The organism is Flavobacterium sp. SH_e (assembly GCF_025717045.1).
GTDB lineage: Bacteria > Bacteroidota > Bacteroidia > Flavobacteriales > Flavobacteriaceae > Flavobacterium.
This window is the reverse complement of the sequence record NZ_JAOVZN010000006.1, coordinates 288358-346028: the sequence shown is the minus strand read 5'-3', so window position 1 is coordinate 346028 and position 57671 is coordinate 288358. Positions and strand designations below refer to the sequence as shown.

The 57671-nt window shown below is 33.6% G+C and carries 54 protein-coding genes (1 of these 54 running past the window's edge); 45 read left to right on the top strand and 9 right to left on the bottom strand.

The genetic code is table 11. The annotated features are described in order from the left end of the window. From OD917_RS12405 to OD917_RS12395, 3 genes are all read right to left on the bottom strand, one after another. Positions 1–321, bottom strand: partial view of an arabinan endo-1,5-alpha-L-arabinosidase gene (locus OD917_RS12405; RefSeq protein WP_263523819.1) — the 5' end (the start) only. It extends 684 nt beyond the left edge of the window; only the first 321 of its 1005 coding nucleotides appear in the window; its start codon is at positions 319–321; its stop codon lies beyond the left edge, outside the window. 189 nt (positions 322–510) lie between these two features. Continuing rightward, a complete protein-coding gene (locus OD917_RS12400; protein ID WP_263523818.1) occupies positions 511–2073 on the bottom strand; it encodes a RagB/SusD family nutrient uptake outer membrane protein in 1563 nt (520 codons plus the stop codon). 30 nt (positions 2074–2103) lie between these two features. Next, entirely contained in the window at positions 2104–5148 is a 3045-nt protein-coding gene (locus tag OD917_RS12395; protein WP_263523817.1) for a SusC/RagA family TonB-linked outer membrane protein, read from the bottom strand. 573 nt (positions 5149–5721) lie between these two features. Here OD917_RS12395 and OD917_RS12390 point away from each other — a divergent pair. Next, positions 5722–6411: an NUDIX hydrolase gene (locus OD917_RS12390; protein ID WP_263523816.1), complete on the top strand. Its 690-nt coding sequence runs from the start codon at positions 5722–5724 to the stop codon at positions 6409–6411. Positions 6412–6422: 11 nt separating this feature from the next. Here OD917_RS12390 and OD917_RS12385 read toward each other — a convergent pair whose 3' ends face one another. Then, positions 6423–7421: a GntR family transcriptional regulator gene (locus tag OD917_RS12385; protein WP_263523815.1), complete on the bottom strand. Its 999-nt coding sequence runs from the start codon at positions 7419–7421 to the stop codon at positions 6423–6425. 102 nt (positions 7422–7523) lie between these two features. Between OD917_RS12385 and OD917_RS12380 the strand changes: the two genes are divergently transcribed. From OD917_RS12380 to OD917_RS12355, 6 genes are all read left to right on the top strand, one after another. Then, positions 7524–8576, top strand: a complete 1053-nt coding sequence (locus OD917_RS12380) for an aldose epimerase family protein (RefSeq protein WP_263523814.1) — start codon at positions 7524–7526, stop codon at positions 8574–8576. 37 nt (positions 8577–8613) lie between these two features. Further along, on the top strand, positions 8614–9774 hold the full coding sequence (galK, locus tag OD917_RS12375) for a galactokinase (protein ID WP_263523813.1): 1161 nt from the start codon (positions 8614–8616) through the stop codon (positions 9772–9774). 17 nt (positions 9775–9791) lie between these two features. After that, a complete protein-coding gene (locus OD917_RS12370; RefSeq protein ID WP_263523812.1) occupies positions 9792–10850 on the top strand; it encodes a UDP-glucose--hexose-1-phosphate uridylyltransferase in 1059 nt (352 codons plus the stop codon). Positions 10851–11102: 252 nt separating this feature from the next. Then, complete coding sequence (locus OD917_RS12365; RefSeq protein ID WP_263523811.1) at positions 11103–12791, top strand: sodium/sugar symporter; 1689 nt, start codon at positions 11103–11105, stop codon at positions 12789–12791. Between the two features lie 268 nt (positions 12792–13059). Further along, complete coding sequence (locus tag OD917_RS12360) at positions 13060–13839, top strand: SDR family oxidoreductase (protein WP_144216225.1); 780 nt, start codon at positions 13060–13062, stop codon at positions 13837–13839. 158 nt (positions 13840–13997) lie between these two features. Next, positions 13998–14813, top strand: coding sequence for a hypothetical protein (locus OD917_RS12355; RefSeq protein ID WP_263523810.1), 816 nt, complete (start codon positions 13998–14000; stop codon positions 14811–14813). On the opposite strand, the gene OD917_RS12350 is transcribed toward OD917_RS12355, so the two are convergent. Next, positions 14810–15691, bottom strand: a complete 882-nt coding sequence (locus OD917_RS12350; protein ID WP_263523809.1) for an AraC family transcriptional regulator — start codon at positions 15689–15691, stop codon at positions 14810–14812. The genes OD917_RS12355 and OD917_RS12350 overlap by 4 nt on opposite strands. Before the next feature lie 171 nt (positions 15692–15862). Between OD917_RS12350 and OD917_RS12345 the strand changes: the two genes are divergently transcribed. From OD917_RS12345 to OD917_RS12330, 4 genes are all read left to right on the top strand, one after another. Continuing rightward, positions 15863–17518, top strand: a complete 1656-nt coding sequence (locus OD917_RS12345; RefSeq protein ID WP_263523808.1) for a UxaA family hydrolase — start codon at positions 15863–15865, stop codon at positions 17516–17518. 37 nt (positions 17519–17555) lie between these two features. After that, positions 17556–18320, top strand: coding sequence for an SDR family NAD(P)-dependent oxidoreductase (locus tag OD917_RS12340; RefSeq protein ID WP_263523807.1), 765 nt, complete (start codon positions 17556–17558; stop codon positions 18318–18320). Positions 18321–18471: 151 nt separating this feature from the next. Next, on the top strand, positions 18472–19329 hold the full coding sequence (locus OD917_RS12335; protein ID WP_263523806.1) for a fumarylacetoacetate hydrolase family protein: 858 nt from the start codon (positions 18472–18474) through the stop codon (positions 19327–19329). 4 nt (positions 19330–19333) lie between these two features. Next, entirely contained in the window at positions 19334–19669 is a 336-nt protein-coding gene (locus OD917_RS12330; RefSeq protein WP_263523805.1) for an L-rhamnose mutarotase, read from the top strand. Positions 19670–19868: 199 nt separating this feature from the next. On the opposite strand, the gene OD917_RS12325 is transcribed toward OD917_RS12330, so the two are convergent. Beyond that, positions 19869–21119 (bottom strand): NAD(P)/FAD-dependent oxidoreductase, encoded by a 1251-nt coding sequence (locus OD917_RS12325; protein ID WP_129745863.1) that lies wholly within the window; start codon positions 21117–21119, stop codon positions 19869–19871. A 101-nt stretch (positions 21120–21220) separates the two neighbouring features. On the opposite strand from OD917_RS12325, the gene hutH reads away from it, so the two are divergent. From hutH to dusB, 34 genes are all read left to right on the top strand, one after another. Next, positions 21221–22741: a histidine ammonia-lyase gene (hutH, locus tag OD917_RS12320; RefSeq protein ID WP_129745862.1), complete on the top strand. Its 1521-nt coding sequence runs from the start codon at positions 21221–21223 to the stop codon at positions 22739–22741. A 40-nt stretch (positions 22742–22781) separates the two neighbouring features. Beyond that, positions 22782–24005 (top strand): WG repeat-containing protein, encoded by a 1224-nt coding sequence (locus tag OD917_RS12315; protein ID WP_263523804.1) that lies wholly within the window; start codon positions 22782–22784, stop codon positions 24003–24005. 95 nt (positions 24006–24100) lie between these two features. After that, on the top strand, positions 24101–24832 hold the full coding sequence (fabG, locus tag OD917_RS12310) for a 3-oxoacyl-ACP reductase FabG (RefSeq protein ID WP_263523803.1): 732 nt from the start codon (positions 24101–24103) through the stop codon (positions 24830–24832). 169 nt (positions 24833–25001) lie between these two features. After that, positions 25002–26237, top strand: a complete 1236-nt coding sequence (locus OD917_RS12305; protein ID WP_263523802.1) for a beta-ketoacyl-[acyl-carrier-protein] synthase family protein — start codon at positions 25002–25004, stop codon at positions 26235–26237. Continuing rightward, positions 26230–26484, top strand: a complete 255-nt coding sequence (locus OD917_RS12300; RefSeq protein ID WP_008465907.1) for an acyl carrier protein — start codon at positions 26230–26232, stop codon at positions 26482–26484. The genes OD917_RS12305 and OD917_RS12300 overlap by 8 nt, the downstream gene beginning before the upstream one ends. After that, entirely contained in the window at positions 26485–27384 is a 900-nt protein-coding gene (locus OD917_RS12295; RefSeq protein WP_263523801.1) for a lipid A biosynthesis acyltransferase, read from the top strand. Between the two features lie 136 nt (positions 27385–27520). Next, positions 27521–28423 carry a dialkylrecorsinol condensing enzyme DarA gene (locus OD917_RS12290; protein ID WP_263523800.1) on the top strand — a complete coding sequence of 301 codons (903 nt, stop codon included), beginning with the start codon at positions 27521–27523 and terminating at the stop codon, positions 28421–28423. A gap of 17 nt (positions 28424–28440) precedes the next feature. Beyond that, on the top strand, positions 28441–29574 hold the full coding sequence (locus OD917_RS12285; RefSeq protein ID WP_263523799.1) for a beta-ketoacyl-ACP synthase III: 1134 nt from the start codon (positions 28441–28443) through the stop codon (positions 29572–29574). Beyond that, positions 29574–30005, top strand: coding sequence for a hypothetical protein (locus OD917_RS12280; protein WP_263523798.1), 432 nt, complete (start codon positions 29574–29576; stop codon positions 30003–30005). Before OD917_RS12285 ends, OD917_RS12280 begins: the two co-directional genes overlap by 1 nt. An 8-nt stretch (positions 30006–30013) precedes the next feature. Next, positions 30014–30478 (top strand): ABC transporter permease, encoded by a 465-nt coding sequence (locus tag OD917_RS12275; RefSeq protein WP_263523797.1) that lies wholly within the window; start codon positions 30014–30016, stop codon positions 30476–30478. A 29-nt stretch (positions 30479–30507) separates the two neighbouring features. Next, positions 30508–30912, top strand: coding sequence for a hypothetical protein (locus tag OD917_RS12270; RefSeq protein ID WP_263523796.1), 405 nt, complete (start codon positions 30508–30510; stop codon positions 30910–30912). Next, entirely contained in the window at positions 30913–31911 is a 999-nt protein-coding gene (locus OD917_RS12265) for a BtrH N-terminal domain-containing protein (protein ID WP_263523795.1), read from the top strand. It begins immediately after the preceding gene. Positions 31912–31975: 64 nt separating this feature from the next. Then, the gene (locus OD917_RS12260; protein WP_263524576.1) at positions 31976–32674 is read left to right on the top strand and encodes an ABC transporter ATP-binding protein; all 699 of its coding nucleotides are present in this window, start codon (positions 31976–31978) and stop codon (positions 32672–32674) included. Next, positions 32664–33947 (top strand): ABC transporter permease, encoded by a 1284-nt coding sequence (locus OD917_RS12255; protein WP_263523794.1) that lies wholly within the window; start codon positions 32664–32666, stop codon positions 33945–33947. Before OD917_RS12260 ends, OD917_RS12255 begins: the two co-directional genes overlap by 11 nt. After that, complete coding sequence (locus tag OD917_RS12250) at positions 33922–34371, top strand: acyl-CoA thioesterase (protein ID WP_263523793.1); 450 nt, start codon at positions 33922–33924, stop codon at positions 34369–34371. The genes OD917_RS12255 and OD917_RS12250 overlap by 26 nt, the downstream gene beginning before the upstream one ends. Positions 34372–34473: 102 nt before the next feature. Further along, positions 34474–35613, top strand: a complete 1140-nt coding sequence (locus tag OD917_RS12245; RefSeq protein WP_263523792.1) for a beta-ketoacyl synthase N-terminal-like domain-containing protein — start codon at positions 34474–34476, stop codon at positions 35611–35613. Position 35614: 1 nt separating this feature from the next. After that, on the top strand, positions 35615–36298 hold the full coding sequence (locus tag OD917_RS12240; RefSeq protein ID WP_263523791.1) for a hypothetical protein: 684 nt from the start codon (positions 35615–35617) through the stop codon (positions 36296–36298). Positions 36299–36310: 12 nt separating this feature from the next. After that, positions 36311–36787: a hypothetical protein gene (locus OD917_RS12235; RefSeq protein ID WP_263523790.1), complete on the top strand. Its 477-nt coding sequence runs from the start codon at positions 36311–36313 to the stop codon at positions 36785–36787. A gap of 3 nt (positions 36788–36790) precedes the next feature. Further along, positions 36791–37408, top strand: coding sequence for a 3-oxoacyl-ACP synthase (locus OD917_RS12230; protein ID WP_263523789.1), 618 nt, complete (start codon positions 36791–36793; stop codon positions 37406–37408). Between the two features lie 2 nt (positions 37409–37410). Continuing rightward, a complete protein-coding gene (locus tag OD917_RS12225) occupies positions 37411–37668 on the top strand; it encodes a phosphopantetheine-binding protein (protein WP_008465883.1) in 258 nt (85 codons plus the stop codon). A 130-nt stretch (positions 37669–37798) separates the two neighbouring features. Beyond that, positions 37799–38998, top strand: coding sequence for a beta-ketoacyl-[acyl-carrier-protein] synthase family protein (locus tag OD917_RS12220; protein WP_263523788.1), 1200 nt, complete (start codon positions 37799–37801; stop codon positions 38996–38998). Further along, positions 38998–40062, top strand: a complete 1065-nt coding sequence (locus OD917_RS12215; protein ID WP_263523787.1) for a beta-ketoacyl synthase N-terminal-like domain-containing protein — start codon at positions 38998–39000, stop codon at positions 40060–40062. The genes OD917_RS12220 and OD917_RS12215 overlap by 1 nt, the downstream gene beginning before the upstream one ends. Next, the gene (locus OD917_RS12210; RefSeq protein WP_263523786.1) at positions 40059–40844 is read left to right on the top strand and encodes a polysaccharide deacetylase family protein; all 786 of its coding nucleotides are present in this window, start codon (positions 40059–40061) and stop codon (positions 40842–40844) included. The genes OD917_RS12215 and OD917_RS12210 overlap by 4 nt, the downstream gene beginning before the upstream one ends. A gap of 111 nt (positions 40845–40955) precedes the next feature. After that, positions 40956–41582, top strand: a complete 627-nt coding sequence (locus tag OD917_RS12205; protein ID WP_250834586.1) for an outer membrane lipoprotein carrier protein LolA — start codon at positions 40956–40958, stop codon at positions 41580–41582. After that, entirely contained in the window at positions 41548–42183 is a 636-nt protein-coding gene (locus OD917_RS12200) for a hypothetical protein (RefSeq protein ID WP_263523785.1), read from the top strand. Before OD917_RS12205 ends, OD917_RS12200 begins: the two co-directional genes overlap by 35 nt. Positions 42184–42220: 37 nt before the next feature. Then, positions 42221–42811: a porin family protein gene (locus OD917_RS12195; RefSeq protein WP_263523784.1), complete on the top strand. Its 591-nt coding sequence runs from the start codon at positions 42221–42223 to the stop codon at positions 42809–42811. Positions 42812–42868: 57 nt separating this feature from the next. Next, positions 42869–43240: a 3-hydroxyacyl-ACP dehydratase gene (locus OD917_RS12190; protein ID WP_263523783.1), complete on the top strand. Its 372-nt coding sequence runs from the start codon at positions 42869–42871 to the stop codon at positions 43238–43240. Positions 43241–43242: 2 nt separating this feature from the next. After that, entirely contained in the window at positions 43243–43728 is a 486-nt protein-coding gene (locus tag OD917_RS12185) for a hypothetical protein (RefSeq protein WP_263523782.1), read from the top strand. 16 nt (positions 43729–43744) lie between these two features. Further along, positions 43745–44917 carry a DUF2062 domain-containing protein gene (locus OD917_RS12180; RefSeq protein ID WP_263523781.1) on the top strand — a complete coding sequence of 391 codons (1173 nt, stop codon included), beginning with the start codon at positions 43745–43747 and terminating at the stop codon, positions 44915–44917. A 78-nt stretch (positions 44918–44995) separates the two neighbouring features. Beyond that, positions 44996–48670 carry a 1-acyl-sn-glycerol-3-phosphate acyltransferase gene (locus OD917_RS12175; RefSeq protein ID WP_263523780.1) on the top strand — a complete coding sequence of 1225 codons (3675 nt, stop codon included), beginning with the start codon at positions 44996–44998 and terminating at the stop codon, positions 48668–48670. Next, the gene (locus tag OD917_RS12170; protein ID WP_263523779.1) at positions 48670–50187 is read left to right on the top strand and encodes a phytoene desaturase family protein; all 1518 of its coding nucleotides are present in this window, start codon (positions 48670–48672) and stop codon (positions 50185–50187) included. Before OD917_RS12175 ends, OD917_RS12170 begins: the two co-directional genes overlap by 1 nt. Before the next feature lie 6 nt (positions 50188–50193). Further along, a complete protein-coding gene (locus OD917_RS12165; protein WP_263523778.1) occupies positions 50194–51858 on the top strand; it encodes a C45 family autoproteolytic acyltransferase/hydolase in 1665 nt (554 codons plus the stop codon). Beyond that, positions 51855–53144: a phenylacetate--CoA ligase family protein gene (locus OD917_RS12160; RefSeq protein WP_263523777.1), complete on the top strand. Its 1290-nt coding sequence runs from the start codon at positions 51855–51857 to the stop codon at positions 53142–53144. Before OD917_RS12165 ends, OD917_RS12160 begins: the two co-directional genes overlap by 4 nt. A gap of 150 nt (positions 53145–53294) precedes the next feature. Next, on the top strand, positions 53295–54287 hold the full coding sequence (gene dusB, locus OD917_RS12155) for a tRNA dihydrouridine synthase DusB (RefSeq protein WP_263523776.1): 993 nt from the start codon (positions 53295–53297) through the stop codon (positions 54285–54287). 69 nt (positions 54288–54356) lie between these two features. On the opposite strand, the gene OD917_RS12150 is transcribed toward dusB, so the two are convergent. The 3 genes from OD917_RS12150 to rbfA form a co-directional block, all read right to left on the bottom strand. Then, complete coding sequence (locus tag OD917_RS12150; RefSeq protein WP_263523775.1) at positions 54357–55784, bottom strand: MATE family efflux transporter; 1428 nt, start codon at positions 55782–55784, stop codon at positions 54357–54359. Between the two features lie 171 nt (positions 55785–55955). Further along, positions 55956–57155, bottom strand: coding sequence for an ABC transporter permease (locus OD917_RS12145; protein WP_263523774.1), 1200 nt, complete (start codon positions 57153–57155; stop codon positions 55956–55958). Position 57156: 1 nt separating this feature from the next. Continuing rightward, complete coding sequence (gene rbfA, locus OD917_RS12140) at positions 57157–57549, bottom strand: 30S ribosome-binding factor RbfA (protein ID WP_144216310.1); 393 nt, start codon at positions 57547–57549, stop codon at positions 57157–57159. Between the last annotated feature and the right edge of the window lie 122 nt (positions 57550–57671).

The following is a 57671-nucleotide window of genomic DNA, read 5'->3' as shown; positions in this document are numbered from 1 at the left end:
GAATCCTGGAACATATCCTGTAATCCAGCTCGGGGTTGATGAAAACACTGATGTTCCCCATGTCCAGCTTGTTAAATTTGTTGAATAAGTCATCGGAATATTATCTCCTGTAGTAAAAACATAATAATTAACGCCACTTTTTACAATTGTACTCGGATCATGTGATGGCACATTTCCGCTTACTGTTTTAGCAGTTAAATTGGTAACCTGTGAATCTTGAGCATCAACAACTGTTGCTGCTTCTTTTGTTGGGACAATATCTTCATTTTGACAACTCCATAATAATATCGATAATAAAACCAAACTTGTAATTGCTTTCATTGTTCTATAATTTTAGTTACTGTTAAAAATTACTTCTCTTGTATTCCAAATTCTAAGGCATAATATCATGTGAAGATTTTCAGCCTTCACATGATATCAGGTATTTAAAACTAACTCAAAAATATTTTTAGTCTCAGTTTTCAGTTATAGTATACAGCGAGACCGAGACTAAAAACTGAGATTGTAAACTTAATAGCTGTCATTTTGTTTTGTTCCAGGATTATTATCCATTTCCAACTGCGGAATTGGGAAATATTCACGACCAGGTGCATATGAATTAAATTCTGCATCTCTTGATTTTAACCAAGCTAATTTGGCTGAATCCTGAAGCCATCCCCAACGACGGATATCATCAAAACGATGTCCTTCAAGAGGGAATTCTAAGAATCTTTCGTGACCAATCTGTTCTCTCATTTGCGCTTGGCTCATTCCTGGTTTTGTAGTTGCCAAATCAGGAAGATTTACTCTATTTCTTACCATTTGGATATAAGTGTAAGCTCCTTGCGTATCGCCAGTTTCATTCAAACATTCAGCGTACATTAATAAGATATCCGCATATCTTAATAAACGTTCATTGATTCCTGAGCGCCAGTCATATTCGTCTGCAAATTGTCCGTCAGAGTTTTGATATTTTCTACAGAATAAATCATTTAAATCTGCTGGACTTGAAGCGTAAAATGTTGCAAAATCTTTTCCATACAATTGCATTCCGCCTGGTTTATTATAGAAAATTGTAGCATCTAAACGTGGATCTAAATCTCCTGTTTTTGTTTTTTCTTCTTGGAATTCATTAAATAATGCCCATGAAGGCTGAACGTCTGTCCATCCGAAAGCTCTTGGTGCATAAGTAATTGCTCTTGCAGATGTTTTTCCCCATCCTGAAGCTGGTGCGCCTCCCCATCCTAAATCAACTCCTCCAGCATCACGGCTAAATTGCACTTCAAAAAGAGATTCTGAATTATTTTCATTTGCTGTTGTGAAGTTGTCGCGGTAGTTTGTTACAAGAGAATAAACTCCTAAATCTATTACTTGTTTGAAAGTAGTTCTTGCATTAGAAAAATCTTTTGTAAATAAATATGCTTTTCCTAAATAACCCAATGCTGCACCTTTAGTAGCACGTCCTTTCTGACCTGCGTCTAATCCTGAAATTCCATCGTAAGTGTTTGGAAGTAATTCGGCAGCAGCTTTAAAGTCAGCAATAACCTGAGCCCATCCTTCCTCCTGAGTTTTCTGAGGTGTATACAATGCGATTTCTGTAGGTAATGGAACATTTTTAAACATGTTAACTGCATGGAAAAAATATAACCCTCTCAAAAAATAAGCTTGTCCTAAAATTCTGTTTTTAAGAGCTGCATCTTCAAAATCAATTCCTGGAACATTTGTCAAAACTTGATTTGCACGGTAAATTCCTTGATAATATGTTTCAAAAGCCCAGCCATAAATTGCAGGGTCTGTTGGATTTGAGTTGAAACGACCTACATTATACATTGCTCCCCAAGGGCTATTACTACGAGTATCATCACCTTTTAAATCTAAAAGTAATGGTGTACTTCTCATATAAGTTCCATCTGTAAGCAAACTTCCATAAGCAGCATTTACTCCTTCTAGTGCATCTTGATCTGTTTTCCAAAATGAACCTGCAGTTTCAACATTCGGGTCCACTTGGTTCAAGTCTTCATTATCAACGCAGCTTGTGGTTACAAGTGCCAATGAAAAGAAAACTGTTATATAGTTAAATAATTTATATTTCATTTTGATTCGTTTTTAATTGGTTAGGATAGATTAAAAAGTTACTTCAACACCCAAAGAAATTGTTCTTGGATTTGGGAATGATCCCGCATCATATCCTCTAGAAAATAATCCGTCATTGTAATTAAAATCTGGGTCGTAACCTCTGTATTTGCTAATGATCCATAAGTTTTGACCATTTACATATACTTTTGCTCTCTGAATAAACAAATCCTTTGGCAATGGAAGTGTGTATCCAATTTCCAATGTCTGCAATTTGATATAATCACCACTTTCGATAAATCTGTCAGAATCTCTTGCATTTCCGTTTGGATCTCCAATAATTGGACGAGGAACGTTTGTATTTGTATTTGTTGGAGTCCAGTAGTTCAATGCATCAACACTATGGTTTCCATATTGTTCTGTCATTAAATTACGATACAATCCGTTGAATACTTTGTTTCCTCCTGAACCTTGCCAGAACATTGAGAAATCCCAATTTTCATAATTTGCACCAAAGTTGATTCCGTAGCTATATTTCGGAATTGCAACTCCCATAAATCTTCTGTCTGCATCTGTAATTTGGCCGTCACCATTCAAATCTTTGAATTTAAGATCTCCAACACCTGCATTTGTCTGTGTTGGTGATGAAGCTAAATCAGCAGCATTTTGAAAAATTCCTGCAACTTCATAAGTATAAAGTTCGCCGATAGATCTTCCAACTTCTGTTTTTGAAGCGGCTCCATAAATTGGATTTCCATCAAGACCAATTTGTAAAACCTCATTTTTCAAGGTTCCTAAGTTTGCCGAAATATTGTATTTAAATTTGTTGTGATTGTTGTTGTATGAAGCTGTAAACTCAAAACCGCTATTTTTTACTGCACCTGCATTTGTTGTAATACTTGCAGGGAATGCTCCAGTTGAATAAGGCAGTGGAACTCCGATCAATAAATCTGTTGATTTTTTCTGATAGTATTCAGCAGTAATCTGCAAATCATTGTTAAAGAATCCTAACTCTACAGCAACGTTTGAAGTAGCTGTTTTTTCCCAGTGAACATTTGGATCAATAGCGCTTACTACTGTTGTTCCAGGAGCTAAAGTATCATTAAAATCATATCCTGCAAAAGCATTGATAGTTGGCGAATAAGCGTAAACTCCAAGCGTATTGTTTCCTAATTCTCCATAACCTCCTCTTAGTTTGATCGTGTTAAACCATTCTGGTAAATGGATGAATTTTTCGTTGCTTAATTTCCATGCTCCAGAAAAAGAGTAGAAATTTGCTGTATTATTATTTTCACTGAAAAGTGATGTTTTATCTTGTCTGAAGTTTCCAGTAACGAAATAACGATCATCATAAGAATAGTTCAAACGGCTTAAGTATGAAATATTAGTCAGTGTGTTTTTGTATTCGCCAGCACTTGTAGCATCAGCATATTGAATTTGGCTGATTTCACCTGGAGTATATCCAACACCTCTTGACCAATGTCTGTAGTAATCATTTCTTTCCTGAATCCATCCAGCTAAAGCATCAATTTTGTGTTTGCCCAAAGTAATTTCATAAGTCAATAAGTTGTTGACGAATGTTCTTTGTTGGTTTCCATTATCAACATCTAAAGAAGCTTCATCATTTGTTGTAATATAATACCATCCTAAATCACTTGGCGGAATGAATTTTCTGTTTTGAAAATCTAATCTATCGTAGCTTAAATCTAATTTATACTTTAAACCTTTGATAATTTCAAGTTCTCCCCAAATGTCTCCGATAAAACGACTTCTTTGCCCATTATTTGTGATCAAATTATTGTATCCAATAACGTTCATTGAGATTGCTCTCTGAGTTAAGTTGTCAGTTCCTCCGTATCCTCCAAGTCTGTTTGAATCGTAAACTGGCATTGTTGGAACCGCTCCTAATAAATCAACAATTGCAGATTCTCCAGCATTGTACTCATTAAAGTTTTCTTTACCCGATTTAGTATAACCAATTTTAGAACCATATTTGAATTTGCCTTTTTTACCATATAAATTCAAATTCGTAGAATATCTTTCATAATCTTGAGGTGAATTCAAATAACTTGTATTTTTGAAATAATCTGTATTTAAATTGTACCCTAAAGTTTCAGCTCCTCCGCTAAAAGTAAGTGAGTGGTTTTGTACAAGACCTGTCTCAAAAGCTTCTTTTTGCCAATTAGTATCTACATTATTAATATATGAAGAACTGTTCGGATCATTTCCTGGTGCAATTGCTAATCCAGCATTCAGTTCCGCAGCCGATGTGATTTTTTGGTAACCTACTCGGTCAGTTACATCCCATGTTTTAGCTACATTCTGAAAACCTACAAGAGATTTATATTTAATCTCCATTTTTCCGCTTTTACCTTTTTTAGTTGTAATAATTACAACACCGTTCGCTCCCTGAACTCCATAAATAGCTGCTGCAGACGCATCTTTTAAAACCTGCATCGATTCAATATCTCCTGGTGCAAAATCATTAGGATTTGCTACGATCATTCCATCGATAACAAACAGAGGGTTATTGTTTGTGAACGAATTTATACCTCTAATTTTAACATTTACAAATCCTCCCGGTTCTCCAGATGATTGTACTGTTACACCCGCAACCTGACCTTGAAGCATTTTTGCAGGATCATAGGTTACGGTTTTCTTTGCTGCTTCCATATCGACTACACCAATCGAACCTGTAAGGTCTGATTTCTTTTGTGTACCATATCCAACAACTACGACTTCATTAAGTTTATTTGTGTCTTCACCTAATGCGACATCAATTTTTGATTGATTTCCTACAGCGATTTCTTGAGATTGAAATCCTATAAATGAAAAAACTAAAACATCGTTTGGAGATGCTTTAATCGAATACTCTCCATCAAAACCAGTTGTAGCAACTGTTTTGGTTCCCTTTATAATAATGTTTACACCCGGCAAAGGCAGATTATCTTGTGCCGATGTAACAACTCCGCTAATCGTTTTGCCCTGAGCAGACATTTGATTAACAGAAAATAGCAGCATCATTACTGCTAAAATCCAATTTGTTTTTGGCAATACAAAATTGCAATACAAAATTAATTGTTGCTTTGTAATCATAGTGGTTTAATTAAGATTGGTTAGTTGTTATAATTAATAAGTGTTAATCTTACATTTGTAAATTTAAATAAAAAAAAAGCATGAAAACAAATTAATATCACAAAAAAACATCTGAAAAAAAACACATATCATAAATTAAGTGTTGAATTAACATTTAAATTTCAATGTTTTTTGCAAAAAAGAAGGGGTTTTGCGTAATTTAATTGTGTAAAAAATACACTTTTTTAAAAAAAGCGCTGTTTTAATCAAAAAATGATGGGGAGAAAAAAAATCATAAATAATCTGTTTTTTAGTCTTTTGAATTCCAAAAAAACATATTTTTGTAGGTAAAAGATTGTTTAATTTTGTGAATTTTTACATAATCAGAACAACTTTTTTCAAAAAACTATCCTGATCTACCCTGTTTTTGTATTAAAAAATTCTTAAAAAACAGAAATGAATGTTATTTTTATGTAAAAAGTCATTTTTTTAACTCTATTTTTGAGCAGTTATTTATGTAAGTGTGAAATCTACATTAATAAATTATGAAACGTTTTAGGAAGTTTATATATTTACCATCCAAATTAATTACATATGTTAAATAGTTATAGCTCTGCTGATAAAGTTTTACTGGCGGTTGACTGCATCATTTTTGGATTCGACAACGAGGGTCTGAAAATACTTTTAATCCAAAGAGATTTTGAACCAGAAAAAGGAAAATGGTCTTTGATTGGAGGATTTCTTAAACGAGATGAAGTTTTAGATAGTGCTGCTACAAGAATCTTAAATACTTATACGGGTCTTAATGATATTTATATGGAGCAGTTGTATGCTTACAGCGAAATTGATCGTGATCCTGTAGAAAGAACCATTTCGGTTTCTTATTTTGCATTGATCAATATCGAAAACCATAATGCAGAATTAATTCAAAATTATCACGCAGAATGGTTTCCTATTAATGATGCTCCAAACTTAATTTTTGACCACAACGAAATGGTGCAAAATGCAATTAAGAGACTTCGATACAAAACTTCTATCAAACCAATTGGTTTTGAATTACTTCCAGAGAAATTCACCATGCGTCAGCTTTTAGAATTGTATGAAGCGATTTTGAGCAAAGAATTAGACAAAAGAAATTTCATCAGCAAAATTAATTCTTTAGGTATTTTAAATAAGTTAGACGAAAAAGACATGCAATCTTCTCGAAAAGGTTCTTACTTATATACTTTTAATAAAGAGAAATATGAAGAAAAACTACTAAATGATTTTGTGCTCAATTTATAATTGACACCTAATTATAAAGAATTCCTTAATATGAGAGCAGATCTATTTTCGATCTGCTCTTTTGTTCCTTTCAAAACCATATCTGCCAAAATTTTCCCCATCAACTCAAAATTGGTTGAAATGGTTGTAATTCCGTTTGCTGCAATTTTCTTCAATGGCGTTTCATTATAAGATATAATTCCAAAATCTTCTCCTAGTTTTAAATTTCTATTTAAGGCATTTTCGATCACCAAAAGCAAATCACGATCATGAGGAATAATATACAAATCGCCAATAGAGATAGATTGATTGCCGAAATCTGAAATAATTTCATAATCAAAACCATATTCTTCGCAAAAAGATTCAAAACCAGTTTTCATTCCTGGCGGTTCTCTAAAACCAGCAAAAATCAAAATCAGTTTTTTGTACTTGGACAATCTTTTTTTGCCTTTCAGCAATCCTTCAAAAATATCTTTTTGGTGATTTTGATAAATTGCGGGAAACATTTTTAACTCTGGATTGGTCTGATCCAAAATAATTACATCTCCTACTGGTAGGGTTTTTATAGAATCTACGACATCGTTTAAGTTCGTCGGCATGATAATGTATTTTGTATAATTTCCGTTGCTGTCATTTATCAGTTTTTTGAAAACCTGAACATTAAAATGATGAAAGAAAATATCGACCTGAACATTTTTTCCAATATTTTTTAAAAACGAATTATAAATGTCTTCTTTGAAAATATTTAACTCGTCAAAAAGTAAAAAAATCTTCTGAGTTATAGTGATTTCAACACTTTTAACGTAATAACCTTTGCCCGGAATGGCATAAATAATTCCTCTTTTTTTGAGCTCATCATAGGCTAATAAGACCGTATCTCGAGATAAAGAAAAGGCCAGACAAACTTTATTTACCGACGGAAGGCGATCGCCTTTGATTAAATTTCCTTCTTCAATCGCTTTTTCTATTGAAAGAATAATCTGCTTATATTTTGGCAGACCAATATTATTTTGAATTGAAATTATGCTCATAATAAAAGTCATTTTGACTATAATAATTAAAAACTGGTAGGTACTGGTATGCAAAAATAATAAATGTTTCTATTTTTGGATTTCATTATTACTAAAAATTATATGGAAATAAAACACATATCGCATTTAAAAGACACTCACAATTGCAAATTGTTTGGTTTAATGCCTAATAAGGATGAAATTTATTCTTTTGATTTAGTTAATAAAAATGGAATGAAAGTTCAGATCATCAATTATGGTGCAACTGTAACTTCAATCCAAATTCCTTTAAATGGAAAACTGGTAGATGTTGTTTTGGGTTTTGATAATCTGGAAGCTTATTTAGAATCTTATAATTTGCCAAGTGCTCCATATTTTGGGACTACTGTTGGCCGTTATGCTGGACGTATCCATAATGCAACTTTTAGTCTTAACGACAAAAAATTTCAACTTGGCGGAAACAATAATGGAAACACGCTTCATGGAGGAGATCTGGGATTTGGAAGAAAAGCTTGGAGCGTTGTTAATGCCTCTTCTGGTGAAAATCCATCAATTACTTTTGGTCTTTTGAGCGAGCATTTAGACGAAAATTTCCCTGGTGAAATGACTGTTTATTTGACTTATACTTTGACGGAGGAAAATGAATTAAAATTAGAATATAAAGCTACCTCAACAGAAGATACTATTATCAATTTGACGCATCATAGTTATTTTAACCTTGACGGACACGACGGAAATGTTTTAGAACAGCAAATGTTTATCAAATCGGCTAAAATGCTGGAAACAAATTCAGATAATATTCCAACTGGAAACTTTACTGATTTAACCAATCATGATTTTGATTTTAGAACTCCAAAAAACTGTCCGTTTCCAATTGACAACTCTTTTGTTGTGAATTCTAAAACTGAAATTGTTGGACAATTAATTAGCTTAAAAAACAAACTGAGAATGAATGTTTATACCGATCAGCCAAGTGTACATATATATGTAGGCGGAAATTGTTTCGGAAAACTAAAAGGAAAAGAAAATGTAGATTATAATGCCCAAAGCGGAATTTGTTTTGAAACACAAAATTTCCCTGACGCACCAAATCATGCTCATTTTCCGAATGCCGTTTTGAAAAAAGGCGAAGAATACACGCAAAAAACACTTTACAAATTTGAAAGTTTAAATTAATACAATTCCAAAAAACCACAATACAACTAACTATATAATGAATGATATTTTAATACAAAACACCGTTGCTTTTTTCGAAAAATCTTTTGGTTCTTCTCCTCAAAAAACGGTTCTTTCTCCAGGTAGAATTAACATTATCGGAGAACATGTTGACTACAATGACGGTTATGTTTTACCTGCTGCAATTGATAAAGTAATTTGTTTTGCTTTTGAAAAAAATAATACAAAAAACTCTAAAATAATCGCTATCGATTTGAATGAAGAATTCGAAATCGATTTGACTCAAGAAGTAAAATTGAGCGATGTAGTTTGGACCAATTACATTCGTGGCGTAATCAAACAATTGCAAGATAACGGATTTTCGTTTGAAGGTTTCAATTGCGTTTTCAGCAGTAATATTCCGGTTGGTTCTGGATTGTCTTCATCAGCAGCTTTAGAATGCGGAATGATTTTCGGAATCAAATCTCTTTTCGATTTAAAAATTGAAAAAGTTGACATTTCATTATTAGGACAAAAAGCAGAACATTGGGTTGGAATCAACTGCGGAATTATGGATCAATTTTCTAGCGTTCATGGCCTAGAAAATAAAGTGATCAAATTAGATTGCAACACTTTAGATTTTGAATATCACAATGCCGACTTCAAAGATTATTCTCTGATTTTATTTGATTCTAATGTAAAACATTCTCTTTTTACATCAGAATATAATACGAGAAGAATCGAATGTGAAGAAGGTTTATCCATCATAAAAAGCCATTTTCCCGAAGTAAAAAGTTTTAGAGATGCGACAGAAGAGCAAGTTCTAAGTCTGAAAGATAAAATGACTGAGAAAGTTTTTGCTAGAGTTCATTTTGTGGTGAAAGAAATCAGTCGCGTTATCAAAGCCTGCGTAGCTTTAGATAAAGGAAATATTGAACTTTTAGGCGAATTACTTTTTGAAACACATTATGGTTTATCGCAAGAATATGAAGTAAGCTGTGAAGAATTAGATATGCTTGTTGATACGGCAAAAGAAGATGAAGCAATCATTGGTTCAAGACTAATGGGAGGCGGTTTTGGAGGCTGCACGATCAATTTAGTTAAAAAAGGATATGAAAATGAGGTTAAGCGTAAGTTTTCAAAGCTTTATTTAGATACATTTGGAATTGAATTAAAATTCTATGATGTAAAAATCTCGAACGGAACAACGCTACTTTAAAACCACAACACACTACAATGAAAAATTTTGACATTAACGAAGATCCGCACAGACGCTTCAATCCTCTAATCAATGAATGGGTTTTAGTTTCACCTCATCGTGCAAAACGTCCTTGGCAGGGGCAAAATGAAACTATTTCAACAGAAGAACTTCCTAAATACGACCCTACTTGTTATTTGTGTCCAGGAAATGTTCGTGCCAACGGAATGAATAACCCACAGTACGAAAGCAGTTTTGTTTTTGAAAATGATTTTGCTGCAATGAAGCAGGACGAAATTATTTTTGAAGATGATATTAAACATACTTTTTTTAAAGCAAAACCAGAACAAGGAATTTCGAGAGTAGTCTGTTTTTCTCCAAGACACGATTTAACTTTACCAGAAATGGAAATTGCCGATATTGAGAACATCATCAAAACTTGGCAAAAAGAATACACTGATTTAGGTAATATAAAATTCATTAATCACGTTCAAATTTTTGAAAACAAAGGAAGCGTTATGGGATGCAGTAACCCACACCCACACGGACAAATCTGGGCGCAATCTTCGTTACCAACTCAAGTTGAAAAAACACAAAACAGCTTAAAATCATATTTCGATAAAAATCAAAAAACACTATTAGAAGATTATGTTCAAGCCGAGCTAAAAGTTGGCGAACGCATTGTAATCGAGAATGATCATTTTGTGGCGCTTGTTCCATTTTGGGCAATCTGGCCTTATGAAACAATGATTGTGAGCAAAAGAGCAGTAAACAAAATCACCAATTTTACTGCTGATGAAAGTACCGCTTTCGCGAAAATCTTAAAACAATTGACTACGAAGTATGACAATTTATTTAATACTTCATTTCCATATTCTTCAGGAATTCACCAATCGCCAACAGATGGTTTAATTCACCCTGAATGGCATTTCCATATGCATTTTTATCCGCCATTGTTGAGATCAGCAACAGTAAAAAAGTTTATGGTTGGATATGAAATGATGGGTGAATCTCAACGCGATATTACTCCTGAAAAAAGTGCCGAAATTTTAAGACAGCTTTCAGATGTACATTATAAAAGTCTCGTAAAAGCATAGCATTTACTCTTGTTGCAGAACCTAAAAGTGAAAATTTAACATAATACCCAGTCAATAAATGTAAAAAATACATTTCATGATGGTTGATTTATAAATTTTTATTTTACATTTGGCTCTCTCTTTTATTTTCGCAAAAAAATAACAGAAATAAAACACATCTTGCATTTTTAACAAGATTTGACAACATAAAAACTGACTAAAAAACCAAATAAACAAACAACCTTATAATAATTATTTAAAATACTACTAACAATGAACCAAAACCTCGCTTTCGCAGATTATGCGGTTTTTATTATTTATTTTATCGTAGTCTCTGTCTACGGTTACACCGTTTACCGCAAACGTAAACAGGACGAACATGATGCTAAAGCTTACTTTTTGGCTGAAGGAAATTTAACTTGGTGGGCAATTGGAGCTTCTCTTATTGCTTCTAACATCTCTGCAGAACAATTCATCGGAATGAGCGGTGAAGGTTTCTTCTTAGGAATCGCAGTTGCTGCTTACGAGTGGCTTGCTGCCGTTGCCCTTATTATTGTTGCTGTGTGGTTTATCCCTGTATATCTTAAAAATAAGATTTACACTATGCCACAATTCTTAAAAACACGTTACAACGAATCTACTGCTTTGATTATGGCGGTTTTCTGGTTGTTTTTGTACGTTTTTGTAAACTTAACTTCTATCCTATACTTAGGAGCAGTTGCAATTAACAAACTTGCTGGCGGAGAATATCTTCACGTAATCATGCTTGGATTAGCTATTTTTGCTTTATTTATTTCTCTTGGAGGAATGAAAGTTGTAGCTTATACAGATGTTATTCAGGTGGCTGTATTAATTATTGGAGGTTTGGTAACTTCTTATATTGCTTTAACAACAGTTGCAGAAGCTTTTGGTGTTGGCCAAAATGCAATTGCCGGTTTCAAAGTTTTAATGCAGCAGGCTCCAGAACATTTCAAAATGATTATTCCGAAACCAACTGCAACGTCTTCTCAACTTGAAATCGATAAATATTTAACTTTCCCTGGATTGTTATCTTACGCTGCTGGTATCTGGATCATCAACTTAAACTACTGGGGATGTAACCAATACATTACGCAAAGAGCACTTGGAGCAGATTTACAAACGGCTCGTACAGGTATTTTGTTTGCTGGTATGTTAAAATTATTAATGCCACTTATCGTAATGCTTCCTGGTATAGCTGCTTATGTTTTATATACAAACGGACATTTACCTCAATTAGAAGGAGGAGTAAAAGATGAGGCATATTCTGCTATATTAACATTCCTTCCAACTGGATTAAAAGGTCTTTCTGTTGCCGCTTTAACAGCTGCGATCGTAGCGTCTTTAGCTGGAAAAGTAAACAGTATTTCTACAATCTATACTTTAGATGTTCATAAAAAATACATTCAAAAAGAAGCTGGTGAAAAACAACAAGTAAACATTGGTCGTATTGCCGTTTTTGTTGCAATGCTTTTAGCTGTTTTATTTACATGGAATGATGTTTTAGGAATTGGTGGTGTTGGAGGATTTACTTACATCCAAAAATACACTGGATTCATTAGCCCTGGAGTTTTTGCAATGTTCTTCTTAGGTATGTTCTGGAAAAGAACTACTGGAACAGCAGCAATCGTTGGGGTAATCTTAGGATTCTTATTATCTGTTTTATTCAACGAATACGCTCCAGCTTTATTTGGAAACGACACACTTTTATATACAGCTTACAATAATGGAAAAGGAGCTTTTGAAATTCCTTTCCACATTTGTATGGGATTATCATTCTTATTCACAATGATTGCCATGATTCTTATAAGTTTTGCTGGTCCGAAAGTAAACCCTAAAGCATTTGAAATTGATTCTGAAATGTTTAAAGTTAAACCGCAAACAACAGTCTTAATCGTTATTACGTTATTGATTATTGCTGCGCTTTATGTTAAGTTCTGGTAATAAATTATCAGTTCTATTCTCTCTATTTTTACAGCTGTTGTTTGTCATGAACAACAGCTGTAAATTTTTAAAAAATATTCTAACACATAGAAACATAGATTTTTTTAATATATACGAAAGAGAAAAAAACAAATCTAGATTTGAACACATAGTCCCGAAGTTTCGGGATGAATTTTAGATAAATGAAATGCCTTTTTTAGACAAAGAAAAGCTATGATTCTATGTGTTTAAAAAATATATTAGCAATAAATTATAATACATAAATACCATGCAGTTATCATTAACACAAAAAATCATTATCGTTACGGGAGGCGCAAAAGGAATCGGATTAGGAATCGTTAAGGTTTTAGCCGAAGAAAATGCAATTCCGTTTATCGTTGGACGTAACGAAAATGATAACATCAAAGCCGTAGAAGAATTAAAAGCCATTGGAAAAGAAGCGCACCAAGTTGCTGCTGATTTAACAAAACCTGAAGACTGCAAAAAAGCCGTTGAAGCCATAATCGCAAAATTCGGAAGAATTGACGGATTGGTAAACAATGCCGGAGTTAATGATGGTGTTGGATTAGAGAACGGAAATTATGAAGATTTCGCTGCTTCGCTTCACAAAAACTTAGTTCATTATTATTTAATGGCACAGCATGCACTTCCGTATCTAAAGGAATCGAAAGGAGCCATTGTAAACATTGGTTCTAAAACTGCCGAAACGGGTCAAGGCGGAACCTCAGCCTATGCTGCTTCAAACGGAGGAAGAAATGCTTTAACTAGAGAATGGGCGGTTGAATTATTAAAATACAGCATTCGTGTAAACGCCGTAATTGTAGCTGAATGTTACACTCCGCTTTACGAAACCTGGATTAACACTTTTGAAAATAAAGAAGAAAAACTAGCGGCAATCACTAAAAATATTCCATTAGAAAACAGAATGACAACTGCTGAAGAAATCGCGAATATGGTGGTTTTCTTATTGTCTGAAAAATCAAGCCATACAACTGGACAGATTATTTATGTAGACGGAGGTTACACTCATTTAGATCGATCAATCTAAAAATCTTTTTGCCACGAATTACGCTAATTTTCTCGAATTATAAATTCGTGGCATTTTTTTACAACAAATTAAAAAACAGGGATTTATCCCCTAAAACTAACGAAGATATTTTTTTATTTTTACTCTAAAATAGATGTAGAATTTAAATCGATATCACCATGGATATTATAAAGATTTCGTTGTTGTTAAATATATTTTTCATCCTTGTTTTAGTATTCGGAACTATTTATATTACGCTGTTAATTAAAAATAAAACCGTTGAAAACGAAGGAATAGATAAAATTATAGACGTATTTAAAATCGCTATTATTACAACCGTAGCCACGATAATAGTCAACATTGTATCAGATTATTTTAAAGAACTTGATTACGATAAAAGTGAAATGGTCGCGTTTAATGAATACATACCTTATGTAATTGATACAACTGGGACAATAGATAAGAAAATAAATTTTTGTAAATTTTTTGCATCTGTAACTCCAAAAGGAGACCTAAGAGACGGTTGGGAAAAATACACTTTATACTTAGAAGGCGAAAAAGCAAAATTGGTGAATCTAAATGAAACTTCTAAGGCTAAAACACTTTCTATAACGAACAAAAGTCAACTTCCGACAAAAGAAGAATTAGTAAGCCTTGAAACGGATGAAGCTCAAAAACAAAAAATCCTTTCTAACTTAAATGCTGTTGAAAACACATCTTATCTCGTTATTTTGGGAGCCGATCTCAGTGTTAAAAGCGCTACTCCAGAATTAGAATGGGCAAAAGAAAACATAAGTTCAAATGCTGTTATTTACAAAAAACGAAATTTTTACACTACAGTAATACCTGTAAATAGTTCTTATCAAGATGCAAAAGATTTAGCCAAAAAAATAAAAACAATTGATCCAAAGAGAGACGCTTATGTAGTTTCATCAAAAACATGGTGCGCTACTACTAAATTTTCTAATGAGGAAAATTGTCTAATATGCAATTAATTGTTTTGGTACTGAATATCTACATTGCTCTTAAACTCCGTTGGCGTTATTCCTTTACACTTTTTAAAAAGTTTATTGAAGTTTGAAGCCGTTTTATAACCGCATTCATACGCAATTTCAGACATACTTTTATCGGTTTCTAATAATAATTTACAAGCATTCGATATTCTGATTTCATGCAGATAATCCACAAAATTTTTCTTTGTCTTAATTCTGAACATTCTGCAAAAAGAAGTCCGAGTCATATTCGCGACAGCGGCAATTTCTTCTAAGGAAATATTCTTTTTATAATTTTTATTGACGTATTGAAAAACCTCCGAAAGACGATCTACTTTCGAATCTTTTTGCATTAAAGAATAAATCTCGTCATTAATATAAATCTTATCCTGACTATCGGAAAGAATAGACAAAATTTCAAAAAGTCCGACAATCACTTCGAAATCTTTTTTAGCAACTAATTTCTCCAGTTTTTTCGCAATCTGTTTATTGGTTTTTCCTATAATTGAAATGCCTTTCCCAGCCTGAAAAAAGAGTTCATTTATTTTTTGGGTTTCTTTTAATTCGTAAAAAGTCGGTCCAAAAATATCTTTATGAAAATATACGACAATCGAATTGGCTCTTAAATCCTCAATTCCCTGATAATATTTCTCATCATTCAGCCAAACGTGCGGAATATCAGAACCTAAAAAAACCATGTCTCCAGGCTCAAACGGCATTACCGAATTTCCGATAATTCGCTTTCCATAACTCTCTTTTACGTACACCAATTCCAATTCCGGATGCGAATGAAACGGCGCTTGAAAAAAAGCTTCGATACGATTTAGCACTGAAACTTTCGTGTTGAGATAAGACGTTATTTTTGTTTGTTCCAATTTCATATCGCAAAGATAATTAAAGATTATACACGGACAATATTAGACTATTAAGGAATATGTAAAAAGACTAATTTTATTTTTCGTTAACTGCCCGAATTCTATAGAAAATCAGAAGATTAAAATGTTATAGAATGAAAGCAGTGACATCAAAAAAAGAAAAAAACAAACAACACAATGTCTGAGAATAACACAAAAAAACTGGTTGTAAAACTGCATCCAGACGATAATGTATTGGTTGCCTTAACCGATCTTCAAAAAGGCGAAACCATTCATTTTGAAAACGAAAATTACGTTTTACAAGACCTTATCAAAGCCAAACATAAATTCTACATGCAAGACATGAAGCAGGGAGAAGAAGTAAATATGTATGGTGTTTTGGTTGGAAAAGTGCAAAATGATGTGGCTAAAGGAAGTTTAATGACGACCGAAAACCTAAAACATGCTGCAGATCCATACGCATACAGAAATGCTTCTTACGAATGGAATGCACCTGATGTTTCTAAATTTGAAAACAGAACTTTTAAAGGTTACAAAAGAAAAGACGGACGTGTTGGAACAGCAAATTACTGGCTTTTTGTTCCAACTGTATTTTGTGAAAACAGAAATCTTGATGTAATCAAAGAAGCCTTACACAAACAATTGGGTTATGCTGTAACGGACAAATACAATCAATTTACGCACGAGTTGCTGGAAGGTTATTTGAACGGAAATGACATTAACGATATCAATATTGAATTAAATCCGACTCCAAAAAACAAACGCGTTTTTGAAAATGTGGACGGAATTAAATTCTTAAATCATCAAGGTGGATGTGGCGGAACACGTCAGGATGCTTCTACTTTGAGCGCTTTATTGGCTTCTTATGCGAATCATCCAAACGTTGGCGGAATTACGCTTTTGAGTTTAGGATGCCAGCATTTGCAAGTTCAGGATTTTGTAAATGATGTAAAAAGACAAAACCCAGATTTCGATAAACCGTTGTTTATTTTTGAACAGCAGCAAACAGAAAGCGAAGAAGTTCTAATTACAAATGCCATCAAAAAGACTTTTGAAGGTTTAATTGAAATCAACAAATACGAAAGAACTGATGCTCCTTTGAGCGATTTATGTATTGGTGTAAAATGTGGCGGAAGCGATGGTTTCAGTGGTGTTTCTGCAAATCCTGCTGTTGGTTATACTTCTGATTTGGTTGTCGCTTTAGGCGGAAAAATTCTTTTGGCTGAATTCCCAGAATTGTGCGGAGCAGAGCAAAACTTAATTGACAGATGTATAACGGAAGATAAGGCTAGAAAATTCATCGATTTAATGGAATCTTATGATGAACTAGCGCATAAAGTAGGTTCTGGTTTCCACATGAATCCTTCTCCGGGAAACATCAAAGACGGGTTAATTACGGATGCGATCAAAAGTGCCGGAGCAGCCAAAAAAGGCGGTACATCTCCTGTTGTTGATGTTTTAGATTATACCGAACTGGTTACAAAACCAGGTTTAAGTTTGGTTTGTACGCCAGGAAATGACGTAGAAGCAACAACTGGAAAAGCAGCTTCTGGAGCAACTTTAATTTTGTTTACAACTGGATTGGGAACTCCGACAGGAAACCCAGTTTGTCCTGTAATTAAAGTGGCGACAAACTCAGTTTTGGCAACTAGAATGAAAGATATTATCGATATTGACTGCGGACCAATTATTAGTGGTGAAAAATCTATTGAAGAAATGGGCGAGGAAATTTTAGAATATTGCATCAAAGCGGCAAGCGGCGAAATTATTCCGAAAGCGGTTCAATTAAACCAAGACGATTTTATTCCGTGGAAACGCGGCGTATCTTTGTAAAAGACTATTAAAAAACAACTCATAAAATTTATATCAAATGTTTTCATTACAAAATAAAAAAGCAATTATCACAGGCGGTGGAAGCGGAATTGGAAGAGCGATTTCGGTTTTATTTGCTAAACAAGGTGCAGAAGTTCACGTTTTAGAATTAACAGAAGAAAGCGCAAAAGAAACGGTTGAAGAAATAAAATCTGCTGGAGGAACTGTTTTTGCTCACGCTTGCGATGTTTCAAATCACGAACAAGTTAAAACGACTTTCGATAAAATTGGAAATATTAATATTCTAGTAAACAACGCCGGAATTGCTCACGTTGGAAAAGTAGACACAACTTCTGAATCTGATTTTGACCGTATCATGAATGTAAACGTAAAAGGAGTTTACAACTGTCTTCACGCTTCGATTCCGGCGCTAAGAAATTCTGGCGGAGGTGTTATTTTGAACTTAGCTTCGATTGCTTGCTGGGTTGGAATTCCAGATCGTTTTGCTTATTCTACGGCAAAAGGAGCAGTTATGGCAATGACTTTATCGGTTGCTAAAGATTATTTAAATGATAAAATCAGATGTAATTCTATTTCTCCTGCGAGAGTTCACACCCCTTTCGTTGACGGATTTATTGCTAAAAATTATCCTGGAAAAGAAGAAGAAATTTTCGAAAAATTATCTCAATCACAACCTATCGGACGTATGGGAAAACCTGAAGAAATTGCAACTTTAGCTTTATTCTTATGCAGCGATGAGTCTTCTTTCATCACAGGTTCAGATTACCCAATTGATGGTGGATTTATTAAATTGAATAACTAAAAAAATTAGCCACGAATTCACGAATTAAAAAGATTAAAAAATCTGTGAAATCTGCGCGAATTAAAAAAACCGCGAATTTCACAAATTATGATTTGTAAAAATTCGTGAATTCGTGGCAAAAAAACATACACATTACTAAAAAAATTAAAATATGAAACTTATTAGATTCGGAGAAGAAGGAAAGGAAAAACCAGGTGTTTTACTAAATGAAAAAAGATACGATGTTTCGTCTATTGTAACAGATTACAACGAAGCTTTTTTTGAAAACGACGGTTTAGCAAAATTAGAAGAAGCTTTAAAAAACAATCCATCTTTACCAGAAGTTAGCGATTCAGTTCGTTTAGGTTCGCCTGTTGCACGTCCTTCAAAAATTATCTGCATCGGATTAAATTATGTGGATCACTGCGAAGAAACAGGTGCTGCAATTCCAGAAGAACCAATCATTTTCTTTAAATCAACGACTTCTTTATGCGGACCAAATGACAATTTGATTATTCCAAAAAACAGTGAAAAAACAGACTGGGAAGTAGAATTGGCATTTGTTGTAGGTAAAAAAGCTAGCTACGTTTCTGAAGAAGATGCACCAAACTACATCGCGGGATATTGCCTTTTGAATGATTACAGCGAAAGAGCATTCCAAATCGAAAGAGGTGGACAATGGGCAAAAGGAAAAGGTTCTGATACCTTCGCTCCTCTTGGACCAATTATGGCAACTCCAGACGAAGTTGGCGATGTAAATAATCTAAAAATGTGGCTTACTGTAAACGGAAAAACGTTCCAAAACAGTAATACTTCAAACTTGATTTTTAAAATTCCATTCTTAGTTCATTATTTAAGTCAGTTTATGACTTTGCTTCCTGGTGATGTAATCAGTACAGGAACACCTCCGGGAGTTGGATTAGGAATCAAACCAGATCCAATTTACATTAAAGCAGGCGACGTAATCGAATTAGGAATTGAAGGTTTAGGTACAAGCAAGCAAACTGCTGTAGCTTATCAACAAAACTAAAATTATGGCAACTCAAAAATTCTATCTGGCATTAGACTTAAAAGATGATGCAGATTTAATTGCAGAATACAAAGAACTGCATGAAAATGTCTGGCCAGAAATTAAAAAAAGCATTCAAGATTCTGGAATTGAAGTTTTGGATATTTACTGCACAGGAAATCGATTGTTCATGATCATCGAAGCAGATGCTGATTTTACTTTCGAAAAGAAAGATCAAGCCGACGCAGCAAACGAAAAAGTTCAGGAATGGGAAACTTTAATGTGGAAATTCCAGCAAGCTTTACCGTGGGCAAAACCGGGACAAAAATGGATTTTAATGGATAAGATTTTTGGATTGTAAAAAAATATTCCGTTAGGAATATCTGATTGGTAGAAAAAAAATATTGTCGTTTGTATTATGTCCTGTAAGGACATTTGATTTACGGAAATAATATTCCCAATCAATTAATCAAACGTTCCTACGGAACGTATTATCGCAATTCAAATTTCGCGTTCTACCGACGAGACATTCCTACGGAATGAATAAAAAAAGCCCTGATTTATTCAGGGCTTTGTTCTTTTTGCATATTCAATAAATATGCCATATTAGCTATTACGTGATCATGTTTTTTGACAAACGAATTTTCTTCATTCCAAACATAACCTGCTAAAACCGCACATATTTTTTCTTTTACTTCTGGGTTTTCTGGCTGGTGGAAAAATAATGTTTGTAGATTTCCTGTGTACCATTCTTGAACATAAGTGGTGAAAACGGCAATTCCGCGTTTCATGTATTGCGTAAATTCCACTTCCCAATCTACCGGAATTCCTTGTGATTCTTTCAAATATAATTTTGCAGCCAACATTCCAGATTCAGTTGCAAAAGCTACACCTGACGAGAAAACTGGATCTAAAAATTCAGAACTATTTCCTGTTAACGCAAAACCGTCACCGTACATTCTTTTTACAGCTCGTGAGTAGTTTTCTAATTTAACTGGCTCAAATAGAAATTCTGTTCCAGCAAATCTTTTAATATAATAATCCGATTTCTGAATGGCATTTCGCAAAGCCTCAGCATTATCTTTATTCTCAGAAAGTGAATTGATGAAATCTGTTGGACCAACAACACCCAAACTTGTATTTCCGTTCGAGAAAGGAATTACCCAAAGCCAAACTTCAGTTTCTAGAATATCAAACGAAATTTGAGTTCCCTCGACACCTTCTTCTCTATTAATATCTTTAACATGGGTAAAAATCGAAGAATGCGGATCTAATTTTGAAGGCGTATCCAGATCTAAAAGTCTTGGCAAAACACGTCCGTATCCGCTAGAATCGATGATAAATTTAGCGTGGATTTCTTTTAGGTTTCCGTCTTTATCTTTTACAATAGTTTTCGAATTTTTTCCTTCAAAAGAAACTTCCAAAACTTCAGTTTCAAATTCTAAGTCAATTCCTTTTCTTATAATTTCTTGAGCCATTGTATTGTCAAAATCAGCTCTTGGAACCTGCCAAGTCCAATCCCATCCTTCGCCAAATTTTACGCTGAAATCAAAATTGCAGATTTCTTCTCCTCTGATAAAACGAGCTCCTAATTTCTTTTCGAAGTTCATCGCGTCAAGAGCGTCAAACAATTCTGCTTCAGCAAAATGATCCATTACACGAGGAATAAGGCTTTCGCCTACAACAAGTCTCGGAAACTTTGTTTTTTCTACAACTTTAACCTTTACGTTGTTCTTAAAAAGATACGATGCCGAAACACATCCGGACGGTCCTGCACCAATCACTAAAACATCAACAAACTCCTTTGTCATATTAGAATTATTATCATTAATTAACCTACATTTGCCATCATCAAAATAACTACATTTATTTTGATAAATAAAATTAAATTAGCGCAACCAAAAACGATTTGATGAATACAATAAATGAATATCTAAGTTTAGCAGAATTTGAAGCCATAATCTTTGGAAAAAACAAAGTTGCCATAAGCGATGTGGTTTTAAATCGAGTAAACGAAAGTTTTAATTTCTTAAAAGAATTCTCAGGAAATAAAGTAATCTACGGAGTAAATACAGGATTTGGTCCAATGGCTCAATATAGAATTAAGGAGTCAGATCAAATTCAATTGCAATACAATTTAATTAGAAGCCATTCTTCTGGAACAGGAAAACCTTTGAACGCTGAGTGCGCAAAAGCAGCGATTCTGGCAAGATTAAATACGCTTTCTTTAGGAAATTCAGGTGTTCATTCTTCTGTTATTCACTTAATGGCAGAATTAATCAATCGAGATATTACGCCTTTAATTTTTGAACACGGCGGTGTTGGTGCCAGCGGAGATTTAGTACAATTGTCACACTTAGCTTTAGTTTTAATTGGCGAAGGCGAAGTTTTTTATAAAGGTGAAAGACGTTCAACTGCAGAAGTTTTCGAAATTGAAGGTTTAAAACCAATTCAAGTAGAAATTAGAGAAGGTCTGGCATTAATCAACGGAACTTCTGTAATGACAGGAATTGGAGTGGTAAATGTTCATTATGCTAAAAAATTATTAGACTGGTCGTTAAAAGCTTCTTGTGCAATTAACGAATTGGTTCAAGCTTATGATGATCATTTCTCAGAAGAATTAAACCAAACCAAACGTCATAAAGGACAGCAGGAAGTCGCGGAAAGAATGAGACAAAATCTTTCTGATAGTACGTTGATCCGTAAAAGAGAAGACCATTTATATTCTGGAGAAAACACAGAAGAAATCTTCAAAGAAAAAGTTCAGGAATATTATTCATTACGTTGCGTTCCTCAAATTCTGGGGCCAGTTTTAGAGACTATCAATAATGTTGCTTCTATTCTGGAAGACGAATTTAACTCGGCAAACGACAATCCAATTATCGACGTAAAAAACAAACACGTTTACCACGGAGGAAATTTCCACGGAGATTACATTTCTCTAGAAATGGATAAACTAAAAATAGTTATTACAAAATTAACGATGCTGGCAGAGCGTCAATTGAATTATTTATTGAATTCAAAAATCAACGAAATTTTGCCTCCATTTGTAAACTTAGGAACATTAGGGTTCAATTTCGGAATGCAAGGCGTTCAGTTCGTGGCAACTTCAACAACTGCCGAAAATCAAATGTTATCAAACCCGATGTACGTGCACAGTATTCCGAACAACAATGACAATCAAGACATTGTAAGTATGGGAACAAACGCGGCGGTAATTACATCAAAAGTAATTGAAAACTCATTTGAAGTTTTAGCGATCGAATTAATCACAATTGTTCAGGCAATTGATTATTTGAAACAGAAAGATCAAATTTCGTCAACGACTAAAAAATGGTATGACGATATCAGAAATATAATTCCAGAATTTAAGGAAGATCAAGTAATGTATCCTTTTGTTCAAAAAGTAAAAGATTATTTAATCAACAGTTAAAAATCTTTATTTTACAGTATTAATATTGAATCTTAAAATCATGAAAAAGTCATTTGTTTTTTTATTGCTTGGTTGCATTCAATTTGTTAATAGCCAAGAATTAGCATTAGTTAAAAAAAATTCTAAAATTGGATATCTGTCTAAAGATGGATCTTTTAAAATTGAACCTCAATATAAATCTGCCAGAAGTTTCTCTGAAGGTTTAGCTGCTGTGGAAAATGGCGGAAAATGGGGATTTATCGATTCAAAAGGAAGCTGGGTAATTCCAGCCGATTTTAAAGATGCTAAAGATTTTAACAGCGGAATCGCAGTTGTACAAAAAGACAAAGATTGGGTTTATATTAATACAAAAGGAGAAATCCAAAAAGCACCAGCTTCTGATAAAGTATTTGATTTTAATGACGGCGTTGCTTTCTTCAGACAAAACAATAAAGTTGGGTTAATCAACAACAAAATGACTATTGTTTTAGAACCAAAATATGATCAGATCAAGCCTTTTGAAAATGGTTATGCCAGAGTGGAACTAAACAAAAACTGGGGAATTATTGATACTAACGGAAAAGAATTGGTTGAACCAGTTTATGCCGAAGTTGGAAATTATTTTAAAGGCACAACTTGGGCAAGAAAAGATAAAACTGTCGGATTGGTAAGTGGAGGAAAATTTATTCCCGTTGATGGAGCTGAAAAAATCTGGGATTTCGAAACTCAGGATTTGACTTTCGCTAAAAAGAACGGAAAAATCGGTTACATCGATTTAAAAGGAAATTGGGCCATTCTTCCTATTTATGATAAAGGAAAAGCTTTCTCAAAAAACCTTGCTCCTGTTCTTGTTGGAAAAAAATGGGGATTCATTAATCCAGAAGGAAAATTTGTAATTGAACCAACTTACAACGATGCAGAAGTTTTCAGCACAAACGGACTTGCTCCAGTAAAAGAAAGCAACTGGGGATTCATAAATGAATCTGGAAAATTGGTAATTCCAACTCAATACGGTATCACTACAAATGCTATTATCGCAATGTTTACACAACAAGATAAAGGATTTATTGGTGGTGTAGCCAGAGTAAAAAACGAAGGAAAATGGGGATTTCTTAAACCTGACGGAACAGTTTTAGCCAACCAATGGTTTGAAAATGCAGAATTGTTTTCTAAAAGTGCAGAAAAACCTCAACCTGTTGCAGCTCCTGCTGAAAAACCAAAAGAAGAAACTAAACCGGTAGCAAAAAAAACAGCTGCAAAACCAGCACCGAAAAAAAAGAAATAATATTTATCTCCAAATAAATTAGAAATTTGCATAAATGAAATCGCATTCTATAAAGCGGTTTCATTTATGACGAATAAAAATAAAACCTACATTAAATGAAATGTGTATTAGTAACAGGCGGTTCGAGAGGAATTGGAAGTGCTATTTGTAAAAAACTAGCCGTAGAATCCGATTATCATATTCTGATTAATTATCATTCGAATAAAACAGCTGCTGAAGAAACATTACAAGAAGTACAAAAATTAGGCGGAACAGGAGAAATCTTAGGTTTTGATGTTTCTAATTTTGAAAACGTACAAAATGTTTTAACTGCTTGGCAGGAAGCAAATCCTGAAAAATTGGTTGAGGCAATTGTTAACAATGCTGGAATCACAAAAGACGGTCTTTTTATGTGGATGACACCAGAAGACTGGAACGGCGTTATGAATACAAGCGTAAATGGTTTCTTTAATGTTACACAGTTTTTTATTCAAAAAATGTTACGCAATAAATACGGCCGAATTGTAAATATGGTTTCTGTTTCTGGAGTAAAAGGAACTGCAGGACAAGCCAATTATTCGGCTGCAAAAGGTGCCATTGTAGCAGCGACTAAAGCTTTGGCTCAAGAAGTTGCCAAAAGAAATATTACTGTAAATGCTGTTGCTCCAGGTTTTATCAGAACCGATATGACAAGTCAGCTGGACGAAAAAGAATTATTAAAGCTAATTCCGGTAAACCGTTTTGGCGAAGCCGAAGAAGTTGCAGATTTGGTAAGCTTTTTGATTTCTAAAAAAGCAAGCTATATTACAGGAGAAATTATCAATATTAACGGCGGAATATATTCTTAAAGAATACTATGTTTGCGAGATTATTTTAAGATTTTTAAACATAGAAAATTGCTCGCAAAGTCGCAAAGTTTAAGCAAAAAGACTTTAAAAAAACTTAGTGCCTTTGTGCCTTTGCGGCAAGATTAAAAAAAATTACACTTTAAGGATAAAAAATTACTTTTGAAAGACGATGAATAGACGAGTTGTAATTACTGGAATGGGAATTTATTCTTGTATCGGAACTTCTTTAGACGAAGTAAAAGATTCGTTATACGAAGGAAAATCTGGTATTCAGTTTGATTCTGAACGTAAAGAATTTGGTTTCCAGTCGGCCTTAACAGGAATGGTTCCGAAAGCCGATCTTAAAAATTTATTGACGCGCAGACAACGTATGAGCATCGGTGAAGAAACCGAATATGCTTATATGGCCACTATAGAAGCTTTAAAAAACGCTAACATTGACGATGCCTTTTTTGACGAACGCGAAGTAGGTATTATGTACGGAAACGACTCTGTTTCTAAAGCCATCATTGACGCAACAGATATTGTACGCGAGAAAAAAGACACCGCTCTAATTGGTTCTGGTGCCATTTTTAAATCGATGAATTCTACAGTTACGATGAATCTTTCTACGATTTTCAAACTTCGCGGTATCAATCTTACTGTGAGTGCAGCTTGTGCCAGCGGTTCTCACTCAATTGGTTTGGCTTATTTTTTAATTAAAAGCGGATTTCAAGATATTGTCATTACTGGCGGTGCACAAGAAATCAATAAATATGCGATGAGCAGTTTTGACGGATTAGGTGTTTTTTCTAATAGAGAAGGCGATCCTACAAAAGCCTCAAGACCTTTTGACATTGGTCGCGACGGATTAATTCCGAGTGGTGGCGGCGCAACTTTAATTTTAGAAAGTTACGAATCTGCTATTGCGCGCGGTGCTAATATTATCGCTGAAATTGGCGGTTACGGATTTTCATCAAACGGAGGTCACATCTCAACACCAAATGTTGAAGGACCAGCCACAGCAATGAAACGTGCACTTGACGATGCCAAATTAGAAGCTTCAGATATTGAATATATAAATGCTCATGCAACCTCAACACCTGTTGGAGATGCAAACGAAGCAAAAGCCATTTTTGAAGTTTTTGGAGAAAAAAATCCTCCTGTGAGCTCTACAAAATCCATGACAGGCCACGAATGCTGGATGGCAGGAGCTAGCGAAATCATTTATTCTATCTTAATGATGCAGCACGATTTTATCGCACCGAACATCAATTTGGAAAACCCAGATGAAGATGCGTCAAAATTAAATTTAGTTAAAACTACGTTAAACAAAAAATTTGACATATTTTTGTCCAATTCTTTCGGTTTCGGAGGAACCAACTCTGCGTTGGTGGTTAAAAAGTTTAAATTGAACAATGAATAAAGAAGAGATTATAGCAAAAATTAATGGTTTTTTAGTTGATGAATTTGAAGTTGATAATGACGACATTGAACCAAATGCTAATTTAAAAGATACACTTGGGTTAGACAGTCTGGATTATGTTGACTTAGTCGTTTCAATAGAGGCAAACTTTGGTGTAAAACTAGTTGAAGCAGATTTTGTTGGAATTTCTGATTTTCAAAGTTTTTATGACTTAATCGAAACTAAAATCAAAGCCAAATCAGCTTAAATGAGTCAATGGGATGGTAAATCCAAAGGAACTGTATTAGGTTATAAAATATTCGTTTTTTTAATTCAAAAAGCGGGTGTAAAAGCTGCTTATGTCTTACTTTATTTTGTTGCTTCTTATTATTTTTTATTTCTAAGAAAAAGCAACAGAGCCATTTTCTATTATTTTAAAGAAAGGCTTCAATACCCCTATTTCAAATCCAAAAAAATGGTTTTCAAAAGCTATTATACTTTTGGACAAACCATTATTGATAAAGTTTCTATTTCTGCTGGAATGCGAAACAAATTTACCTACGAATTTGACGGAATAGAAACACTCAAAAAATTACTTGCCGAGAAAAAAGGCGGCGTTTTAATCAGTGCACATGTTGGCAATTTTGAAATTGCAGAACATTTTCTGGGAGACATCGACCTTAATTTCCAGATAAATTTAGTGACTACAGATTTAGAACATTCTGCCATTAAGAATTATCTAGAAAGCGTTTCTCAAAAGCCAACCGTAAAATTTATCATTATTAAAGAAGATCTCTCTCACATTTTTGAGATCAATGCCGCTTTGGCCAATAATGAATTAATCTGCTTTACTGGCGACCGTTATTTTGAAGGAACTAAATCGCTTTCTGAAAACCTGCTTGGCAAAGAAGCCAATTTTCCTGCCGGACCATTTTTAATTGCTTCACGATTAAAAGTTCCAGTAGTTTTTGTTTACGTTATGAAAGAGCCAAATCTTCATTATCATTTGTACGCAAGAGAAGCCGAAGTAAAACATCGTGACGAGAAAGCACTTTTGAAAGAATATGTAAAAAGCGTAGAAAGCATTCTTCATCAATATCCTTTACAATGGTTCAATTATTTTGATTTTTGGAACCAGTTAGAAAACAAAAATTCATTGCCAAAATAGCATCAAACAAACACTTTTCGGTTTAGTTTTTTTCAATAAATCAAAAAATTGAGAATTCTATGTCATTGGTCGAAATAAGAAAATTCGTTTAAATAAATTTACTTACTTTTGCGAACCACCAAAGCCAAAAAACCTAATGAAAAATGTTCTCGTAATTTATTATTCTCAATCTGGACAATTGGAATCTATTGCAAGAAATATTGCGAAACCATTTCTAAATTCAGAAGAAATAAATCTCACATTTCACGAAATACAATTAGAAAAACCGTTCCCATTTCCTTGGAACAAAGATTCGTTTTTTGATGCATTTCCAGAATCCTTTTTACAGATTCCAACTGCATTGAAACCTGTTCCAGAAGAAATTTTAAACACAAAGTTTGACTTAATACTATTTCATTATCAGGTTTGGTATTTATCGCCTTCCATTCCGATTAATTCATTTTTGAAAAGCGAAGATGCCAAGAAAATTTTAAACCATACACCTGTCATCACTATCAGCGGTTCTAGAAACATGTGGATTATGGCTCAGGAAAAAATCAAAGTTTTGCTTAGAAAAGCCAATGCCAATTTGGTTGGAAATGTAGCTTTGGTTGATCGCGTTGGAAATTTAATCAGCGTTATTACCATCGTAGAATGGATGTTTTCTGGAGTTAAGAAAAAATATTTAGGTATTTTTCCGCTTCCGGGAGTTTCAGAAAAAGACATACAAGAATCGAGTCAGTTTGGAGAAATCATGCTTGATTCTTTACAAAAAGATAATTTAGCACAATTACAGCCAAAATTGGTCGATGCCGGTGCTGTAAAAATAAGTTCGTACTTAGTGACTGTCGACAAAACGGCCAATAAAATTTTCAATAAATGGTCAAACATCATTTATAAAAATCAAAAAAAACGAAAACAGCTGCTTAAAGTATTTAATGTTTATTTATTCCTTGCGATATGGTTAATTTCACCAATAGTGTATATATTGCACCTTATTACCTATCCGCTTAAGTTAAAAACTATAAAAAAGGAAACTCAATATTATCAGGGAGTTTAGAAGACGAAATTTAAATTATGTTTGAAGTATATATTACAAAAGCTGCAAAATATTTGCCAAACGAAGCCGTTTCAAATGACGAAATGGAAGCCTATCTAGGCCTTATCAATGATACTGCTTCTAAAGCAAGACGTATTATTTTGCGCAATAATAAAATTACAAGCCGATATTACGCTGTTGATAAAGAAGGAAAAAGCACTCACAGCAATGCCGAATTAACCAAAAATGCCATTTTACCGTTATTCGACGAAAATTTTACGCCTCAAGATGTAGAAGTACTTTCATGTGGGACCTCAACTCCCGACATTTTTCTGCCTTCGCATGCTGCGATGGTTCACGGTCTTTTAAAAAATAAATCCGTGGAATTAAACTCTTCAACAGGAGTTTGCTGTGCCGGAATGAACTCTCTTAAATTTGGCTTTCTTTCTATAAAATCTGGAAATTCAAAAAATGCAATCTGCACAGGATCTGAAAAAGTTTCTACCTGGCTGAATGCCCAAAAATACAATCACGAGGCTGATAATTTAAAAAGCCTTGAAGAACAGCCAATTATTGCGTTCAAAAAAGATTTCCTTCGTTGGATGTTGTCTGATGGTGCTGGAGCTTTTTTATTAGAAAATAAACCAAGAGGACCTATTTCGCTAAAAATCGAATGGATGGAAGCTTTTTCGTATGCGTACGAATTGGAAACTTGCATGTATGCGGGAGGTGATAAATTGGAAAATGGAGAAATTAAAGGCTGGAGCGATTATTCTCCAGAACAATGGCTAAACGAATCTGTTTTCTCAATAAAACAAGACGTTAAATTATTAGATGAATTTATCCTGTCAAAAGGTGCTGAAAGCATGAAAGACGCTATGGATAAAAACAATATTAAATCGGAAGATATTACTTATTTCATTCCTCACGTTTCTTCAAACTTTTTTGTTGAAGGACTAAAAAAAGGATTGACAGAAAAAGGTATCGGAATGAGCGATGACAAATGGTTCATGAATCTTTCTCGAGTTGGAAATGTAGGTTCTGCTTCTATTTACCTAGCTCTTGAAGAATTATTGAATTCAGGGAATTTGAAAAAAGGAGATAAAATTTTATTATCTGTTCCAGAAAGCGGAAGATTTTCTTTTGCTTATGCATATTTAACTGTTTGCTAATGGAAACAATGGCACTTCTAGAAAAAGAAATGGTAGAAAGTTTATTACCGCAAAAGTTCCCTTTTGTGATGGTAGATGCTATGCAATCTTATTCTGAAACTTCTTTGGTTGCTGGTTTAGAAATTCAACGCGATAATATTTTTGTTGCTGAAAATACTTTTCTTGAAGCTGGATTAATAGAACACATGGCACAATCTGTGGCATTGCATACGGGATATCAATATTTTTTGAGAAACGAAATTGCTCCAACAGGCTATATCGGTTCTATTAAAGAGATTGAAATTAAGAAACTTCCAAACGTTAACGACAACATTCAGTCTGAAGTAACAATTCTACAGGAATTTGCTGGAATCACTTTGGTCGATATTGTGACGACTTTGAACAATGAAGAAATTGCCAGAGGACAAATGAAAACTGTTTTGGCAAAATAAAAACCATAATGAAAGCTACTGCTGTTGACATACAAAATTATTTACCGCACCGAGCGCCAATGCTTATGGTGGATTTGATTTTGGATATTGATGCCAACTTTGTAGAAACTATATTCTTGATCAAAGAAGACAATATTTTTGTTCAGAATAGTGTTTTTAATGAAGCAGGTCTAATCGAAAATACCGCTCAGACTTGTTCGGCTATTGTTGGAAAAAAATATTTTTTTGACGACAACGGAATAGAAAATGAAAACATAAATGTAATTGGATTTATCAGCGCTTTAAAAAACGTAAAAATTCATGCGCTTCCAAAAGTCGGTGATTCTATCATAACCAAAGCCGATTTGGTTTCTAAATTTACTGGAGACGACTACACTTTATGTACCATGAGCTGCAAAAGCTTACTTGGAGAACAGATACTCTTAGAATGCGAAATTAACTTGTTTATTCAGAAAACAATTTCGGTTTCGTAACAATTCCACTTGAAAATAATAACTAGGTAATGGAAAAAGATAAAGTACCTCAGGATCAAAGTAACTTAACGAAAAACAACGTTAAAGAACTTTTGTACGCAACAGATGAAAATGGTAATTATACCACAACATTAAGTACGGGCTGGGAACCTAAAACGATAGCACTTTCAAATTCTATTGACGAAATAAACGAAAGAATTTCCGATGCGAAACAGCAGGTTTTAAACGGCGAAGTAAGTCCGATTGTGTATTTTATGGAAGCCAATAAAATGGATCTTAACATATTATCCAGTTACGTCGGGTTTTGGAAATGGCGCGTAAAAAGACATTTTAAACCTAGTGTTTTCGCAACTTTAAGCGATAAGATTTTACAGAAATATGCCGATACATTTGGAATTTCAATCGAAGAATTAAAAAACAGCATTACCAAATAAATGGAATTAACTTTCACACATCATCAGTCTGCTCATTGCGAGAATGGAGTAGCGTCAAATCTGCTAAAAAATAGCGGACTAAACATTAGCGAACCGATGGTTTTTGGTATTGGCTCAGGGTTGTTTTTTGTATATCTGCCTTTTATAAAAGTGAATCATGCACCAGCAATCAGTTACAGAACTTTGCCTGGACAGATTTTCAATAAAGTTGCGACCCGTTTAAATTTAAAAATAAAAAGACAAAAATTTTCTTCTATAGCAAATGCGAATAAAGCTTTAGACGAAAATTTAAAAAATAATATCCCAACTGGATTACAAGTTGGCGTTTACAACTTAAGTTATTTTCCTGACGAATATCGTTTTCATTTCAACGCGCACAATTTAGTCGTTTACGGAAAAACCGAAACCGAATATTTAGTGAGCGATCCTGTAATGGAAACCGTTACGACTTTAACTTACGAAGACATGAATAAAGTACGTTTTGCCAAAGGAGCTTTTGCACCTCGAGGACAAATGTACTATCCAATTCAGATTCCAAAAGAAGTTGATTTAAAAAGCGCCATCATTAAAGGAATCAAAAATACATGTCGTGATATGCTTGCGCCAATGCCAATTGTTGGTGTTCGCGGCATCAAAATGGTTTCTCGCCAGATTCGAAAATGGCCTGCAAAACATGGCGTTAGAAAAGCCAATCATTATTTGGCGCAAATGGTTCGTATGCAAGAAGAAATTGGAACTGGCGGCGGCGGTTTCCGTTTTATATATGCGGCATTTTTACAGGAAGCTTCGGTTATTTTGAATAACGAAGAATTAAAAACACTTTCTAAAGAAATGACCAAAATTGGAGATTCATGGCGTGATTTTGCTGTTGAAGCTTCAAGAATTTACAAAAATAGAAGTGCCAAAGAAGATGCCTACAATACTATTGCCGATGAACTTTTGGACATTGCCAATAGAGAAGAGATCTTTTTCAAAAAACTAAAAAAAGCGATCAGCTAAAAACACTATTTTGCAGTCTATCATTCAAATAGAATCCCTTTCGAAAAAGTACAAAAATGCAGAAATGTATTCTTTGAACAATGTTTCGCTAAATATAAATGAAGGTCAGATTTTTGGCTTGCTCGGTCCAAACGGTGCCGGAAAAACAACCTTAATTTCCATGCTTTGCGGATTGGTAAAACCAACTTCGGGGCATTTTACCATTGATGGTTTCGACTATCAGCATCAGGCTTCAAAAATTAAAAAAATCATAGGCGTTGTTCCTCAAGAATATGCTTTGTATCCCACTTTAACTGCCAGAGAAAATCTGCTTTATTTTGGAAGTATGTATGGTTTGAAAGGTTCTGATTTAAAAGATAAAGTAATCGAAACGCTAGATCTTTTGGGTTTATTAAAATTTGCCGATAAACAAGTTCAAACTTTCTCGGGCGGAATGAAACGCCGTGTAAACCTGATAGCAGGAATTCTGCATAATCCGAAAGTTTTGTTTTTGGATGAGCCAACCGTTGGTGTCGATGTACATTCTAAAACTGCCATTATCGATTATTTGAAAGTGTTAAACCAAAACGGAACGACTATTATTTATACCTCCCATCATTTGGCTGAAGCCGAAGATTTCTGTTCGCAAATTGCAATTTTAGACCAAGGACAAATTTATGCGCAAGACACTCCGTCGGCATTAATTGAATCTACAAAAGATGCTCGAAATCTCGAAGATGTTTTTATTTCATTAACCGGTAAAGCGTTGAGAGATGATATATAAAATTTGGATGTCGGTAGTAAAAGAATTCCTTTTGCTAAAAAGAGATTTAGGCGGACTGATTATTTTATTTGTCATGCCTTTGGTTTTGGTCATTGCCGTAACCTTAATTCAGGACAGCACTTTTAAAGCCGTAACCGATTCTAAACTTCAGATACTTTTGGTCGATAATGACAAAGGTTCTGTTTCTAAAACTGTTTTTGAAAATTTAGAAAAGAGCAAATATTTTACTGTTGTAACACAAATTGACAATACACCGATTACCGAAGAAATTGCCAAAGAAAATGTGTACAAAGGAAAATTTCAATTGGCAATTGTAATTCCAGAAAACTTAAGTTCAGATTTACAGGAAAAAGTGAATCAGAATGTAGAGAAAATCGTCAGCAATTTAGGTTTGACCGATAGTACAACAGCTGCCGAACCCCAGCGCGTCATTAAAGAAAAAGAAGTAAAACTGTATTTTGATCCAGCGGTTCAGATGAGTTTCAAAAATGCCGTTATGAGTTCGATTGACAAAATGATTTCGCAGATTGAAACCAAATCGATTTATTCTACTTTTCAAAAACAACTCGGAGAAGAAACAATAGATTTTGAACAAAAGAATTTTATCACTTTCAAAGAAATAATTCCGAGAATCAACAACAAAGAAGTTCGTCCGAATTCGGTTCAGCATAATGTTCCAGCGTGGACGCTTTTTGCAATCTTTTTTATTGTCATTCCGTTATCGATCAATATTGTAAAAGAAAAATCACAGGGAACTTTTGTTCGATTAAGAACCAATCCGGTTTCTAATTTAGTGGTGATTATTGGAAAAACCATCACCTACTCGATCATTTGCATGATTCAGTTTTATATGATGGTTGCCGTTGCCGTTTTCTTATTTCCATCAATCGGATTGCCTTCTTTAAATATTGAAGGTCATTTCTTTTTGACCAGTGTTGTAGCCTTATTTTCAGGTTTTGCAGCAATCGGATTCGGAATATTATTGGGAACTGTAGCCAGCACGCAAGAACAATCTGCTCCTTTTGGCGCGACAAGTGTGATTATTTTAGCTGCGATTGGCGGTGTTTGGGTTCCTGTTTTTGCTATGCCAAAAATCATGCAATATATCGCAAAATCTTCTCCAATGAACTGGGGATTAGAAGCTTTTTACGATGTATTACTTAGAAACGTTTCTTTCGTCGAAATCATACCAAGAATAAGTTTATTATTTTTGTTTTTCATTATTACCACTTCCATCGCATTATTTTATGATAAAAAGAAAAGAGCAGTTTAAAGAAGCTACAGATCTAACCGTTACACATGAAATTAGGATTCGTTTTAACGAAACAGATCCGCTTGGAATTGTTTGGCATGGCAATTATATCACGTATTTTGAAGATGGACGAGAAGCATTTGGGCGCCAGCACGGACTTACGTATTTGGATATTGCCAAAACGGGTTATACCACGCCAATTGTAAAATCGACTTGCGAACATAAATTGTCTTTGCGTTATGGCGATGTGGTAACAATTGAAACAACGGTTGTTGACACTCCAGCAGCAAAAATGATTTACCGTTTTAAAATTATTGACGAAAAAGGAGAAGTGGCCTGCACAGGAGAAACCACTCAGGTTTTTTTAGATAAAGATGGAAATTTAATGCTGACCAATCCTCCTTTTTATGAAGAATGGAAAAAGAAAGTTGGGTTGTTGAAATAAAGTTTTTTAGCCACGAATTCACGAATTAGAAAAAATTAAAATCGGAATCTGCTCAATCTGCCAAATCTGCAAGCAAAAATTTCACGAAATTAGAATCATAAAATGTTAAGAGAAATATATATCACAGAAACAAATTGCATCACGCCTTTAGGTTTTGATGTTGAATCAAATGTTGAAGCCATTCTTCGTGGTGATTCTGGAATTCAGCTTCATAACGATGTTTCTCTTATGCCGAATCCGTTTTACGCTTCGATTATTTCTGATGAAAAAATAAACAGTGCTTTTGCAAAAATCAGCACTGAGACAAAATATTCTCGTTTAGAGAAAATGATGATTTTGGCTTTAGAGCCAATTATCAAAAATTCTGGAGTAGCGTTAAATTCAAAAACTGCTTTTATACTTTCTACCACGAAAGGAAATGTCACAGCTTTGGCAAATGATTCTGAAGAAAGTTTCAACAACGCACATTTAGATGTTCTAGCTAAAAACGTTGCCGATTTCTTCAAGTTTCAAACTCAGCCAATTGTAGTTTCAAATGCCTGCGTTTCTGGAATTTTGGCAGTTTCTGTTGCCAAAAGAATGATTCAGTCTGAACTTTACGACAACATTTTTGTAGTTGCAGGCGATGAAGTTTCAGAATTTGTTTTGTCTGGTTTTAATGCTTTCCAAGCGATGAGCGAACTGCCTTGCAAACCGTATTCTAAAAACAGAACTGGAGTAAGTTTAGGCGAAGCAACTGCAGCTGTTTTAGTTTCGGCAGAAGCGAAAAACGCTAAAATAAAAGTGATTGGCGACAGTTCGATAAACGATGCCAATCATATTTCGGGTCCATCAAGAACGGGTGAAGGTTTGTTTAGAAGTATTCAGAATGCTTTGAAAGAAGCTCAAATTGAAGCCAGAAAATTAGATTATATTTCAGCACACGGAACCGCAACGCCTTATAATGACGAAATGGAAGCGATTGCTCTAACTCGTTTAGATTTACAAAATGTTCCAGTTAATAGTTTGAAAGGATTTTACGGTCATACTTTAGGTGCTTCGGGATTATTGGAAACCGTAATTGCGATAGAATCTGCTAATCAAAATAAGCTTCTTGAATCGAAAGGTTTTGATGAAATTGGAGTTAGCGAGCCAATTAATATTATTGAGAAAAACGAAGAAAAGAAAATTGAATATTTCCTGAAAACAGCTTCTGGATTTGGAGGTTGTAATACGGCGGTGATTTTTGAGAAAGTGAAATAAGATGAAACTATCAAAATTCATATTTATAACTTTAGTTCTTCTTTCATCTTTTGGATGTAAGAAGAAAGAAGTGCCTAAATCTGAATTTGAAAAAGAGGTTTTAAATAGTGTTTTTGTCGAAATTGTAGATTCTATTTATATGGATCGAAGAATGATGCTTGGACCACCTCCTCCATTATTTAGTTCTAAAACAAATAAAATAGATACCACAGGACATGCTGCAGAATTAAAGAAATATTTACAGTATAAAGACAGCATAAAAAACATTAAAAAAAGAATCTTATTAGGTGTCTATGACCAAGTTGGAAAAATTAGTTCTTTTGAAACAGAAATGATTTCTAAAGAAATTGTTCTTTCAAACTTTGCGTATGACACTTTAAAAGAAGGTGAAGAATTTAAATTTGATTTAAAACCTTTTAAGAATAATAAAAAGTTTCGTTTTGAAAGTACTTCCAAGTATCTTCATGAAAAAGAATGGAACTTAAACGATAACAGTAATTCTTTGATACCTGTTGGAACTATTTTTATATCTAGAATTCAATTTGATAAAACAAAAAAATCAGGAATTTTATCAGCTGGCGCTTCATGTGGCGGTGGAAAATGCGGAAGAGGTTTTCTTGTTTTAATTGAAAACAAGGCAGGGAAATGGAAAGTAAATAAAATTATTCATACTTGGGATTCGTAAAAAACAGACATCATGGATTTAGACGAATCTCTTTTTAAAAAAGCTTTAAAAATTCAAAATTTTGATTTTGAAGTAATCAAAGTAACAGATAAAACCATTGAGTTTTTAGAAAGCATTGATTTATGTTCAGAAGTAATAGTTTTTTTCAAAACGTTCTCTTTTAGAGAAGAAATTGAATTCGGAAATGTTTATTTCAATTGCGTAAATAGAATTAGAATAGAAAATCTCGAAGAAGAGAATAAAGAAATTTACAAGCATAATTTATTAATTATTGGCTCTGGTCTTAATGGCGATCCAATTGTTTTAAATACAAAAACAGGAAATGTCGGATATCTTTTTCATGATATCCTTTGGGAAGAAGAAAATATTGAAGATTTAGACAAAATTTATATTGACTTAAAAATGAGTATTGGAACTTTCTTTTATAAATCAGTTACTGAAGAAGATTTTCCTATTGATGCTTACGAAGCAGAAGATTATATAAAATAAAAAATGACTCAAAACAAAACCTACATACAATCTTACATCACCATCCAAAACAACGAAATTGTTTTGAACGGAACTTCTGCATTCAAAATTGAACCAACCGATTTTGCCGATTTCTCCAAACAATCCTATCGTAGTTTTGGAATGCAGTATCCAAAATTTTTCAAAATGGATGCTTTGAGCAAACTGGCTTTTTTAGGTTCAGAATTGCTTTTGAGCCCGATTACCTCAACAGAGCAGGAAAATAATATCGCTTTGGTTTTGGCCAATAAATCATCAAGTTTAGATACCGACGTAAAATATCAGGAGTCGATTTCAGATAAAGAAAACTATTATCCGAGTCCGGCGGTCTTTGTTTATACGCTGCCAAATATTTGTTTGGGCGAAATAAGTATACGTCATCAGCTGAAAAGTGAAAATTCTTTCTTTATATTTGACACCTTTAACACCGAATTTATGTCCAATTATTCGAATATTCTTCTGAATACGAATAAAGCAGATGTAGTTTTGTGCGGTTGGGTAGAATATTTTAACGACAATTATAAAGCTTTTTTATGTACAATTAGTACAGAAGAAAATGCAAAATATACAAACGAGACTATCAATACATTATACAATAAATAATCATGGAAGCATTAAAAGAAGAATTAAAAAATAAAATCATAACAACTTTAAACCTTGAAGATATTGCAGTAGAAGATATTGCTGATAACGACCCATTGTTTGGAGACGGTTTAGGTTTAGACTCGATTGATGCACTTGAATTGATCGTGATTTTAGATAAAGATTACGGAATTAAATTAGTAGATCCGAAAGAAGGAAAAGCTATTTTCCAGTCAATCGAAACTATGGCGGCTTATATCAGCGCAAATAGAACAAAATAATTATAGATTGTAGATTGCAGATTTTAGATTGCTGAAAATCTTACTAAAAATCTGAAAATCCACAACTTTGTCAAAGTTTTAAACTTTGACAAAGTTCTAAGAATCTAAAATCTAAAATCATAAATCTAAAATGGCAAGAGGTGTTGCAATAACGGGAATGGGAATTATCTCTGCGATTGGTAATTCGGTTGAGGAAAATTACATTTCACTGACTGAAAACAAAATCGGCATTTCTCGTATTCAAAATATTTCGACTGTTCACGCAGATGTTATCAAAGTTGGTGAAATAAAAAAAACCAATGAAGATCTTATCGATGAACTGAAACTAAATGAGGATAATAATTTTTCCAGAACCGCTATGATTGGCACTTTGGCAGCAAAACAAGCTGTTGAAAATGCTAACATTACCGATATAAATGAATTTAGAACGGGACTTATTTCGGCTACAAGCGTGGGCGGAATGGACATGACGGAAAGACATTATTACGATTATTTCGAAAAACCAGAATTGACCAAATACATCACTTGCCACGATGGCGGAGATGTTGCCGAAAAAATTGCTGAGGAATTAGGTTTAAAAGGAATGGTGACAACCATAAGCACCGCTTGTTCGTCTGCAGCCAATTCGATTATGTTAGGTGCAAGATTGATCAAAACGGGAAAACTAGATCGCGTAATTGTTGGCGGAGCCGATGCTTTGGCAAAATTCACCATCAACGGATTTAAGACTTTGATGATTTTATCTGACGATTACAACAAACCTTTTGACAACACCAGAAAAGGATTAAATCTTGGAGAAGCTGCCGCTTTTTTGGTTTTAGAATCGGATGAAATTGTTGAAAAGCAAAATAAAAAAGTATTGGCAAGAGTTTCTGGTTACGGAAATGCAAACGATGCTTTTCACCAAACGGCTTCTTCAGAAAATGGAGACGGCGCCTATTTGGCGATGAAAAAAGCGTTTGATGTTTCGGGTTTAAAACCTTCTGAAATTGATTACATCAACGTTCACGGAACCGCAACGCCAAATAATGATTTGTCTGAAGGAAGAGCTTTGAAAAGAATTTACAAAGATGAAAAAGTTCCAGATTTTAGTTCTACAAAACCTTTTACGGGACATACTTTAGCGGCAGCTGCTGCGATTGAAGCCGTTTACAGTGTTTTGGCAATTCAAAATAATGTGGTTTATCCAAACTTAAATTTTGACATTCCGATGGAAGAATTTGATTTGAAACCGCAAACAACTTTAAAAAATAAAAACATCGAACACGTTTTATCCAACTCTTTCGGATTTGGAGGTAACTGTTCAACTCTTATATTTTCAAAAAGCTAATGACAAAAAGAACATATATAAATGGAGTAGGCTGTATTTCGACTCAAAAAACATTTGATACTGTTTTTTTGGAAGAGGCTGTTGTAAATCATGACGAAAATGTACTGGCAATTGTTCCGCCAGCATACAAAGAATATATTTCGCCTGCTGCAAGCCGACGCATGGCAAAAGGTGTAAAAAATGGAATCGTAGCTTCAGCTTTGGCCATGAAAGATGCGAATGTTGAAAGCGTAGATGCAATTATTACAGGAACTGGTTTAGGATGTATTGAAGATTCTGAAAAATTCCTGAAAAGCATTTTAGATAATAACGAAGAGTTTTTAACTCCGACTTCTTTTATTCAATCTACTCACAATACAGTTGGTGCTCAAATTGCACTTTTACAGCAATGTAAAGGTTATAATTTTACTTACGTGAATGGAGCGGTTTCTTTTGAATCGGCTCTTATTGATGCTAAAATGCAGATTGAAGAAGACGAAGCCAATTCAATTTTAGTAGGCGGCGTTGACGAAAATGGAGATTATACCACTTCGCTTTTTAAATTAAACGGCCGTATTAAAGCAGACAACTCTGCTCCTTACGATGTTTTAAATTCTACAACAAGTGGAGCTGTTTATGGCGAAGGCGCTAGTTTTTTTGTTTTAGAAAACGAAAGAAAAGAAAACACTTATGCCGAACTTCTAGACGTTTCTATTGTAAATACTTTGGAAGAAAATGAAGTTGAAGCAGCGATTATTTCTTTCTTAAAATCGAATCATTTAGAAATTTCAGCTATTGATGCCATAATTTTAGGTTTTGACGGAAATGCTGATTTTGAAAATTATTATAGAAATCTTGCTGAAAAGTCGTTTGCCCAAACTCCTGTTTTATATTACAAACATTTGAGCGGCGAATACGATACAGCTTCGGCTTTTGCTTTTTGGATGGCTTCTAAAATATTGAAAACTCAAGAAATTCCTGAAATTGCAAAAGTAAATGCTGTCGAAAAATCAGATTACAAAACGATTTTATTATACAACCAATTAAACGGAAAAAACCATAGTTTTACGTTGCTGTCAAAATGATAACGCACAAAAACATATCGCTGTTTTTTATCTTTTTATTGCTTTTATTGTTTCTTTTGAATCTGTATAATGCAATTCATTTTCTGTGGTTTGTTGTTATAATTCTACTTTGGATTGGAATAAATGCTTTTGGTTCTGCACGCATTTCCTCCAATTATCATGTAGAAGCTTTTTGTAATAATCCTTTAGAAACAGAAAAAAAAATTGCGCTTACTTTTGATGACGGCCCAAGCATTTATACTTTGGAAGTTTTAGAACTTTTAAAAAAATACAACGCCAAAGCAACCTTTTTCTGTATTGGAAAAAACATCGAAACGCATCCTGAAATTCTACAAAAAGTGATTGATGAAGGTCATTTAGTCGGAAATCATTCGTATTCACATTCTAAGTTTTTTGATTTCTATAATGCAAAAAAAATAACTGAAGAAATTCAGAAAGCAGACGCACTTCTGGAAAAATTCACTTCTAGAAAAATAAACTTTTTTCGTCCACCTTACGGAGTTACGACACCTTCGATCAGAAGAGCTTTAAAAGTAACTGGACATAAAACAATTGGCTGGAATATTCGTTCTCTTGATGGAGGCACCAAAAATCAGGAATTAATTTTCAATCGAATTAAAAAACGCGTTTCTCCTGGTGGAATTGTACTTTTGCATGATACAGCAGAACATTCTGTTTTGGTACTGGAACAGTTTTTGCAATTTTTACAGCAAAATAATTATGAAGTGATTTCTGTTGAAGAATTACTGAAACTTAATGCTTATGAAATTGGACGCGGATAAAACAGATTCGCCTTCGCGAAGACGCGGATAAAAACGGATTCTTATTAAATAAAAAATTCGTGGCAATTCGTGTAATTCGTGGCAAAAACATTAAGCACAATATTATAAAATATGAAAACTAAAATAGCACTGCTCATTCTATTTATTTCAGGCAATTTGTTCGCGCAGGAACAAAAAATGACCGATGCCGAAATTGCATCTTTCAAACAAGACGTAAATGTTGTAGCCAAAAAAATCAAAACTTTAACTACTGATTTTGTTCAGTACAAGCATTTAGATTTTCTTTCGAAAGATATTGAAACTTCAGGAAAAATGGTTTTTAAAGAACCTGCACTTTTGCAATGGCAATATAAAAAACCGTACAATTACAGCATTACTTTCAAAAATGGAAAAATCCTGATCAACGATGAAGGAAAGAAAAGCGCTGTTGATATTGGAAACAGTAAAATCTTTGCCCGAATTAATAAATTGATTGTTGGCAGTGTAAGCGGAAATATGTTTGACGATAAGGAATTTACGATTTCGTACTTTAAATTAAAAGGTCAGAATCTGGCGAAATTTATTCCGAAAGATGCGACGCTTAAGAAATACATCAAACAAATCGAATTGACTTTCGACAAAGAAGAAGCAACAGTTGTTCAGGTAAAATTGTTAGAATCATCTGAAGATTATACTCGAATTGTACTTAAAAATAAAGTGATCAATGCAAAAATCGACGATTCAGTTTTTACTAATTAATTGCTTTCTGGCAATTGTTTTAATTTCTTGCGGCTCGGTCACAAAAAATTACACACCTAAAAAATTAGATCAAACATCTTATACCGTTCCGTATTTCACAGATTCAAAAACCGATTATGTTTATAAAACCAATATCAGTGTTTACGGAAATGAATTATCTGGAATTTTCATTGCCAAGAAAATAAACGACACTACGCACCGAATTGTTTTTACAACCGAATTTGGAAATAAATTAATGGATTTTGAAATTTCAGAAACCGATTTTAAAGTCAATTCTATTGTTTCAGAATTGGATCGAAAAATATTAATTAATACTTTAAAAGAAGATTTTAGACTGCTTTTGAAGAAAGAATATCAAATTCAGGAACAATTTGAAAACGAATCAAGTGACATTTATAAATCGGCAGATGGTAAACGAGACAATTACGTTTTTATCTCCAAAAAAGATCAGAAATTAGAAAAGATCGTTCATTCGTCAAAAACAAAAGAAAAATTTACACTGCTTTTCAGTTCAGAAAACAATATTTTTGCTGAAAAGATTCAAATAATTCATCAAAATATAAAGCTGAAAATCGATTTACAGCAGCTAAAATCAGAATAAAAAATTAAACTAATCATAAACTTTAAATCAATTTGAAATGAGAAAATATATTGTAATTGCATTTGTTTTATTGATCGGAATCGGATCAAGTAACGCACAAGTAAAAGCTAGTCCAGGATTTAGAGGCGGTTTGAATATATCAACATTAACCAATATTGATGATAATAGCTCTAAAACTGATTTCTATATTGGTGGATTGGTAAATATTAAATTCAATAAATTTTTCTCGGTTCAGCCAGAGATAAATTATTCAAGACAAGGTGATGAAGGAAGATATTTTGAAGATGGCCGTTATTATTCTGAAAAGTACGAGTTGAATTATGTAACACTTGGAGCGGTTGCAAAATTTAACTTTGGTGGTGGAGGCTTTCATCTATTGGCTGGCCCTTCTTTAGATTTAAAAGTTAGTGATAATTATGTGAATACAAATCCCGAAGATTTTGATCTTTCATTTGTTGGAGGTCTTGGTTATACTTTGCCAAATGGTTTAACTTTTGAAGCTCGACTTAAACAAGGATTAATTGATATTTATGGCTACGATGGAATTGACGATGGTTATTATTATGATCAAGTAATTTTGAATCAGGTTTTTCAACTTGGTATTAGTTATACATTCAAAACAAAATAAAAGCATTAGCAGAATAATAATTTTAGGGATTTCCCAATTTGCTTGGAAAATAAAAATATGATTTTAGAAGATTTTTATAAAATACTATCAGAAGAAAAAGTATCTGATTCAAAATATATTATTACCATTTTAGTGAATGCTAAGCATGAGGTTTTTAAAGGACATTTCCCTGGAAATCCAATTATGCCTGGTGTTTGTATGATTCAGATTATTAAAGAACTTACCGAATCTATTACCAAAAGTTCGTTGATGATCCAGTCTTTGGCAAATGTAAAATTCATGGCGCTGATTAATCCAGAGGTTACACCAGAATTACGATTAGAACTAGATATTATAGCTACTGAAGACGATTTAGTAAAAGTGAAAAACACGACTTACTTTAACGACACTACTGCTCTTAAACTGAGCAATGTGTATAAAAAAATATAATTATGAAACTGTTACTGACATTACTTTTATGGGTAAGTTTTGCTGGAACGCCAGATTTGGCTTCAATCCGCAAAATGTATTCTGATGTAGCAAAATCAGAAACCAATGCCAAAGATTTTGTAACAAAACTTTCTGGAGTTTCTAATAATGATGATAAAATTTTAGTAGCCTACAAAGCGGCTTCTATTTTAGTAGATTCCAAATTCGAAAAGAAATTAGGTCAGAAAATGGAGCGTTTTAAAGAAGGTGCAAAATTACTTGAAGCAACCATAAAAAGCGATCCAAGCAATATAGAAATGCGAATGATCAGACTAAGTGTTCAGGAAGATGTTCCTGGCATTACGGGCTACAAGAAAAATATCAAAGAAGATAAAAAATTCATCACGACGTACTATGCATCGCAAGGTGCCGCTTTGAAAGATTATCTTAAAGACTTTGTTTTACAATCTAAAAGTTTCTCTGAAAAAGAGAAGCAATTTGTAAAGTAAGCTCAAAAATCGTCTCATGAAATCACAGCAAGAATTACTTAGTTCTACCAACTTTTGCGTTATTGTACCTACGTACAATAATCAAAAAACGCTGAAAAAAGTACTGGATTCTATTTTAGATTTCACCACAAATGTCATTATTATCAATGACGGTTCAACCGATTCTACAAGCGAAATTCTAAAATCATATTCACAGCTGACTCAAATTCATCATCCTAAAAATTTAGGAAAAGGACGAGCATTGAGAAACGGATTTAGAAAAGCGCTAGAATTGGATTTTGAATATGCCATTACAATCGATTCTGACGGACAGCATTTCGCTACAGATATTCCTGTTTTCTTGGAAGCAATTCAAGATGAGCCAAATGCTCTCTTAATTGGAAGCCGCAATATGACTCAGGAAAATGTTCCTAAAAAAAGCAGTTTTGGAAACAAGTTTTCTAATTTCTGGTTCAAGTTTGAAACTGGAATTAAACTAGATGATACACAATCTGGATTTAGATTGTATCCGCTTCGATTGCTTCCAAAACGTTTTTATACCAATAAATTTGAGTTTGAAATCGAAGTTATTGTACGTGCAGCGTGGAAAGGAATTGTTGTTAAAAATATTCCGATTCAGGTTTTGTATGATCCTGCGGAAAGAGTTTCGCATTTCCGTCCGTTTCAAGATTTTACCCGAATCAGTATTTTAAATACCGTTTTGGTAACTAATGCTTTGCTGTATATAAAACCTCGGGATTTCTTTCGCCGAGCAAAAAAAAAAGGTTTTAAAAAATTCTTTTTAGAAGATATTTTAGAAAGCAACGATTCCAATTTTAAAAAATCGGCTGCCATTGGTCTTGGTATTTTTATCGGGCTTTCACCTTTCTGGGGATTTCAAACCGTATTGCTTTTTACGTTTGCTGCACTATTCAGACTCAACAAAGTCATTGCTTACCTTACTTCAAACGTAAGTTTTCCGCCTTTTATTCCGTTTATTATTTATGCTTCGCTGCAAGTTGGGAGTATTTTCGTGTCTAGCGATGCGCCACTGGTTTTGGACAGTTCGATTACGCTCGACGATATTCAAAAAAATGCTACACAATATATCGTAGGAAGTCTTATTTTAGCATCCGTTTCAGCGCTATCAGTTGGCTTTATAAGTTATCTGCTTTTAACGGCTTTTAGTTCTAAAAACAAAACGAATTAAAATATTTATTCACCACCAATTCACGAATTCGTTTAATAATAAATTCGTGAATTCGTGGCGGAAAAAAATAAAATTACTATGCATCAATACTTCTACGCCATTCATTTATTTGTAAATCGAAGAAAATCTCTTTCGGTTCTATTGGCTGTTCTGATGCTTCTGGTCTTTGGATTTTTTGCTTCAAGATTAAAATTTGAAGAAGATATAACCAAACTTATTCCAACAAACGATAAAACCGATGTTACCGCCAAAGTCTTAAAACAATTAAACTTTGCCGATAAGACCACTGTAATTTTCAGTTTGGATAAAAATGGTTCTACCGATGATTTGAAAGAAATGGCAACTGTATTTTCAGACAGCGTTTCTAAATCCTGCAAACCTTATATAACTGGAATTCAAGGAAAAATCGACGAAGAAAACATTCAGGAAACTATTGATTTTGTATACAATAATTTGCCTCTTTTTCTAGATGACAAAGATTATGCTGACATCGAAAAGAAATTGCAGAAAGACAGTATCGCAACAACCGTTCAAGGAAATTACAAATCAATTATTTCTCCGTCTGGATTTATTACCAAAGATTTTATTCTGCAAGATCCGTTTGGGATTTCTTTTATTGCTTTAAAAAAATTACAGCAATTAAATATTGGAGACGATTTTACATTAGAAAATGGTTTTGTAATGACGAAAGATAAAAAGAAATTACTGCTTTTTATCACTTCAAATATTCCGTCAAGCGAAACAGAAAAGAATACCATTTTTGCCGAAAAACTGAAATCGATTCAAGAAAATTTAAATACACAATTTAAAGGAAAAACTTCTATCAGTTATTTTGGTTCTGCTTTAATTGCCGTTGCAAATGCCAATCAGATTAAAGGAGATATTATTTTGACAACATCAATCGCGATGTTTACTTTAATGCTGATTCTAATTTTATTTTATCGAAAAGTCTTAATTCCGCTGATTATTTTTCTTCCAACGGTTTTCGGAGGATTATTTGCAGTGGCTTTTTTATATTTCGTTAAAGAACAAATCTCAGCAATTTCATTAGGAATTGGTTCTATTTTATTGGGGATTACTATTGATTATTCTATTCATATTCTCACGCATTACAAGCATAACAGTGATGTAAAAACATTGTATAAAGACATTACGATGCCTGTCATCATGAGTAGTTCTACAACTGCCGTTGCTTTTTTATGTCTGCTTTTTGTAAAATCAGATGCATTGAATGATCTCGGAATTTTTGCTGCTGTTATTGTAATGGCTTCCGCTATTTTCTCGCTTCTAATTGTTCCACATTTATACAAACCAACAGAAAATCCAGCAGAGCACAAGAAAAATGTGATTGATAAAATGGCGCATTTTTCTTTTCACAATAATAAAATTTTAATTGGGCTTTGCGTTATCATTACCATTATCTGCTGTTTTACTTATAATGATGTTGGTTTTAATAACGATTTATCCCAGCTAAATTTTATTCCGAAAGAAATTAAAGCTGCCGAAAAACAGTTGGAAGAAAGTACCAGTTTAACTTCCAAAACTATTTATGTCGCTTCTTATGGAAAAACCATGGAAGAAGCTTTGCAGCACAACAGCAAACTTTTTGGAGATTTATCAAAAGAAAAAGAACAGCATAAAATTTTGAACTTTAGTTCAGTTGGCGGAATTGTGCTTTCTCAAAAAGAACAGTTTCAAAAGATTGAAAAATGGAATTCATTCTGGACTCCACAAAAAAAACAATTCGTTAAATCAGAATTAATTGCTGAAGGCGCTAAACTTGGTTTTAAACCTTCAACTTATAATTTATTTTTTGATCATTTAGATTTTGATTTCAAACCAGTTTCTGCTGCTGAATTTTTAAAAATAAAAGCACTTCAGCTACAAGAATTTATTACAGAAAAAAATGGTTTTTATACTATTTCAACTTTAGTAAAAGTTGCTCCTGAACAGCGTGACGCTTTTGTAAAATCGACTTCTAAAGCAGAAAACGTAATTGCAATCGATCGTCAGCAAATGAACGAAACGTTTTTCAGCACTTTAAAAACCGATTTCAATTCGCTTGTAAATTATTCTTTTGTTGCTGTAATCTTAATTCTGTTTTTCTTTTTCAGAAGAATTGAATTAGTGATCATAAGTTCTATTCCAATTGCGTTGACGGGAATTGTAACAGCAGGAATTATGGGCATTTTTGGCATTCAGATGAACATTTTCAGTATGATTGTCTGTACCTTAATTTTTGGTCACGGAGTCGATTTTAGTATTTTCATGACTAGTGCTTTACAAAAAGAATACACCAATGGTGTCAACGAAATTGCCATTTACAGAACCTCAATTATTCTAGCCGTTATCACGACAATCTTAGGAATTGGTGCGATGATTTTTGCCAAACATCCTGCACTTACTTCTATTTCACTGGTTTCATTAATTGGGGTTTTTGCCGCGCTGATAATTACATTTATTTTCTATCCAATTTTATTCAAACTGTTTTTATCAAATCGTCCAAAAAAAGGAAATCCACCTTTTCAATTGCGAACTTTCATTCATGGCGTTATTTCATTTGCTTATTATGGTTTGGGCGGAATCGTAATGTCTATTTTCAGTTTTACTATTATGCCAATTTTGCCTTTTAGTAAAAAATCAAAAATGAAAGTTTTCCGATATGTGATTTCAAAATTCATGAAATCGGTATTGTATTCGAATCCGTTTATTCGTAAAAAAGTCGTTAATAATTTCAATGAAACTTTTGAAAAACCAGCAGTAATTATTGCTAACCATTCTTCGTTTCTAGATATTTTATCGATCGGAATGCTGAGTCCAAAAATTATTTTCTTGGTGAGCGATTGGGTTTACAACTCACCTATTTTTGGCGGTGTTGTGAGAAAAGCAGGTTTTTATCCCGTTTCTGAAGGTCTGGAAGGCGGAGTTGAACATTTACGCAAAAAAGTAAATGAAGGTTATTCGTTAATGGTTTTTCCAGAAGGAACACGATCAGAAAGTAATGTTGTAAAAAGATTCCACAAAGGAGCATTTTTCCTTGCCGAAGAATTTAAAATTGATATTATTCCTGTGGTCATTCATGGCGCTTCTGAACTAATTCCGAAAGGCGATTTTGTAATTCATCACGGAAAATTAACAGTTACCATTTTAGAAAGAATCACGCCAGAAAATCTTTTATTTGGAACTAATTATGCCGAAAGAACCAAGCAAATAAGTTCTTTCTTTAAAGCAGAATATCGTAAAATAAGGCACGAACTAGAAGGTCCTGATTATTTTAAAACAATGCTGATTAACAGTTATGATTATAAAGAAATCGAAATTGGAAATAGCGTAAAAAAAGATGTAAAACAGAATCTTGAAACGTATTACAATCTAAACAAGCATATTGCGCCAAAAGCAAAACTCCTTCATTTAGGAAACGATTACGGACAACTGGATGTTTTGCTTGCCTTGCAGGAACCACAGCGAAAAATACTTTCTTTTATAAATGATGAAGAAAAATTGCTGGTTGCCAAAACGAATTATTTAGTTAAAAAGAGAAAAATAACTTATCTCGAAAAATTAGAATTGGCACTTGAAAATCATTACGATATACTTTTAATTTCTGACGAAAGTTATCAAGAGGAAATCGAAAAAGTAATTTCTGCCGTTTCTTCCATAATTTTAGTGAATTGTTCTCGTTTAAAAAATCAGTTAAAGGATTTTGAAATTGTTTCTGAAGAAGATGCTTTAGTTATTTTAAAGAAAAAATAATGAAAAAACAGTACGATGTAGTTATAATTGGCAGCGGTTTAGGCGGATTAGTTTCTGCTGTTATTCTGGCAAAAGAAGGCTACAGCGTTTGTGTACTCGAAAAAAACAATCAATACGGTGGAAATCTTCAGACTTTCGTAAGAGATAAAACCATTTTTGATACAGGAATTCATTATATAGGAGGTTTAGGCGAAGGCCAAAATCTTCATAAATATTTCAAATATATCGGAATAATGGATCATTTAAATCTGAAAAAATTAGATGAAAATGGTTTTGATATTATTTCTTTTGATGACGATAAAACCGAATATCCGCACGCACAAGGTTTCGAAAATTTCATTGAACAATTAACACATTTCTTTCCCGAAGAAAAAGAAAATATTGAGAATTACTGCCAGAAAATAAAAGCGGTCTGCAAAACATTTCCGCTATACAATCTAGAATCTGAGGGAAAATATGACGATGAAATTTTAACGCTTAACGCGAAAGAAACCATCGATTCTTTTACCAAAAATGAAAAGCTAAAAGCAGTTTTGGGAGGTTCTAATTTTCTCTACGCTGGAATTGCTGATAAATCGCCTTTTTACGTTCATGCGCTTGTGGTCAATTCATACATTGAAAGTTCGTGGCGATGTGTAAATGGCGGAAGTCAAATTACGAAGCAATTACTGAAACAGCTTAAAAAATATGGCGGAGAGTTTTTCAAACATAAAGAAGTCACAAAAATTCAAGTCGTAGACCAAAAGGTAAATTCGGTACAAATGAAAGACGGAACCGAAGTTTCCGGAACGTATTTTATCTCGAACATCGAACCAAAAATGACTTTGAAAATGGCGGGTCAGGAAAATTTTCGAAAACCGTTTTTCAATAGAATTCAGAATTTAGAAAACGTACTTTCTGCTTTCAGTTTGTATATCGTTTTTAAGCCTAAAACTTTTAAATACATCAATCATAATTATTATCATTTTAAAAGTGCCGGTGATGTTTGGACTTCTTATGATTATGATGAAAATTCATGGCCAAAAACATTTATGGCTTCTATGAATCCGTCAAAAAAAGACGAAGAATGGGCAGACGGAATGACGTTTTTAACGTACATGAAATATGATGATGTCAAAGCTTGGGAAAACACTTTTAACACCACTTTTGAAGAAAACGATCGAGGCGAAAGCTACGAAGAATTCAAAGTAAAAAAAGCTTCAAAATTTTTAGAAGAAATAGAGAAAAAATTTCCTGGAATAAAAGATTGCATCAAATCTGTTCATACTTCTACTCCACTTTCGTATCGCGATTACATTGGCGGGGACGGCGGAAATATGTACGGATATGTTAAAGATTCAAATAATCCGATGAAAACTTTGATTCCTACCAAAACTAAGCTAGAAAATCTTTATCTTACAGGACAAAGTATTAACATGCATGGTGTCTTGGGTGTTACGGTTGGAGCGGTTATAACTTGCTCTGAAATTGTAGGAAAAGAATATCTGCTCGAAAAAATTAAAAAAGCATCTGAATAAGTCATTATGAAAAACCGAATCTTATATATCTTCTTCATCGGTTTTTTAAGTTTGCTAACTTCCTGCGGTACTTCAAAATCAAAAAAACACACACCCGATCTTACGGGTTTAAATGATACAAAACCTGTTGTCACCAAATTATCTGATAGTATTTTTATTGCCGGAAAAAATTCACTTTTAAAAAACAAACAAGGTCTTTGGGAATTATATGTCGAAGGAGATCCACTCGAAATTGGACTTTCAACTGGTGCGTTAACTGATTCTCTTTTACATAAACAGCAACGTATTTTTTTTTCGAAAATAACTGATTTAATTCCGTCAAAATTCCAACAGAGATTACTTCGTAATTTTCTAAAATGGTATAATAGAAAACTATATCTAAATGTTCCCGATGAATATCAAACTGAAATTTATGGGGTTTCTCAGTACACTTCAAACGAATTTGATAATATCGCACCGCAATTTCAGCGCAGTTTATACCTCCACGCTGCGCACGATATTGGACACGCGCTTCAGGATTTAGCTTTGGTTGGCTGTTCTTCTTTTGCGGCTTGGAATGAAAAATCGGAAGATGGAAATTTGATCTTGGCGCGTAATTTTGATTTTTATGTGAATGATGCATTCGCAGAAAATAAAATTGCTGCTTTTATAAAACCAAAAGAAGGATTTCCGTTTATGATGGTTACTTGGCCTGGAATGATTGGTGCTGTTTCTGGAATGAATTTAGAAGGTTTAACTGTTACCATAAACGCTTCGAAATCTAAAATTCCGCTTAGTGCAAAAACTCCTATTTCGATTTTAACTCGCGAAATTTTACAACACGCCAAAAATCTGGACGAAGCAATTGCTCTCGCAAAAAAGCGAAAAGTATTTGTTTCTGAATCAATTATGGTTGGAAGCGCCAGTGATAACAAAGCGATTCTAATTGAAGTTTCGCCAGACAAAATGGACGTTTATGATGTTCCAAACAGCGATCAATTAATTTGTTCGAACCATTTTCAAGGTGAAGTTTTTCAAAATGACAAACGAAATTTAGAACAAATTGCCAACAGCCATTCTAAATATCGTTATGAAAGAATGCAAGAATTGCTTTCTGAAAATCCAAAAGTCAATCCTAAAATTGCTTCAAAAATTCTTCGAAATAAAGAAGGTTTGAAAAATATTTCTTTGGGCTATGGAAATGAAAAAGCATTGAATCAGCTTTTAGCGCATCACGGAATTATCTTTAAACCAAAGGAAAAATTAGTTTGGGTTTCGGCAAATCCATTTCAATTAGGCGAATTTGTTTGTTTCGATTTAAATTCGATTTTTGGTGAAAACCGAAATGTAGCAAAATCGTTTCAGAAAGAAAATTTGAATATTGCCAAAGATCCTTTTTTGGAAACAACTGCTTTTCAGAATTTTAAAAAATTTAAAATCGAAAATCATAAAATAGATTCGCTTCTGGAAAAAAAAGAAACGATTTCTCCAGAGTTTCTTCAGAATTATCAAGCATTAAACCCTAATTATTGGGTTGTATATTATAAGACAGGATTGTACTTTTACCAAGAAAAGGAATTTCTTCAAGCAAAGCTTAATTTTGAAAAGGCTTTAAGTCATGAAATCACTACAGTTCCTGATAAAGAAAAGATTGAAAAATATTTAAAAAAAGTCAAAAGAAAATTAAAATGATTCCAGCAATAGAAAAAGATTCTTTAGAAGAAATTAAAATTTTTCAAGAAAAAAAATTATCCGAACTTTTAGCATACATCAGTGAAAATTCCCCTTTTTACAAAAGACTTTTTGCTGGACAAAATATTGACATTTCGAAAGTTAAAACGCTGGAAGATTTACAACATTTACCTGTTACAACCAAAGAAGATTTGCAGCAATACAACGATGATTTTTTGTGCGTTCCGCAACATAAAATTATTGATTACGCTTCGACCTCAGGAACTTTAGGAGATCCCGTAACTTTTGGTTTAACCGATTCTGATTTGGATCGATTGGCTTATAATGAAGCAATTTCATTTGCCTGTGCTGGAATTTCAGAAGGAGATGTAGTACAATTGATGACAACAATTGACAGAAAATTTATGGCTGGTTTAGCTTATTTTCTTGGTCTTCGAAAATTGAAAGTGGGCGTTATTCGCGTCGGTGCAGGAATTCCAGAAATGCAATGGGATTCTATTTTAAAATACAATCCGACTTATTTAATTACCGTTCCTTCTTTCCTTTTGAAATTAATTGAATACGCGGAAATGCACGGTATCGATTATAATAACTCGAGCATAAAAGGTGCAATCTGCATTGGAGAATCTTTAAGAGAACAGGATTTTTCAATGAATATTTTATCGAAAAAAATCACAGATAAATGGAACATTCAATTGTTTTCGACTTATGCTTCTACCGAAATGAGCACCGCTTTTACAGAATGTGAACATGGAAAAGGTGGACATCATCATCCAGAATTAATCATTGTAGAAGTTTTAGACGAAAATAATCAGCCTGTAAAAAATGGTGAAACTGGCGAACTTACTTTTACTACTTTAGGAATTGAAGCGATGCCTTTGCTTCGTTTTAAAACTGGAGATATGGTTCAGTTTCATGACGAACCTTGCACTTGCGGCAGAAATACTTTACGCGTCGGGCCAGTTGTTGGGCGCAAAAAACAAATGATCAAATATAAAGGAACAACATTGTATCCGCCAGCGATGAATGATGTTTTAAGCAGTTTTGACAATATCGAAAATCATTTGATTGAAATTTCGACCAACGATTTAGGCACTGATGAAATCCTGATTAAAATTGCCGTTAAAAATCAAACCCCTGAATTTTTACAGGAAATAAAAGATCATTTTAGAGCTAAATTAAGAGTAACTCCAAAAATAGAATTTGCTTCAAAAGAAGTTTTAAATCCGTTGGTTTTTAATCCAATGAGTAGAAAACCAATTCGATTTTTCGACTATAGATCTTAGTATTAGGTAGAAAGTGGCAAAGGCACAAAGACTCAAAGGTTTCTTAATTGTCTGATAAAAAAGCCTTTGAACCTTTGTGCCTTTGAGCCTTTGTCCCTCGAATTGTGTCAATTCGATTAAAATGTTGTAATTTTGCAAAAAATTACGAAGATGGTCAAGATTGGCAACATAGAATTACCCGAATTTCCTTTATTACTAGCACCGATGGAAGATGTTAGCGATCCGCCGTTTCGCAGATTATGCAAAACGCATGGCGCTGACATGATGTATTCTGAATTTATTTCATCGGAAGGATTAATTCGTGACGCTATAAAAAGCCGCATGAAACTGGATATTTTTGATTACGAACGTCCTGTCGGAATTCAGATTTTTGGCGGTGATGAAGAAGCCATGGAAATGTCTTCTAAAATTGTTTCGACTGTAAAACCTGATTTAGTGGATATCAATTTTGGATGTCCGGTAAAAAAAGTAGTTTGTAAAGGCGCTGGAGCTGGAGTTTTAAAAGATGTTGATTTGATGGTTCGTTTGACACAAGCCGTTATCAAAGGAACTGATTTGCCTGTCACGGTAAAAACACGTTTGGGTTGGGACGAAAACTCAATCAATATTGATGAAGTTGCTGAAAGACTTCAGGATATTGGAGTTCAGGCTTTAACAATTCACGCCAGAACCCGTGCACAAATGTACAAAGGTCATTCTGACTGGTCGCATATTGCACGTGTAAAAAACAATCCAAGAATTACAATGCCAATTTTTGGAAACGGTGATATTGACAGTCCAGAAAAAGCATTACACTATAAAAATGAATACGGAATTGATGGTATTATGATTGGCCGTGCCGCGATTGGTTATCCATGGATTTTTAACGAAATCAAGCATTATTTCAAAACGGGTGAGCACTTGCCTGCTCCAACAGTTATCGATCGTGTTGAAGCTGCCAGAAATCACTTAAAATGGTCAATGGAATGGAAAGGCGAGCGCTTAGGAATTGTTGAAATGCGTCGTCATTATACCAATTATTTCAAAGGAATTCATTCGTTTAAAGAATTCAAACAAAAACTAGTTACCACAGATGCTCCTGAAGATTTATTCGCGATTATGAAAGAAATCGAAGAAGTTTATGCTGGATATGAGTTTGTTTAAAATAATCTTTGATAAAGAACTATAAAAAAGAAAGACCTTCAAAAATTTGAAGGTCTTTCTTTTTATAAATTAAACCTGAATTCGTTTCCACTTTCCTCTTTTATAAAAAAAGATTCCTGCCAAAGTAATTGCAGTTTCTGCAACAGGAATGGCAATAAAAACTCCAGTTGGTCCCATATTAAAATGTTTTGCCAGAATAAAAGCTAATGGAATTTGAAACAGCCAAAATCCGAAGAAGTTAATTCCGGTTGGCGTCCAAGTATCTCCTGCTCCGTTGAAAGTATTAATCAAAACCATTCCTATTCCGTAGAAAATAAATCCAATGCTCATGATCTGCAAAGCTTCAATTGCAATGGTTTTGACCTGCTGATCATTCGTGAAAAACGAAATAATATATTGACCAAAAACTAAAGTAATAATCATAATCGAAGCCATGAAAATTACATTATATCTGGCTGTTGTATAAACTGATTTTTCGGCTCGTTCGATTTGTTTGGCTCCTAAATTCTGACCAACCAAAGTCGCAGCGGCATTACTCAATCCCCAAGCTGGAAGTATAAAAAACATCATAATTCTTAATGCTGTTTGATAACCTGCGGAACCATGATCGCCTCCTGTTGTTGCTACTAATTGTGCCAAGAAAATCCAACTGCAGGAAGCAATTACAAATTGCAAAATTCCAGGTGCTGCAATTTTTACTAATGCTTTTATTTGTGTAAAATCTGGAGCAAAATAAGGAATCTTAATTTTTAAAATGCCGTTTCCAAAAAACAAATGATATACTTGATATAAAACTCCAATACTTCTTCCAATAGTCGTTGCCAACGCCGCACCAACTAATCCAAAAGCTGGAATTGGTCCAAAACCATTAATTAAAATAGGACATAAGATGATATTGCAAATATTGGCAATCCAGAGACTTTTCATGGCAATTGCTGCATTTCCTGCTCCGCGGAATATTCCGTTTATTAAGAACAAAAGCATAATGCACAAACTAGAACCAATCATAATTTGCGTAAATCGGAAACCATGTTCGGCTGATTCTACAGAAGAACCCATCAGAATCAAAATATCTTTTGCGTATATAATTCCGAAAATGCTCATTACACTATTAATTGCAAACGCCACAATAATCGCTTGCATTCCGGCTTTTGCTGCAGCGACAGGATCTTTTTCTCCAATTCGTCTTGCTACAACTGCTGTTGCTGCCATACTCATTCCGATTGCCAAAGAATAAATTACAGTCAAAACTGATTCGGTCAAACCAACAGTCTGAATGGCAAAACTGCTATGTTCCAAATGCCCAACGAAATATAAATCAACCAGAGCAAAAACCGATTCCATCATCATTTCTAAGACCATCGGAATGGCCAATAGAATTACGGCTTTTTTGATGCTTCCAGAAGTATAATCAAAAGATTCGTCGCCTTTTAAGGCTTGTTTTAAAGTGGTAAAAAATTTAGAAAAGAAGCTTTTCTTTATAGTTGTTTCTGTCATGATATTTTAGGATAAATGATAAAATTGGTTCAGATGCATTTAAATCTGAACTAAAAAAGTAAACGTAAGTATCCTAATTATTCTAAAAAATAAAATTAGGATTAGGCAGAAACAATCATATGCTGTAGTTTTTTAAGGCGGTAAATATAATTAATATTTCTTAAGAAGTTATTAATCAAGTAGTTTTTTACTAACACGGCTGCTTGCAATTAATGAAGCAACAAAACCTAGTGAAATAATAGTTGTCATTACAATTAGAACATTTTCTACAGTGAAAACTACTGGATATGCCAGAGTTGGCGTGATCATTATAAGTTCAAACTGCTGTTGAAGAATAACGAGAATGACACCTAAAGCAAGTCCGATTAAACCGCCAAAAACACTTAATAAAGTTCCTTGAAGCAGAAATATTTTTCGAAGATGGCTGATATCTGTTCCTAAATTGAAAAGGGTTTTAAGATTTCCTTTCTTTTCTAAAATCATCATAATCAAGGCTCCAATTAAATTAAAAAGTGCCACGATGATCACCAAAGTAAAAATTAAGTAAACTGCAATATTCTCTGTATTAAGCATTTTATACAAAGACTCATTTAACTGCGCTCTGTTTTTTAAAGTGATTTTATTTTTAAAAATAGAATTTAGCTGCGCAGTTACTGAAGCTTCATCAGCATTTTCTTTTAATTTAAATTCAATCCCAGAAATCTGATTTGGTTTGTACATTAATAATTCTTGTACTAATCCTAAATCTGCAAATACATATTTTGAATCCAGATCTTCGCTAATTGAATAAATTCCAACGGGTAAAACATCTGTTTTATTGAAAGCTTCTTCAGGATTATCGATTGCTCCTTTTCCTGGTTTTGGTGCAAAAACCTGAAGCGGGTTTTCAAAATCAAGAATTCCCATAGAGAAATTTTGAGATAAACCGTAACCAATAACAACCTGAAAACTATCTGGTTTTAGCCATTGTCCATTAAATAGCTTTTTCTTTATATCATTAACAACTGGATATAAGCTGTCAACGCCTTTTAAGTAAGTAACTTGCTGTTTGTCTTTAAATAAAAACAAAACACGCTCTTCTATTATTTTGGTGTAAGAAGCAACACCATTGATTTTCTTAATTTGATTTTCCTGATCTGGAGTAAGTAAAAAAGACTTTCCATACGTACTTACCAATTTTAAATCAGGATCTATTTCATTTGTAAACGAAAGACTAAAAACTTTAAGTCCGCTGAAAACAGATAAAACTACGAACAAAGCCATTGTACCAACAATGATTCCCATGCTGGCAATACGGTTAATGATATTTATAGCATTGTTTTTACTGCTGCTAAAAATATAACGTTTGGCTATGTATAAGGGGAAATTCAAATTATGACTTTCTTCTTTTTTCTAAAAGATCTCTATTTTCTATTGGGTTTTCTTTACCTGCAAGCGCATTGTCGATTTTTTCAATGTAATCTAGAGAGTCGTCTATAAAGAATACCAAATTTGGAACACGACGCAACTGCAAACGTACTCGCTGTGACAAATCATGTTTGATTAAAGTTGTATTGGTTTTTATTGCCTCTAAAGTTTCCTTAGCTTTTTCTTGCGGAAAAATGCTTAAATATACTGTTGCCACAGATAAATCTGTAGTTACACTTACTTTGGATACTGAAATTACCAAATTAGTAATTCCATTTTTTCTCACTTCACCTTGCAAGATATCAACCAGATCTTTCTGAAGAACACCGCCTATTTTTTTCTGTCTATTTGTTTCCATACTGCAAAAATACTACTTTTAAATTTTACTCTCTACAATTTCAAATGAACAATGAAATGATTTTTATATTCTGATATCGTTTTCTTCAAAATAACTTCATTTCTTTTGCTAAATAACGCTAA

Excerpts from the sequence above, each read along its gene's own strand:
- OD917_RS12400 (WP_263523818.1), bottom strand. The coding sequence starts at position 2,073 with ATGAAATATAAATTATTTAACTATATAACAGTTTTCTTTTCATTGGCA.
- OD917_RS12395 (WP_263523817.1), bottom strand. The coding sequence starts at position 5,148 with ATGATTACAAAGCAACAATTAATTTTGTATTGCAATTTTGTATTGCCA.
- OD917_RS12390 (WP_263523816.1), top strand. The coding sequence starts at position 5,722 with ATGTTAAATAGTTATAGCTCTGCTGATAAAGTTTTACTGGCGGTTGAC.
- OD917_RS12385 (WP_263523815.1), bottom strand. The coding sequence starts at position 7,421 with ATGAGCATAATTTCAATTCAAAATAATATTGGTCTGCCAAAATATAAG.
- OD917_RS12380 (WP_263523814.1), top strand. The coding sequence starts at position 7,524 with ATGGAAATAAAACACATATCGCATTTAAAAGACACTCACAATTGCAAA.
- galK (WP_263523813.1), top strand. The coding sequence starts at position 8,614 with ATGAATGATATTTTAATACAAAACACCGTTGCTTTTTTCGAAAAATCT.
- OD917_RS12370 (WP_263523812.1), top strand. The coding sequence starts at position 9,792 with ATGAAAAATTTTGACATTAACGAAGATCCGCACAGACGCTTCAATCCT.
- OD917_RS12365 (WP_263523811.1), top strand. The coding sequence starts at position 11,103 with ATGAACCAAAACCTCGCTTTCGCAGATTATGCGGTTTTTATTATTTAT.
- OD917_RS12360 (WP_144216225.1), top strand. The coding sequence starts at position 13,060 with ATGCAGTTATCATTAACACAAAAAATCATTATCGTTACGGGAGGCGCA.
- OD917_RS12355 (WP_263523810.1), top strand. The coding sequence starts at position 13,998 with ATGGATATTATAAAGATTTCGTTGTTGTTAAATATATTTTTCATCCTT.
- OD917_RS12350 (WP_263523809.1), bottom strand. The coding sequence starts at position 15,691 with ATGAAATTGGAACAAACAAAAATAACGTCTTATCTCAACACGAAAGTT.
- OD917_RS12345 (WP_263523808.1), top strand. The coding sequence starts at position 15,863 with ATGTCTGAGAATAACACAAAAAAACTGGTTGTAAAACTGCATCCAGAC.
- OD917_RS12340 (WP_263523807.1), top strand. The coding sequence starts at position 17,556 with ATGTTTTCATTACAAAATAAAAAAGCAATTATCACAGGCGGTGGAAGC.
- OD917_RS12335 (WP_263523806.1), top strand. The coding sequence starts at position 18,472 with ATGAAACTTATTAGATTCGGAGAAGAAGGAAAGGAAAAACCAGGTGTT.
- OD917_RS12330 (WP_263523805.1), top strand. The coding sequence starts at position 19,334 with ATGGCAACTCAAAAATTCTATCTGGCATTAGACTTAAAAGATGATGCA.
- OD917_RS12325 (WP_129745863.1), bottom strand. The coding sequence starts at position 21,119 with ATGACAAAGGAGTTTGTTGATGTTTTAGTGATTGGTGCAGGACCGTCC.
- hutH (WP_129745862.1), top strand. The coding sequence starts at position 21,221 with ATGAATACAATAAATGAATATCTAAGTTTAGCAGAATTTGAAGCCATA.
- OD917_RS12315 (WP_263523804.1), top strand. The coding sequence starts at position 22,782 with ATGAAAAAGTCATTTGTTTTTTTATTGCTTGGTTGCATTCAATTTGTT.
- fabG (WP_263523803.1), top strand. The coding sequence starts at position 24,101 with ATGAAATGTGTATTAGTAACAGGCGGTTCGAGAGGAATTGGAAGTGCT.
- OD917_RS12305 (WP_263523802.1), top strand. The coding sequence starts at position 25,002 with ATGAATAGACGAGTTGTAATTACTGGAATGGGAATTTATTCTTGTATC.
- OD917_RS12300 (WP_008465907.1), top strand. The coding sequence starts at position 26,230 with ATGAATAAAGAAGAGATTATAGCAAAAATTAATGGTTTTTTAGTTGAT.
- OD917_RS12295 (WP_263523801.1), top strand. The coding sequence starts at position 26,485 with ATGAGTCAATGGGATGGTAAATCCAAAGGAACTGTATTAGGTTATAAA.
- OD917_RS12290 (WP_263523800.1), top strand. The coding sequence starts at position 27,521 with ATGAAAAATGTTCTCGTAATTTATTATTCTCAATCTGGACAATTGGAA.
- OD917_RS12285 (WP_263523799.1), top strand. The coding sequence starts at position 28,441 with ATGTTTGAAGTATATATTACAAAAGCTGCAAAATATTTGCCAAACGAA.
- OD917_RS12280 (WP_263523798.1), top strand. The coding sequence starts at position 29,574 with ATGGAAACAATGGCACTTCTAGAAAAAGAAATGGTAGAAAGTTTATTA.
- OD917_RS12275 (WP_263523797.1), top strand. The coding sequence starts at position 30,014 with ATGAAAGCTACTGCTGTTGACATACAAAATTATTTACCGCACCGAGCG.
- OD917_RS12270 (WP_263523796.1), top strand. The coding sequence starts at position 30,508 with ATGGAAAAAGATAAAGTACCTCAGGATCAAAGTAACTTAACGAAAAAC.
- OD917_RS12265 (WP_263523795.1), top strand. The coding sequence starts at position 30,913 with ATGGAATTAACTTTCACACATCATCAGTCTGCTCATTGCGAGAATGGA.
- OD917_RS12260 (WP_263524576.1), top strand. The coding sequence starts at position 31,976 with ATGTATTCTTTGAACAATGTTTCGCTAAATATAAATGAAGGTCAGATT.
- OD917_RS12255 (WP_263523794.1), top strand. The coding sequence starts at position 32,664 with ATGATATATAAAATTTGGATGTCGGTAGTAAAAGAATTCCTTTTGCTA.
- OD917_RS12250 (WP_263523793.1), top strand. The coding sequence starts at position 33,922 with ATGATAAAAAGAAAAGAGCAGTTTAAAGAAGCTACAGATCTAACCGTT.
- OD917_RS12245 (WP_263523792.1), top strand. The coding sequence starts at position 34,474 with ATGTTAAGAGAAATATATATCACAGAAACAAATTGCATCACGCCTTTA.
- OD917_RS12240 (WP_263523791.1), top strand. The coding sequence starts at position 35,615 with ATGAAACTATCAAAATTCATATTTATAACTTTAGTTCTTCTTTCATCT.
- OD917_RS12235 (WP_263523790.1), top strand. The coding sequence starts at position 36,311 with ATGGATTTAGACGAATCTCTTTTTAAAAAAGCTTTAAAAATTCAAAAT.
- OD917_RS12230 (WP_263523789.1), top strand. The coding sequence starts at position 36,791 with ATGACTCAAAACAAAACCTACATACAATCTTACATCACCATCCAAAAC.
- OD917_RS12225 (WP_008465883.1), top strand. The coding sequence starts at position 37,411 with ATGGAAGCATTAAAAGAAGAATTAAAAAATAAAATCATAACAACTTTA.
- OD917_RS12220 (WP_263523788.1), top strand. The coding sequence starts at position 37,799 with ATGGCAAGAGGTGTTGCAATAACGGGAATGGGAATTATCTCTGCGATT.
- OD917_RS12215 (WP_263523787.1), top strand. The coding sequence starts at position 38,998 with ATGACAAAAAGAACATATATAAATGGAGTAGGCTGTATTTCGACTCAA.
- OD917_RS12210 (WP_263523786.1), top strand. The coding sequence starts at position 40,059 with ATGATAACGCACAAAAACATATCGCTGTTTTTTATCTTTTTATTGCTT.
- OD917_RS12205 (WP_250834586.1), top strand. The coding sequence starts at position 40,956 with ATGAAAACTAAAATAGCACTGCTCATTCTATTTATTTCAGGCAATTTG.
- OD917_RS12200 (WP_263523785.1), top strand. The coding sequence starts at position 41,548 with ATGCAAAAATCGACGATTCAGTTTTTACTAATTAATTGCTTTCTGGCA.
- OD917_RS12195 (WP_263523784.1), top strand. The coding sequence starts at position 42,221 with ATGAGAAAATATATTGTAATTGCATTTGTTTTATTGATCGGAATCGGA.
- OD917_RS12190 (WP_263523783.1), top strand. The coding sequence starts at position 42,869 with ATGATTTTAGAAGATTTTTATAAAATACTATCAGAAGAAAAAGTATCT.
- OD917_RS12185 (WP_263523782.1), top strand. The coding sequence starts at position 43,243 with ATGAAACTGTTACTGACATTACTTTTATGGGTAAGTTTTGCTGGAACG.
- OD917_RS12180 (WP_263523781.1), top strand. The coding sequence starts at position 43,745 with ATGAAATCACAGCAAGAATTACTTAGTTCTACCAACTTTTGCGTTATT.
- OD917_RS12175 (WP_263523780.1), top strand. The coding sequence starts at position 44,996 with ATGCATCAATACTTCTACGCCATTCATTTATTTGTAAATCGAAGAAAA.
- OD917_RS12170 (WP_263523779.1), top strand. The coding sequence starts at position 48,670 with ATGAAAAAACAGTACGATGTAGTTATAATTGGCAGCGGTTTAGGCGGA.
- OD917_RS12165 (WP_263523778.1), top strand. The coding sequence starts at position 50,194 with ATGAAAAACCGAATCTTATATATCTTCTTCATCGGTTTTTTAAGTTTG.
- OD917_RS12160 (WP_263523777.1), top strand. The coding sequence starts at position 51,855 with ATGATTCCAGCAATAGAAAAAGATTCTTTAGAAGAAATTAAAATTTTT.
- dusB (WP_263523776.1), top strand. The coding sequence starts at position 53,295 with ATGGTCAAGATTGGCAACATAGAATTACCCGAATTTCCTTTATTACTA.
- OD917_RS12150 (WP_263523775.1), bottom strand. The coding sequence starts at position 55,784 with ATGACAGAAACAACTATAAAGAAAAGCTTCTTTTCTAAATTTTTTACC.
- rbfA (WP_144216310.1), bottom strand. The coding sequence starts at position 57,549 with ATGGAAACAAATAGACAGAAAAAAATAGGCGGTGTTCTTCAGAAAGAT.